This window comes from Archangium violaceum Cb vi76 (genome assembly GCF_000733295.1).
Taxonomy (GTDB): Bacteria; Myxococcota; Myxococcia; order Myxococcales; family Myxococcaceae; genus Archangium; species Archangium violaceum.
Genome location: NZ_JPMI01000112.1, coordinates 1 through 49,740, shown reverse-complemented (window position 1 = coordinate 49,740; position 49,740 = coordinate 1). Strand labels below are relative to the sequence as shown.

Below are 49,740 nucleotides of genomic sequence, written 5' to 3'. Positions count from 1 at the left end.
CCAGAGGGAGAGGGAGTCTCCGCGTCAGCGGTGCACCTCGCGGCCATCCACCACCGTGGCCACCACCTTCGCGTTCACCAATTCCTTTGCTTCGTCCAACACCGGGTCCACTGACAGCACCGTGAAGTCCGCGTCCATCCCCTCCACCAGCCTCCCCCTCCGCTCCTCCGCGAACGACGCCCACGCCGGCCCCACCGTGAAGCCCTCCAGCGCTTCCTGTCCCGTCAGTCGCTCCTGTCGCTGCCAGCCGCCCTCCGGCTTCCCCGCGGCGTCCTGACGCGCCCTCGCCGCGTACAGTCCCGACAGCACGTCCGGGTTCTCGATGGGGAAGTCACTCCCCAACGCCAACACCGCCCCCGCCTCCTTCAGGCTCTTCCACGCGTACGCCCCCTTCAGCCGCTCCGCCCCCAGCCTCGCCTCCGCCCACCCCATGTCGCTCGTCGCGTGCGTCGGCTGCACGCTCGCCACCAGCCCCGCCTCCCCCAGCTTCCGGATGTCCTCCGGCCTCAATATCTGCGCGTGCTCCACCCGGTGCCTCAGCGGCTTCGTCCCCGTCGCCGCCGACGCTCGGATCAGCGTGTCCACCACCAGCGTGTTCGCCCGGTCTCCAATCGCGTGCACGCACACCTGGAAGCCCCGCTCCATGAAGGCCCACGTCCTCCTCGCCAGCTCCTCCGGCTCCATCAGCAGCAGCCCCGTCTCCCCCGGCGCGTCACTGTAGGCCTCGTGCAGCGCCGCCCCTCGCGAGCCCAGCGCCCCGTCCAGCAGGAACTTCACCGCCTTCATCTCCAGCATCCGCCCCCCGTACGTCCCCAACTCCAGGTACGTGTGCCGGTCCTCCCCCTGCCCGTCCGCCATCGCGTACACCCGCACCGGCAGCCGCCCCGCCATGTCCCACGCCTGCAGCTTCCGGAACGTCCGCAAATCCATCCCCGCGTCGTGCACCCCCGTCAGCCCCACCTGCGCGCAGCGCTCCAACGCCGCCGACAGCCGCGCCTCCAACTGCTCGTCCGTCGGCGGTGGCACCACCTTCGTCACCAGGTCCATCGCGTTGTCCACCAGCACCCCCGTCGGCTCCCCCTTCGCGTCCCGGAGGATCCGCCCTCCCGCCGGGTCCGGCGTCTCGCGCGAGATTCCCGCTCGTCTCAGCGCCTCCCCGTTCACCCACGCCGCGTGGTGGTCCACCCGCGTCAGGTACACCGGAGTCCGCGGGAAGCGTGCGTCCAGCTCGCTCCTCCCAGGGAAACCCTGGCCCGGCCACCCGTTCTGGTCCCAGCCCTTTCCCATCAGCCAGTCGCCCTGGAAGCTCGTCGCGGGCGCCTCCGCCAGACGCCTCACCACCTCGTCCACCGAGCCCGCTCCCTCCAGCCTCGCCACCGTCAGGCTCCTGCCCAGCCCCGCGATGTGCGCGTGTGCATCCACCAGCCCCGGCACCATCACCGCCTCGCCGTAGTCGACGACCCGCGCCCCCTCACCCGCCGCCTTCAGCACCTCGGCCTTCGTCCCCACCGCCACCAGCCGGCCTCGACGCACCGCCAGCGCCCGCGCCTCCGGCTTCCGCTCGTCCAGCGTCCGGATCCGGCGTGCCACGTAGACTGTCGTCTCCACTCGCGCTCCCTCGGGCGCCCTCCGGGCGCACCCCGCCCCCAGCACCAGCAGCAGTGTCCCCATCAGGGCCACCCGTGCCGCACCTCGGGCTCTCGTTCCTGCTCCGTGTTGGGATGATCGTCCAAGCATCGACGGCGCCACTGTGCGCCAGCCGCTCGCGCCTGTCACTGACACCGTGGGCCTCGCGAGGCTTCCCGCCCGGCAGGCAGGTGCTGTACGTACCGGCATGGCTCGTCGCAGGAGGTACCGCCATGGCGAAGGACGACACCGTGTCCAATCCCATGAACCTGCCGCGCTGGGCGAAAGGGCTCGGTGGCTCGGTCGTCCGCGACGGTGAGCAGTGGCTCGTCCAGACGCCCCAGGGTCCGGCCCGGCTGCGATTCGCTCCCCCCAATCCGTTCGGCATCCTGGACCACTCCGTCAGCCCGGCTCCAGGTATCGAGGTCTATGTCCCCCTGCGCGTCATCGCGCATGGCACGGACAGCGAGGTGGTGTTCACCCTCTTCCGGAAACCCGGCATGACGGATGCGCAGTTCGCACGAGACGCCGCGATGGTGGAACAGGACCTGGCGGCGCTAAAGGCCTTGCTCGAAGCATAGGGGGTGCACCCGGGCTCAACCCGGGGCGCCCGATACCCTCACCCCCGACCCCTCTCCCGGAGGGCGAGGGAGAGGGTTCACGGTGGGGTCCCGGAAAGAAAGTGACGGCCTGGGGTCAGGGAGGCGTTCCTCCGTCCGTGTCCGTCGGCACGTTGAGCGGACCCGCGGGCCCCGGCGGCTCCGCCGGCACCAGCTGCGCATCCTCCTTCTGCGCCGGATCCTGGATCGGCATCGCGTTCTCCGTTCCCGGTGGCTGCGTCGTCCGGCAGGCCAGCAGGGAAACGACCACTCCTATCGTGATGAGCAGGGCACGGCGCATGCGTCCTCCTGAAAGCATCCCCCTCCCACCGTAGGGAGCCCCTTCCTCCTCCGCAACGAGCTCCCGCTCCGCTCCGTCCTCCATCGGATGCACGCGCCCCGGGAGGCGCTCGCCTCATCGTCTCCCGCTCCACCCTTCAGGCTCCGCCCCCCCACCTCCCCTCGCCTCCGTCGTCACCTTTCTCCCGAGTCTCGTGGCGGGAGGCCCCATGCTCGACGTCATCGACATCGGTGACAGATCCCTCGCGGCGTACCAGGGAGTCGCCCCCGATGAGCAGCTCGAGGAGCTCGTGCGCGTCTCCCAGCGTCTCCGCGGCGCCCGCATCCTCCACCTCAACGCCACCTCCTACGGCGGCGGCGTCTCGGAGATCCTCCGCTCCTGCGTCCCCCTCCTCAAGGACCTCGGACTCCAAGCCGAGTGGAAGATCATCCGCGGCGACGACGCCTTCTTTCAAATCACCAAGCGGCTCCACAACGGCCTGCAAGGTGCTCCCGGCGAGCTCTCCGAGACCGAGAAGGCCCTCTACCTCGGCAACGCCCAGCTCAACGCCCCCCACCTCGCCGAGGGCTATGACTTCGTCATCGTCCACGACCCCCAACCCGCCGCCATCGCCGGACTCGCCCGCCACCGCGGCTCCCGGTGGATCTGGCGCTGCCACATCGACACCTCCCACCCCAATCCCGCCGTCTGGGAATTCCTCACCCCCTACCTCGCCGCCTACGACGCCGCCGTCTTCACCCTCGAGAACTTCATCCCCCCCCACTTCCCCATCCGCCGCGTCGCCATCATCCCCCCCGCCATCGACCCGCTCAGCCCCAAGAACCTCGCCCTCCCCAAGGCGCTCGCCCGCCACATCCTCGAGTGGATCGGCGTCCGGCTCGACCAGCCCCTCGTCACCCAGGTCAGCCGCTTCGACAAGTGGAAGGACCCCCTCGGCGTCGTCGCCGCCTACCGGCTCGTCCGCCAGCGCATCCCCCAGCTCCAGCTCGCCCTCGTCAGCTCCATGGCCCTCGATGACCCCGAGGCCTGGGACATCTACGGGAAGGTCCGCGCCGACACCGCGGGAGATCCCCTCATCCACGTCTTCACCAACCTCGTCGGCGTGGGCAATGTCGAGGTCAATGCCTTCCAATCCCTCTCCGACGTCGTCATCCAGAAGTCCCTGCGCGAGGGCTTCGGGCTCGTCGTCTCCGAGGCCCTCTGGAAGGGCACCCCCATCGTCGCCGGACGCGTCGGCGGCATCCCCATGCAGATGCCCCCAGGCACCGGTGGAATTCTCGTGGACAGCATCGAGGAGTGTGCCGAGGCGCTGATTCATCTGCTGCTTCATCCGCGGGCCTCTCGGGCCCTCGGCGAGAGTGGCCGCGAGCGCGTCCGCCATCACTTCCTCATGCCCCGGCTGCTTCTCGATGAGCTGCTTCTGCTCGAGCGGCTCGCCGGAGAACAGTCCCGGGAAGACCCTCACCCCAGCCCTCTCCCAGAGGGAGAGGGAGCAGCCACGGTGGGATGACGGGGATTGGGGACACCCCATCGGCTCGTCTGTGGCTCAGGCGACATCTGGACCGCTGAGAGACGTACTCAGATGGATGGTGCCTTCCAGGGAGGGGCGACACCGCTACGCACAGTGGATACGTGGTCCAGGCTGATTCACGGACTGGAGTACGGGGGAGGCAGGTGGCGCGATGGGCGGATCTCGGCATTTGGTTTGGACAGTGCTCCTGCTGGGTCTGCTGCTGAGCGGCCAGACGGCCAGTCATGCGGCTCCTCCCGCTCCTCCCGTCGTCTCCCGCTGCGTCCTCGATGGCACCGTCGATGCCGGCTCCCGCGCCTTCCTCGTCGATTGTGTCCGCCGCGCCCACGAGGCCGGTCATCAGGCCCTCCTCGTCCGCCTCGACACTCCCGGCGGCGAGCTCGAGTCCACCCGCGACATCGTCCGCGCCTTCCTCGGTGCCCGCATCCCCGTCCTCGTCTGGGTCGGCCCCTCCGGCGCCCGCGCTGGCAGCGCTGGCGTCTTCATCACCCTCGCCTCCCACCTCGCCGCCATGGCGCCAGGGACCAACATCGGCGCCGCCCACCCCGTCGTCGGCCTCACCGGACAGGACCCCGAGGACGCCGGTGGCAAGGAGATGGCCCGCAAAATCGAGAACGACGCCGTCGCCTTCGTCGAGTCCATCGCCAAACAGCGCGGCCGCAACGTCGAGTGGGCCATCCGCGCCGTCCGTCAGAGCGAGAGCGTCCCCGCCGAAAAGGCCCTCGCCCTGAATGTCATCGAGCACATCGCCCCCACCCAGGAGTCCTTCCTCGAGTGGGCCCACGGCCGCTCCGTCACCGTCGGCGACTCGCCCGTCACCCTGCGCACCGCCAACGCACAGCTCGTCGAGCTGCGGCCCTCCTTCTCCCAGCGCTTCCTCCACGCCCTCGCCCAGCCGGCCGTCGTCTACATCCTCTTCCTCCTCGCCGGCCTCGGCATCGCCGTGGAGCTCACCCACCCCGGCCTCTTCGCTCCAGGTCTCATCGGCGTGGTGTGCCTCGTGCTCGCCCTGCTCGCCTCCTCCGCCCTCCCCGTCCGCACCGGCGCCATCGTCCTCATGCTGTTCGGCATCGCCCTGCTCGTCGCCGAGCTCTTCGTCACCAGCGGCCTGCTCGGCGCCGCGGGCTTCGGGCTGCTCGTGCTCGGCGGCGTGTTCCTCGTGGACCGCTTCGACCCGGAGTGGTTCCTCGACACCCCCCTGCACGTTCCCCTGCGCACGATGCTCCCCACCGCCGTCTTCGTCGCCGGGGCCGCCATCTACCTCGCCTTCCGCGCCGCGGAAACCCGCCGCAAACCCCAGCTCGCCGGAGACGTGGGCCTCGTCGGCGAGGTGGGCCGCGTGCTCGACGCCGTTTCTCCTTCCGGCGGCCAGGTGTTCGTCCATGGCGAACGCTGGGCCGCCGTCTCCTCCACTCCCCTTCCCGCGGGTGCCCGGGTCATCGTGCGCCGCGTGGAGGGGCTCACCCTCTTCGTCGATGAGGTGACATCATGACCGATTTCTTCGGCGCCCTCGGGCTGCTCATCCCCCTGGGTATCCTCGTGCTCGCCTTCCTCTCCGGCGTGCGCATCGTCAACGAGTACGAGAGCGGCGTCGTCTTCCGGCTCGGCCGCTTCGTGGGCATCAAGCGCGCCGGCTTCCGGTGGATCATCCCCTTCGTCGAGCGCATCGTCATCATCGACATGCGCACCGTGGCTCGCGACGTGCCCCCGCAGGACGTCATCACCAAGGACAACGTCAGCGTGAAGGTGAACGCCGTCGTCTACTTCCGCGTCATCCACGCCGACAAGGCCGTGCTCCAGGTGGAGGACTACCTCTACGCCACCAGCCAGCTCGCCCAGACCACCCTGCGCGCCATCCTCGGCCAGGTGGAATTGGACCAGCTCCTCTCCGAGCGCGACCGCGTCAACCGCGACATCCAGAAGGTGCTCGATGCCCACACCGACCCGTGGGGCATCAAGGTCTCCAACGTGGAGGTGAAGCACATCGACCTCCCCGCGGAGATGCAGCGCGCCATCGCCCGCCAGGCCGAGGCCGAGCGCGAACGCCGCGCGAAGATCATCGCCGCCGAGGGCGAGCACCAGGCCGCCGAGAAGCTCTCCCTCGCCGCCGAGGTGCTCGACCGCAACCCCATCACCCTCCAGCTCCGCTACCTGCAGACCCTGGTGGAGATAACGGGCGGCGGCAACCAGACCATCATCCCCATCCCGTTGGACCTGATGCGGGCGCTCGGCATCCAGCCGAAGTCATCCGAGTGAGGTGAATCAGTGCGAGCGCGTGTCCGGCCGCGCGTCGTCCACGACCACTTGCGTGTCGCCCTCCTCCTCCACACGCGCCACCTCGTGGCGCAGGGGCACCTCCTCCGTCCAGGTGCGCCGCTCCACCGCTTTCTCGAGGTGCACCTCCTCGTAGACCACGGCGCGCTTCACCACCTCCACGTCCTCGCGCCACAGCGGGATGACCTGCTCGAACGCCTCGAACGCCCCCGCGGTGGGGACCTCCGGCGCGGCGGTGGCCCCCGGCTGCACGGGCAGGCGCTCCACCACGAGGTCCTCGCGCCGCACCTCGACGGTGAGCTGCTTCAGCTCCGTGCGCACCACCTTGCGCACGCGCACCGCTCCCACGTCGCGCATGTGCAGCAGCGGGTACGCGTCCTCGCGCGCCAGCGGCACCCGCGCTTCGTCTCCCTCCTCGCGCACGCTGGCTCCAGAGGCCTCGCGCGCGATGGACTCCCGTGACGGGCCGGGCTCGCGCAGGGGAGTCCCGGTGTGCGTCTCGCGCAACGCGGCGCCCTCGAGCAACCGCACCTCCCCATCCGTCACCGTGCCCACGTCACTGCGGGAGATGGTGAAGCGCCGCGGCCAGAAGAAGCCACGCTCCACCACCAGCGCCCCCGCCTCGAGCCCCACCAGCGTGCCCAGGCGCCTGCCATCCACTCCTCGTACCACGAGCCCCGTCCGTAGCTCCTCCGCCCCGTCTCCAGCCATGACCGTCCGCTCCTCGGTTGCCTGTCGTGTCGTGCCGCGTCCTCACGGGTGTTCCACTTCGTGACCTCAGTGCAGGTCCTGGTCCGGACGTCCCGTGTCCTCGTGGGCCCCGGGCCGGCGGCCCTCCGGAGCGCCCCGCCGTGCCGTGAGCACCTCGCGCCACCGCGACCGCGCCTGGGAGACCCGGCCCGGCTCGTCCACCGGGTGGGCCCCCGTGGAAGACACCAGGGGCCGGCGGACGGTCCCGTGCAACCCTCGCGGCGCCGACAGACGTCCGGCCAGCAGGGCCCGGCCGAGCGCCGCGCCCACCACCGCGCCCACCACCGACGCGAGCCCGCTCCACCCCGGCTGAGGCAGGACGCCGGCGCTGCCCGGTCCCACCATCGCCGCGAGCAGGAGCGCGCCCGCCCAGGAGAGCAGCCCGTGCAGGTACGCGCCGAGATTGCCGCGCTCACCCGATGCGGAGGCTCCCACCCACGCCGCCACGCCCGCGGCGAGCAGCGGCGCCATCACCCACCACAGTTGCCGCCCGAGCCCGGCCTCCGCTTCCAGCGGCAGCGCCCGTGGCACATCCCCGAAGCGCAGCAGCACCAGCCACACCGCCGCGCCCAGCAACGTGCCCGTGGCCACCGCGCCCCAGCGCACCCCGGGTAGGGTGCGGAACGTCCTGCGATGCGTCTCGTCCATGGTGTCTCTCCTCGCTCGGGAGTAACGGTCGCGAGCACCCTGACGGGCGCTCCGCTGATCACCATGTGCAGTGCACGCGCCGGACGCAGCACGCCCCGGGAAGCCCCGCCTCGCCCCACCGGGAGGGCGTCCAGGCAGCGGGGGCCGATTCTCTCCCCGAGAGGACGGGCAGGCGGGCTGGAATTCCCGACTGGGGGCAGGCCCCAGTTCCACTGCCCGCCACGGAGGGAGCGCACGGCAACCGCCCTGCCCGATGGTAGAGTGGAGAACGGCCGAGCCATGTCCCGCCTACGCCGGAGAACCATGAAGCGGACGTGTCCATGAGGCATGCACTTGCATTACTCCTGCTGGCGGCAGGATGCGCCACTCCATCCGCGCCCTCCACCGCCGCGCGGCGCGTCGCCAAGGGTCCGTGGCCGGAGGTGCCCGCCGTCGAAATGCCCACGGGGGATACCTCCATCCCCATCAGCTTGCTCCGGGATGTGGCTGACGCACTCCTCGAGCGCCCTGGCGCCAAGGTGTGTGACCCGGTGACGCAGCGGCCCATCATGGGCCTGTCCACGGAGTACTGCTCGACGATCTATGTCGCCGGAGACCGCGACTCTCTCTCATGGCGGGTGACCGAGCCCAGCCAGGGAACCCACAACTCCTGCCGCCCGTCCTTCGCGGTGGAGGACGACGACCATCCCGCCTCTCGGGTGTGGGTCGTGGGATACATCCACAACCACGTCTGTGGCGCGCCTCCCTCCTCGCTCGACCTCGCGGCCTGGCCTACGGATGCGTTCGACGCCTACGTGGCCATGGCGGAAGTCCGCCTGATTCCGGGCAACGGGCAACCGGGCAACCCGGCTCCCGCAGCTTACAAGAACACGGGTATCGAGCTGGCCTCTGCCATCGTGGCGGAGCGCCAGGACGGCACGCGCGTCTACTTGCGCTACTTTCCCACGGGCGAGGTCCAACAGTGGAGCAATGCGAGGGCCGGCTGGGTCACCCTCGGCAGTTGCGCTCCACGGCAACTCGATAGCCGCAATCGCGCTCGCCCACCCCAGTGCAGCCCTGAACCTCTGCAGTTGTTGCGCGAGTAGGCGCCAGTCATGTGCCAGCAACCCACAAGAAGAGTCTCAGACCCACGCTGGCGCCTTCGGGATGTGATCCCCGCTTCGTGTGCGATTGCCGGACGTGGCCTTGGGAGAATGCGATGAACAAGGTGTATGCGCTCGCAGTACTCACCGCGGTGCTTTCAGGATGTTTCCTGACCGCCGCTTCCGGTAGGAGGCAGCTCGAGTGGCCGGGCGAAGCCTCGACCCAGCTCATCGTCCCGCTCACCGAGGCAGGAGCCGCGCTCGCCGCCGCGGCCGCCATCCGCGAGATGGTGAGAACCAACCCCCATCCAGACCTGTTCTGGGGCTGCTCCAGCCCCGAGCAGGGCTTGGATGTCGTCGTCTTCAAGGACTTGTCGTCGGGCTTGTACTACGTGTCGATCAACCAGCGCTTCAATCGGTGCGGCGGCCCGCGCGTGCGTGTACTCGACGGGTATTACGAGTACGCGGTAACCGCCCAAGGCGAGGTGGTGGCCGAAGTCCTGCTGCCGGACAAGGCACCAGTCCCATCTCCGCCCACCCCTGCGGGGGGCCTGCCCGCACCGGCCCCTGCTCCGCCGCCCGCGGACCCACCACCCGCCGACGCGCCCGTGCAATCACCTCCACCGGCCGAGTCTCTGGCTGCGCCCTCACATGCGGTGCCAGCCGCCCCCCCCCGAGCCATCCGCTTCGAGCAAGGGGGGAGTTGCCCCAGCCGCGGGCACTGGGGCCCCAGGCCACGCAGCAACCACAGCCGACAGCACACAGGTCCCTCCGCGCGTCCGATTGGAAATGCAGGACATTCATTACGACGGGTGGACCCTCTCGGGACGAGTCCTGATGAGCCCTGTCGCGGGCAGTTTGCGCCTGGACAAACGGCTCAAGATGATCACCACTGTGGATATCGGGCATGTCTGGGATTGCGCTCGCGAAAAACGCTTCATCTACAGGATTGCCCGTCCCCTTGCCCCCTCGGACCGTTATGAGGAAATCCTGATTCATCCTGGCTCCTGGTACGGCAGCACGGTGCACTTCCCCGTGTTCCTCGAGGGCATCACCGGGATGGGGCCGGAGTGTATCGAGGCCGACATTTTCCTCCATTCAGCGGGCGAGCATGTCGCAAGCCAGCGCATCCGCGCCGTGCGCACCCTGGCGCAGCACCCGGATGGCGGCGTACCGCAAGCGCCACGGCCCACACCGGATGCGGGCTCACCGTGAAGTGGGACACGGCGACGAGCGAGGAACCACGGTGCTCACCTGCTCCGCTCGCCACCAGACCCGGGCGCCACGACGACCCCGAACATCTCGCGCTACTCCTTCAGCATGTCCCGCGTGCGCGACGTCATCCGCGCGCTCTGGTTGTCCAGCCCCGTCGCCAGGATGCCGCACGCCGACCCCCTCACCGCTGGCGTCACCGCCGCCCCGATGACCCGGAGGGAGGAGATGTCCACGAAGCCAGGTCGCCTGCCCTCCTCCATCCCGACACTGGCTTCATGACAGTGACAATTCACCACTGACATCTTGACACCTGCGGTGTCGGGTCTTACTGTCAGTGGCGTGAGCACGACGAACACACGCAAGGAGTGGAAGCTGACGGAGCTGGCGGAGGCGGCGGGCGTATCCCCACGCACCGTGCGCTACTACGTCCAGCGCGGGCTCCTGCCCGCCCCGCCCTTCAAGGGGCCGGACACCGTCTACGGGGAGGACCACCTGGTGCGCCTCAAGGCCATCCGGGTCCTACAGGCGCGGTTCCTCCCGCTCGATGCCATCCAGGTGGAGCTGGCACGGCTGGGCCCCGACGAGCTGAAGGCGCTCGCCGAGTCCGAGCCCACCGCCCCACCTTCCGCCCCCGCCTCGCCGCCCCTCCCCGGGCCGGTGAAGGCCGAGGCCTCTCCCAGCCCCTCCAGCACGGTGACAAGCTGGCGGCGGTGGGAGCTGGCACCGGGGCTGGAGCTGCAGCTCGCCGATACGGCGGACGCGAAAACCCGGGCGCTCGCGGAGCGTGTGCGCGCCCTCATCCAGGAGTCCCAGGAAAGGTAGAGCCATGGAGATCCAGAAGGCAGGGCTGTACACGCAGAGCGGTGCGCAGGTTCCCCTTCAGGGCGTGGACGTCAGCGGCGAGCTGCTCGGAGGTCACGCCCGCGTGCGCGTGCGCCAGCGCTACCGCAACACCGAGTCCAAGCCCGTCGAGGCCGTCTACGTCTTCCCCCTCCCCTCCGACGCCACCCTCACCGCCTTCTCCATGGAGTGCGCCGGCCGCCGCGTCCAGGGCGTCCTCAAGGAGCGCGAGGAGGCCTTCCGCACCTATGACGACGCGGTGACCGCCGGCCACGGCGCCGCCCTCCTCGACCAGGAGCGCCCCAACGTCTTCACCGCCCAGGTCGGCAACCTCCTGCCCAACGAGGAGACGCTCGTCGAGGTGGAGTTCCTCCAGGCCATCCAGGTGGAGGAGGGCTGCGTGCGCTGGGCCCTGCCCACCCTCGTCGCTCCCCGCTACATCCCCGGCGCTCCCTCCGGTGACCGCTCCGCCCACGGTTGGGCCAACCCCACCGACCGCGTGCCCGACGCCGACCGCATCACTCCTCCCGTGGGCGACGCGCGCTACGGCCTCACCCTGGACCTCCTCGTCTCCCTCGGCCGCGAGGTGGTGGTGGAGAGTCCTTCCCACAAGCTCGACCTCTCCCGCTCCGAGGGCGCCACTCGCGTCAAGCTCTCCCAGCCCCACGTCTCCCTGGACCGTGACCTGGTGCTGAGCATCCGCAGCCCGGATACCAGCATGCCCCTCACCACCCTCGTCACCCACCGTCAGGGCGAGGAGCCGGGCACCTTCGCCCTCACCGTGGTGCCGGACCTGCTGGGCATGGCCTCGGGCCCCAAGCGCCAGGAAGTGGTGTTCGTGGTGGACACCTCCGGCTCCATGGACGGCGAGAGCCTCCCCCAGGCCCAGGGCGCGCTCAGGCTGTGCCTGCGCCACCTGCGCGAGGGGGACCGCTTCAACATCATCGCCTTCGAGAACTCCTTCCGCCTCTTCTCGCCGGAGCCGGTCACCTTCACCCAGAAGACCCTGGAGCAGGCCGACCGCTGGGTGGCCGCCCTGCGCGCCAGCGGCGGTACCGAGTTGCTCCAGCCCATGCAGGCCGCCGTGCAGGCCGTGCCAGACGGCGTGGTGGTGCTGCTCACCGACGGCCAGGTGGGCAACGAGTCCGAAATCCTCAACGCCGTCATGGGTGCCCGTAAGTCCGCGCGCATCTACTCCTTCGGCATCGGCACCAACGTCAGCGATGTGCTGCTCAAGGACATGGCGAAGCAGACGGGCGGCGCCGTGGAGTTCATCCACCCCGGCGAGCGCATCGACGACAAGGTGGTGGCCCAGTTCTCCCGTGCTCTGGCTCCCCGCGTCACCGGCGTGGAGGTGCGCTTCGAGGGCGTGGAGGCCTCGGAGCTGGCTCCCGCCGAGCCTCCCCAGCTCGTGGACGGCACGCCCTGGAGCCTCTTCGGCCGCTACACCACGCCCGGCTCCGGCAAGCTGGTGCTCAAGGGCAAGTCCGGTGCGGAGACCTTCTCCCTCTCCATCCCCGTGAGCTTCCCCGCCCAGAGCGACAGGCCCGCGGTGGAGAAGCTCTGGGCCGCCGAGCGCATCCGCGCCTGGCAGGACGCGGCCCTCGTGGGCCGGCGTGCCCAGTCCCTCAAGGACCGCATCGTCCAGCTCGCCCTCGCTCACGGCATCGTCACCCCCTACACCTCCTTCGTCGTGGTGGAGGAGCGCACCGGTGAGCGCCGCGCCTCCGGCCAGCCCGAGACTCGCGTCGTCCCCGTCAACGCCCCCGCCGGCTGGGCCATGTTCGGCACGGCGAAGCAGGAGGAGGCCGAGGGCGGCGTCGACAGCATGAGCGCCTCGGGAGGCAGGGCGAAGCGGCAGCGCAGCACCGGGTCGTTCCCGGCGGTGCTCTCGAAGTCAGCCCCCGCCAGGAACGCCCGGCCTTCTGCCCCGGGGGCACCGCCTCCGCCCGCCCCCATGGCCCCCGCGCCGGCCGCATCGATGGCGCCGCCCGCCCCGGCCCGAAGGGAGGCCGAGTCCGCGAAGAAGAAGGGGGGGTTCCTCGGCGGCCTGTTCAAGGACAAGGCCCCGCCGCCCGTGCAGATGGAGCCCCTCATGGACTCCATGACCGACGACGCCGAGGCGGAGGAGTTCATGGAGCTGTCGCGCGCCGCGCCCGCGGCCGAGGCGCCCATGGAACCGGCGCACGGAGCCGACGGCGGGGTGGGCCTGCTCGAGAAGCAGCTCGCCAGTGGCTTGTGGGCGGGGACGGGGGCGGGCGCCGAGCCCGTGCGTCAGGCCCGCGCCACCGCGCTCGCCCTGCTGGAGCTGCTGCGCCAGGGCATCACCAGCAGCCATGCCCTGCACGGCGCGCAGGTGAAGAAGGCCGTGGAGGCACTGCTCGCGCTCGTCCCGCAGCTCGGCGGCGCTCCCGACGTGGCCGAGTTCGCTCTCGGCGTGGCCTGGCTCGTGGCCGCGGGTCCTCGCACCCGCGGGCGCATCGCCCAGGCCGCCCAGCCCATCGCCGGGCTCAGCGCACGGCTGGAGAACGAGGTGGCCCTGCGCCAGCACGTCGACTCGCTCGCGACGCGCTGACTTCCCCTCTCCCCCCTGGGAGAGGGAGCATGCGCAACACGGCTACTCCCCGGCCACCTTGAGCACGAGCTTGCCCGTGTTCTCGCCCTTGAAGAGCTTGAGCAGGGTGTCCGGGAACGTCTCCAGGCCCTCGACGATGTCCTCGCGCGACTTGAGCTTGCCCTGGGCCATCCAGCCAGCCATCTCGCGCGCGGCCTCGCCGTAGCGCGCGGCGTAGTCGAACACCACCATGCCCGTCATGCTCGCGCGGTTGACGAGCAGCGACAGGTAGTTGGACGGGCCCTTCACCGGAGTCGTGTTGTTGTACTGGGAGATGGCGCCACAGATGATGATGCGCGCGCGCATCGCCAACTGGGTGAGCGCCGCGTCGAGGATGTCGCCACCCACGTTGTCGAAGTAGACGTCGATGCCGTTGGGGCAGTGCGCGCGCAGCGCCTTCTTGACGTCCTCGGACTTGTAGTCGATGGCGGCGTCGAAGCCGAGCTCCTCGACGATGTACCGGCACTTGTCGGCACCCCCGGCGATGCCCACCACACGGCAGCCCTTGAGCCTGGCGATCTGTCCCACCACCGTGCCCACGGCGCCCGCCGCGCCCGAGACGACGACGGTGTTGCCCGGCTGCGGCTTGCCGATGTCGAGCAGCCCGAAGTACGCCGTCATGCCAGGCATGCCGAGCGTGCCGAGGTAGACGGGCAGCGCGGCGAAGCTCGTGTCCACCTTGGTGACGCCCTTGCCGTTGGAGAGGGCGTACTCCTGCACGCCAAAGGAGCCGGAGACATGGTCTCCCACCGCGAAGCCGGAGTGCTTGCTGGCGATGACCCGGCCCACGGCGCCAGCGCGCATGACCTCGCCGATGCCCACGGGCGGGATGTACGACTTGCCCTCGTTCATCCACCCGCGCATGGCCGGATCGAGCGAGAGGTAGAGCACCTTGACCAGCAGCTCTCCCTCGCCCGGCTCGCGCACGGGCTCTTCGGTGTAGGACCAGTCTTCACGCTTGGGCATGCCCACGGGACGGGCCGCGAGACGGAACTGATGATTGGTGGTGGTCATGCGGCCCCTCATAACCGCCAGTGGACGCACGGGCCAGTGGAACGGGGACAGGCACCCTCACCCTGTCCCTCTCCCGGGGGGCGAGGGGTGATGGGCACCGTGCGGACGCGGTTACAGCGACTCGAGGAAGGAGAGGAGGGCCTCGCGTTCCTCCTTCGAGAGCTGACGGACGGCTTCCCTTGAGGCCTCGGCCTCGCCTCCGTGCCAGAGGATGGCCTCCATCAACGAGCGCGCCCGTCCATCGTGCAGGAAGCGCGTGTGCCCGTTGACGGTGGCCGTCAGTCCGATCCCCCACAGCGGTGCCGTCCTCCACTCGCGCCCCGTGGCCTCGAAGTCCGGCCGCCCGTCCGCGAGCGCCTCGCCCAGGTCGTGCAACAGCAGGTCCGAGTAGGGCCGGATCGTCTGTCCGGACAGCTCCGGGTAGCCCTCCAACGTCCCCGTGTCGAGTGTGGGCCGGTGACAGCCCGCGCACCCCACGCGGTGGAAGAGCGCCTTGCCCCGCAGCACCCGGGGCGCGTCCACGCTCCGCCGCGCGGGCACGGCCGCCACGTGTGAATAGAAGGTGAGCGCCGCCAGCCGGTGGGACTCCACCTCCGGAGCGCCTCCCGTGGGAGCGTCCCCACAGGCCTGCTCCGCCGCCGTGCAGGGCTGCGCGGGGAAGAGGGCCGTGGTGAGCCCCATGTCCCCGAGGAAGGCGCCCGCGTTCTGCTGCTCCAGGTCCGGCTGGTTGGCCTTCCAGCCGAAGCGTCCCAGCGCCTGCCGGCCCTCGCGCACGCTCCACACGCGGTTGGGCCTGCCGGAGATGCCATCACCGTTCGCGTCGTCCGGATCCGCCCACTCCAGCACCGTCTCCTCGGGCACCGCCGCCAGCAGGCCGAGCCCATGCAGCGGTTGAGCGAGCCGCGGCGAGAGCATCGTCTCCGGGTGAAGCGGACCATGGGCCGGTGCCTCCAGCACGTACTCCGGGGCCTGGAGGGTGAAGGCCTCTCCGTCCGCGAAGGAGCCCTCACGAGGCGTGTGGCGCACCACCACCCGCGCCTCGGCTGGCACTCCGGCGATGCCCTTCGGTTGGAGCTGGTCACCATAGGTGGGCTCGGGGAGCGGGCCGCCATGGGGCGCCGTACCCGGAATGCTCAGGCGCACCAGCAGCGCCTCGCCCGTGGAGCCGGGCTCGTCCGGCGGCGCGGCCCGCCCATTGGCCGGGTGGCACGAGATGCACGCCACCGCGTGGAAGAGGGGCCCCAGTCCATCCCGGTCCGCCCGGCTGCTGGAGGCCGGAGCGGGCACCCAATCAATCTCGAAGACGCCGCGTCCCGAGACGAACCCCGAGCGACGCTCCAGCGTCAACGCCGGCAGCGCCTGGGCGAAGGCCTGTGCACCCGCGTGGGTGACGGTGCCCGCCTCACCGCCCGACAGTTCCTCTCCGGGCTCCACCACGTCCCAGCGCACCGGGGGCGCCTCGTCCGGAGGAGATGGAGGCTCCTCGCGGCACGCCGCCACGAGGGCCAGCGCCGCCGCCCACGTCCAGCCGTGACGCCCCCTCATGGGAGCTTCACCTTCACGGGCTCGGGGAAGCTCCAGTTGTTCTGCAGCTCGTCGTTGCCGAGCGAGCCGTTGCTGTTCCACCCCCACCCGAAGAGCTGACCATCCCGGCGCAGCCCGAATCCGTACGTGGAGCCCGCGGCGACGTCCCGCAGCTCCGACAGTCCCACCACCGCCGTGTCCGCGAGCGGATGGGCCTGCTGCGCCGTGCCACTCGAGCCGTTGCCGAGCTGCCCGTTGAAGTTCTGGCCGAAGCCCCACAGCGTGCCATCCGCCTTGAGCGCGAGGCTGAAGTTGGAGTTGGCGGCCACGGCCACCACGTCCGACAGGCCCACCACCTTCACCGGCGCATGCACCTCGGTGCCCGTGCCACTCTCGCCGTTGCCCACCTGGCCACTGACGTTGAGGCCCCAGGCGGACACCGTGCCGTCCGCGTGGAGCGCCAGCACGTGGTCACGCCCGCTGGCGATGTCCACCACACTGGAGAGGCCCGGCACCCGTGCGGGCTCGGCATGCGCCTCCGAGTCCTCCGTGCCCTGCCCCAGGTTGCCGAAGTTGTTGTTGCCCCACACCCAGACCGAACCGTCCCGCGTGAGGGCCACCGACTGCTGCGAGCCGCCCGCCAGCTTCACCACGTCCGTCAGCCCGAGCACCGGCACGGGGTAGTCGCGGTCCGTGGTGGTGCCGTCACCGAGCTGGCCGTTGTTGTTCTTCCCGAAGGCCACCACCGAGCCATCCGCCTTCAGCACGAGTGAATGGCTGAAGCCGAGCGCCCCGGACACCGCGTCCGTCAGTCCGGGCACCTGCGTGGGCCGGTTGCGGGCCACGGTGTCCGGCGTGCGCGTCTGTCCCTCCACCGGAGGCGTCCCCAGGCCGAGCTGCCCGCTGGCGTTGGCGCCCCACGTCCACACCGTGCCGTCCTCGCGCACCGCCAGCGAGCTGTTGCTGTTGAAGGCGATGGAAGCCACACGCGCCAGGTCCACCACCACGGGTGTGGTGCGCTTCTCGGCGTCCCCCAGCCCGAGCTGGCCCTGCGTGTTCTGCCCCCACGTGTACAGCCGTCCGCCGTGCACCGCGCCGCCGTGCAGGCCCCCCGCCGACACGAGGTTGCCGAAGTGGAAGGAGACGGACGACTCGGCCACGTGGCCCACGGCGTCCTCCGCGCGCACCACCACGGTGTTGGCGCCGGGCCGGGGCATCACTTCCAATGCGAAGGCCCGTCCTCCCTCCGCCTCCGTGGACTCGAGCACCTGGGACTCACCGTCGTTGAGCCTCCAGGTGAGCCGCACCACTCCGGTGTCATCACCCACCGTCCCCTCCAGCCGCACGCCCTGGTACGCGCCCAGACGCCGGGCCTCGTACGGCGAGGCGAACGACACGGCCGGCGGAGTCAGGTCCACCGGAGACGGTGGCGTGCCCGTGTCGGGCGGCGGCTTGCCACCACATCCCCACAGCAGCACGGCTCCGAGCAGGGCGTAAGACGAACGTCGGTGCATGGCTCTCCCTTCATCGGAGTGGAACTCCGGTGGAAAGCTCCGCCGCTAACGCATTGCCATGGAGGAGCACAAGCCCTCCACGGACCCGGGTATGGGTGTTGCTCGAGATGCCACGAGCTGGAGCTGCTGGGCCGAGCCCCTCGTGCGGCGCCCCTCAGCGCTCGCGCAGCGGAGGCGTGCCCGTCTGGCCCTCCGCCACCGGCTGGGGCCAGCCCGACAGCTCGCCCTCCGGCGCGTAGCGCTGCACCTCGCGCACCATGAAGAAGGCCGCCGCCGACAGCACGCCCACGTCGTCCAGCCAGCCCAGGAGGGGCAGGAAGTCCGGCAGCGCGTCCACGGGAGACACGAAGTAGATGACGGCGAACAGCCCGGCCAGCCTCCGCCACAGCGGCACGCGCGGATCTCGCACGTAACGGAAGAACCGGGTCCCCATTGCACGAAGGCCTGCGACGTTCATGTCCTCTCCTACGAATGGAGGCCACGCTCCATTGCGACCCCTCCACCGTAGGTGCCCGGCCGCTCGTGGGGCAAGCGGCCTCGCTCGGGACTGTCCTCAGTCGTCCTCGCACCGCTCCTTGTCCGGCTTGCCCTTCCCGGGCTCGTCCGCCCGCGCCCCGCGCACCTCCGGCTCCTGGCACTCGTCCTCCTCCGGGGGCTGGTCGAAGGGCGGGCGCCGCGCGAGGAAGGCCTCCAGCAACTGCTGCCGCGGAGGGAGGAAGTTCTGCTCCAGCACCTTCGAGAGTCCGAAACGCGGGCCATCCGGCCCCTCCTCCGTCGTGCGCTCGCTCACGTGCACGAAGGTGAAGGGGGTCTTCTTGTCGGGCCAGGTGAGCCCGCCTCCGAGGTCCGCCTTGGTGCTCAGTTGGTGGCAGCCCGCGCACGAGAGCACCTGCGCCCGCGCCACGATGTTGTCCACGGTGAGCGGGCTGCCCAGCTCGGTGAGCCGCCGCTGGAGCTTCCTGCGCAGCGGGCCATCCCCCTTGCCCATCTGGTGGGAGTAGAGGTTCTCCGTCCCGTTCGAGTGGCTCTGCCCGCTGTTGAAGCGCTCCTCCACGTCCAGGCTGAAGCGCAACAGGTCGTTGACCGCCAGCGACTCCACCTGGGACACGAGCGCCTCCGAGAACGCCTCCTTCAGCGGGTGCTCCTGCTTCGCGCTGAAGAGGATGCCGGCCGGGTTCGTCTTCACCGTGTCCGGCTCGAAGCGCATCATGCACGTGTTCCCCGTGCACCGCGTGCGCAGGCGGAACTCGCGCAGTGTCCACGTGCCCTGCGTGATGCTCTGCTGGATGAACTGGTTGGTGCGCACCTGGCCCGTCGCCCGCTCCGTGGCGTTGCCGAAGCGGTCGGGGTGGATGACCGGCGGGAACTTCCCCACGCCCTCGAAGTAGAAGCGGTGCAGCGCCTCGGCGCGCGCCGCCGGGTCGGGCTCCCGCGAGAGCTCCGCCCAGAAGCGCGCCACCTTGCGGCACCCCTCCAGCCCCTTCTTCGGTTTCGGGTTGGGCAGCACCCCCTCGAAGGCGATCAGGTTGCGCTGATTCAGCTCGCTCATGCCCGAGCGGCGCGCGAAGACGATGCGGTACTCCCCGCAGTCGCTCCCGTCCGCCGCCGCCAGGTCGAAGCGATTGAAGAGCCCGATGGGCACGTACGCCGCCGCGTTCGTCGCCGGCTCGAGGAAGGGATTCTCCAGCGCCTGCCGCCACTCGTCGCGCGGACAGGAGTAGGGGAACCCGTTGAAGCCCGGCTTGCCGTCCGGCAACAACTCGTCACCGCAATGCGGACCACCCAGCCCCAGCCCGGGCACCTTGCGCTGCGAGTCCCACCACTCCTGGTACAGCCGCAGCCCCGTCAGCCCCGGAACGCCGCTCAGCTCCGCGAGCCGGTTCATCACCTCCTCGAAGCTGAAGCGCGCCAGGATGACCTCGTCCGTCACCGCCAGCGAGCGCCGCGGCTCCACGACGATGTCCTCCTCCGTCCCCGCCAGCGACTGGGGCCCACTCACCGTCAACAGGCTGATGCCCCGGCGCTCCGGATGCCGCGACACCTGGGGCACGGTGGGAACAGGTGGCTGCTCCACGGACGCACGACAGGCCGTCAGGGCCGTGGCTCCAGCCAGGGCCAGGAGTAAGAACGAACGCATTGAACCCCCTCCGCAAGCCGCCCGTCTCCACTCGAGCGAAGGCATGCCTGCCTCCAGAACTTAATGACGCGGGCAAGGCGGGGTTGACCGTCCGGCACGGGACAACCGGGATGAGTTCGCCGTGCGGGTTCTGTGTGGGGGTCCACGGTGGAACTGCCCTGGAGGGCTTCCGTGCTCCCTGGAAACACGAAGAGGGCCGGTGGAGGGAATTCCCTCACCCCAGCCCTCTCCCAGGGGGAGAGGGGGCTTTACACGGGCTCAACTCCAGGCCCGTGGCACCCTCACCCCGGGGGGCTTGCCCCCCTTTGAACGACGGGGGGCTCCTCTCCCGAGGGGAGAGGGGTTGTTGTCCTGGCCTGGCGCTACTTCAGCGCGACCTCAGCTCTGCTCCGGCTCCGAGTCCGAGGCTCCGGTGTCCGACGGCTCTCCGCTGCTCTCCGTGGCCGCTTCGGCTTCCGACGGCTCCTCCGACGCCACCGCTTCCACCGGCGCCGTCGTCTCGCCCCCGTTCTCCGTCTCGTCCTCCGACTCCGGCAGCTTCGAGATGCCCGTCACCTTCTCGTCCGCGCTCTCCAGCGCGATCAGCCTCACGCCCTGCGTGTTGCGGCCGATGACGGAGATCTCCTTCGCCTTCATCCGGATGAGCATTCCGCCGTTCGTCACCAACATCACCTCGTCCTTGTCCGTCACCTGGACCAGGCCCACCACCTTGCCATTCCGCTCGGTGGCCTTGATGTCGATGATGCCCTTGCCGCCTCGGCCCTGCTGACGGTACTCGCTCTCCTCCGTCCGCTTGCCGTAGCCGTTCTCCGTCACCGTCAGGATGGTGGTGTCCTTCTCCACCACGTCGGCGCCCACCACCTCGTCACCCTCCTCCAGCGTGATTCCCTTCACACCGTACGCCTGACGGCCCATCGAGCGCACCTCTTCCTCCGGGAAGCGGATGCTCATGCCCGTCGCCGTCGACAGCAGGATGTCCTTCGTCCCATCGGTGATCTTCACCGCGACGAGCTCGTCACCCTCGTCGATGCCCAGCGCGATGATGCCGCTCGCGCGCACGTTGGCGAACGCCGACAGGTCCGTGCGCTTCACCACGCCGCGCTTCGTCACGAAGAACACGAACTGGTTCTCCACGAACTCCCGCGTCACCAGCACCTGCGCCAGCCGCTCGCCCTCGCCGAACTGCACCAGGTTCACGATCGCCTTGCCGCGCGACGTGCGGCCCGCCGACGGAATCTCGTGCACCTTCAGCGAGTACAGCCGGCCCTTGTTGGTGATGGGCATCAGGAAGGCGTGCGTGCTCGCCACGAACAGGTCCGTGACGAAATCGTCTTCCTTCGTCGTCGCCCCCGTCTTGCCGCGCCCACCGCGCTTCTGCGCCCGGTACTCGGAGAGCGGCGAGCGCTTCACGTAGCCCGTGTGCGACAGCGTGACCACCATCGTCTCCTCGGCGATGAGGTCCTCGCTCGTGATCTCATCCACCGCGCCGGTGATCTCCGTGCGCCGCTTGTCCCCGTAGCGCTCGCGGATCTCCTTCAGCTCCGTCTTGATGACGTTGAGCAGGCTCGACTCGTTGGCGAGGATGTCCTCCAGGCGGAGGATCTCCCGGATGAGGTCCACGAGCTCGCGGAACAGCTCCTCGCGCTGCAGGCCGGTGAGGCGCTGCAGACGCATCTCGAGGATGTTCTTCGCCTGCTCCTCGCTGAAGCCCAAGCCCTCGTACTTGTGCTCCAGGCCCGAGTAGCTCGGCACCTCGGCGCGCGCGCGCGAGACGAGCAGCTCCATCTGCGCCTTCGCCTTCTCGTAGTCGATGCGCTGCAGGTTCTTGAAGCGCTCGTGCTCGTAGAGGGCGGGCGAGAGGATGTTCATCAGGCCCCAACGGGCCTCGTCCGGATCCTTCGAGGCGCGGATGAGGCTGACCACCAGGTCGATGAGGTCCTGCGCGACGAGCAAACCCTCGACGATGTGGCGGCGGGCGCGCGCCTTGCGCAGCTCGAAGCGGCTGCGGCGCGTCACCACGTCACGGCGGTGCGAGATGAAGCGCTCGAGCAGCTCCTTGAGCGTGAGCGTGCGCGGCTGGCCGCCGTCGATGGCCAGCATCACCGCGCCGAAGGTCGTCTCCAGCGGGGTGTTGGCGAACAGGTTGTTGAGCACCACCGCGGACATGGCATCGCGCTTGAGCTCGATGACGATGCGCATGCCCTGCCGGTCGCTCTCGTCGCGGATGTCGCTGATGCCCTCCAGCTTCTTCTCGCGCACCAGGTCGGCGATCTTCTCGATGAGCCGCGCCTTGTTCACCTGGTAGGGAATCTCCGTGACGATGATCGCCTCACGGTCTCCCTTCTTGGAGGTCTCGATCTCCGTGCGGGCGCGCAGGGTGATCTGCCCGCGGCCTGTCTCATAGGCGCGGATGATGCCCTCGCGGCCGGAGATGAAGCCGGCGGTGGGGAAGTCCGGACCGGGGATGAACTGCATCAACTCCCGGACGGTGGTCTCGGGGTGATCGATGAGGTGCAGCGTCCCGTCGAGCACCTCGGTCATGTTGTGCGGCGGGATGTTGGTGGTCATACCCACCGCGATGCCCGTGCTGCCGTTGACCAGGAGGTTGGGGAACTTGCTGGGGAGGACGAGCGGCTCGACGGTGGAGTCGTCGTAGTTGGGACCGAAGTCGACCGTCTCCTTGTCGATGTCCGAGAGCATCTCCTCGGCCAGGCGGTCCATGCGCACTTCGGTGTAACGCATGGCGGCCGGGGAATCGCCGTCCACCGAGCCGAAGTTGCCCTGGCCGTCCACCAGCAGGTAGCGGAGGCTCCACTCCTGGGCCAGACGCACCATGGCGTCATAGACGGCGGTGTCGCCGTGGGGGTGGTACTTACCGATGACGTCACCCACCACGCGCGCGGACTTCTTGTAGGCGCGGTTGTGGTAGTTGCCCAGGTCGTTCATCGCGTAGAGGACGCGGCGATGCACGGGCTTGAGGCCGTCACGCACGTCGGGCAGGGCGCGCCCGATGATGACGGACATCGAGTAGTCGAGATACGAGCGGCGCATCTCGTCTTCGATGTTGACGGGGATGAGTTCTCCCACGCTGCCCGGAGGCGGAGGCGCGGGGGGTGTTGCCGGCTTGTCGGTGGTGTCGTCGGCCATGAAATCTGTGAGGTTTCGAGGGGGGCCCGCACGAGGGGGCCCATCTGGGTAACGTGGTTACCTAACCCCCGGATTTTCCTGCGTCAACAAGGGAAACACGGGGGTGGTGAGGGGTAGCCAGAAAGGCGGTCCCGAGCCTGCCCGGCCGGGGGGTTCCAGACACCTTTCCGGACGTCGTTTTCCCCCGTCAACGGATGAGCGCGCGCGCTTGTTGCACCAGCGGAACCAGCCGTGACGAGTCCTTCCAGCCACGCAGGCTCTGGGAGCCAATGCCGTACCGCTGGATGAGCGTGCGGAGGACGTCGCGAACCCGCTCGCCATCCGCCCCGGTCCGGCCCTCATCCGCCCGCCAGGACTGCTCCTCCATCCGCGCCCAGCGTGCGGGCGTCCAACGCTCCTCGTCGGGAATATCCGGGCGCTGGGCGTCCCACAGCTCGTAGGCCACTTCGATCAGCCCCGCCCGGGCGTCCTCGATGGCCTCCGAGGGGAGGAGCCGGACGCGCGGCACGTACTCACGTTCGAAGAGCCACCAGAGGACGGGGGCGAACTCGTGCGGCTCGGGCGCGAGGGGGGCCAGCCGGGCCTGGACGAGCTGCCGCATCCGGGCCGAGGCCTCCTGGTGCCAATACTCGGCGTGAAGCAGACGCTCGGGGCCGTTGCGCGGCGGGCGGGACGGCGCCAGCGTGGCCCGCTTGCGGAGCTCGGCCACCATGAGGCCCTTCGCGTCCACGCCGGACAGCCGGCGCCACACCGAGGCCAGCGCGGCCTCGCCCCTCGGCCACCACAGGTTCAACGCCTCGCGCTGGGTCTGGGTGAAGGGGATGCGGCCGGTGAGCAGCATGGGGTGAGCGAAGAGCGGCTCCAGGAAGCCCCCGAAGGCGGCGGCCTCACGGAGCGCGGGCAGCGAGTCCGGGAGCAGCTCCAGCGCGGTGCTCGCGCGCAGGTGGGGAGGGATCTCGCGGGGAATGGTGACGAGCCATTCCCCCAGGGCCGCCATGAGGCTCCCCAGGGACTCCTGGGGATTGCGCCCGAGTTTACGGGCCACGTCGCGGGCGATCTGCTCGTGGAGCGAGTGGACTTCGTAGAGGCAGCGGACGGTCGGGTTGCTGGTGGGCCAGGACTCGGCCTGGGCGCGGCGCAAGGCGGGGCCGAGCATCGCGTCCAGGGAATCCTGGTGGGCTGAAATCTCGCGCAGCAGGGGCAGTTCCCGCCGCAGCCGCTCCTGCCATCGGGACTCGGCGAGCACCAGCACCAGGCGGTAGTAGCGCTCGCGGGCGGGCTCCAGCAGTTCCGCCCGGCCTTCGAGACGCAGTTGGTATTCGTCGCGCGGTGCTCCCATGGTGGTGCGGAGTATACCTCTCGCGGCGTGGTGCTCAGGTGGCTCGTTCCCGTGTCAGGGCGTCATATTCCGCGCAGCGCTCCAGGAACCTCAGGATGGCCGCCCGGTGGTCGCCCCCAGCCTCTTCCAGGTACAGCCCGGCCCATCCCTTGCCCGACGGGAACTCATTCCGGACGTCCCGGAGCCAGGCGCTGAACTCCTGGTACCTCGAGTCCTCGACTCCCCCGCAGTACAGGTGGAAGCGCACGCCGTGTACGAACGCGGCCACCGTTCCTACATCCAGCTTGCCGAAGAACATCTCCGGCATCACCCCACCCAGAATCTGCTCCCGGATGAAGAGCAGGACATCCAGGGTCGAAACGAATTTGCCCTTCCACGCCTCGGGGGGACGAATGGCGCTCATGGATGCACCGTGTACTGGAGCGTCCCCAGGTACGTCATGGCTGCCTGATACTCAGCCCAGGTCATTCCCACCGCTCCCGTAAAGGCATCGAAGATTCGCCCATCATTGCGCACGGCCACATGGAAATTGTTGTCCGAGACCAGTTGTCTGCCTCTCCACGACAGCATGTCCCCAGCCGTGCTCGAGATGCGGATGACTTGGGGATTCTGGCCCAGCTGCCTGAATCCCTCGGCAATCGCGTTGGCCGTGGACTGGCAGGCGTTGGGAGCACGGCTTGCCGTGTCGAAAGCCCTTTGAAGCGCCGTGAACCACTTCGGGAGCTGCGATGCGCCCGTGGCCAGCAGATAGTAATCGCCGGCCGCCGCAACCTCTCCGCGCAGAATCAATACGAGGGTGTGCGTCCGAACTGTATCCCCTGAAGCGTCCGCATACTGGATGGGGGCGAGCAGCAATACGACACACATCAGATTCCGAAGGATCCAGGCCACGCACACCCCCAAAGCTCAAGAACGAGGATACACCCCTCGTTCACAGGCATCAGCCCGCCTGAGCAATAGTGTCGTCCTTGGGACGCAGCGGGGTGGCGAGCCGCTCGGCCTCCGCACCGAGGGGTCCTTCCGGATCCAACGCCTTCGCGCGCTCGAAGGACGCGAGGGCTCCCGTCCGGTCCCCCTTCAGCTTGAGGGCCACTCCCACGTTGAGGTGCGCGCCGATGTTGTCGCGGTCCATGGCGAGCGCATCTCGGAAGTGCGCCAGCGCGTCGTCCAGGTCACCCGCGAGCAGGGCCTCCTTGCCGGCCTGCACGCGCTTGTCCGCGTCGTTGACGAACTCCACCTGGAGCAGGCTGCCACCCGCCACGGTGAAGATGAGCGCGCGCAGGATGCCGCCCCAGTAGAACGTCAGGCCCTCGGCGGCGACCACCGCGGCGATGGGCAGGTCCGGCAGCAACTGCTTGCCCCGGAACTTGAAGCGCACCTTCGTGTAGCGGCCCTTGTTGGCCCAGTGCACCAGTTCTTCACGCAGCTTGCCCAGGCTCTCCTCGACGCGCTTGGGGTCGATCTCGAAGGGCAGCGTGGGACCAGCCACGGACTCGCCCGCTGGCAGGGCCTTCATCTCGGGAACGGGCTCGGAGAGGGGGAGCGCCGCATCCGCGGTGATCTCCTCGGGCTCGGGAGCGGACACCGGAGCGGCGCGCTTCTTCGCGGCGGCGGGCTTCTTCACCGGCGCTCCACGCTTCTTCACGGGCGCGGGGCTCTTCTTCGCGGAAACGGCGCTCTTCTTCTTTGGAGCCGCGCGGGTGGCCTTCTTCGGGCTCGCCGGGGCCTTGCGGGATGCGGTCTTCGCCATGGTGGGTAGACTCTAACCAGTCGCGAGCCGGCTTGCTCGCGACCCGGTCCCCCCCTGCCTCCTCCCGCCGCTCCGGGCCTCGGGACTCACGACCCGCGCCAACACCCGGGTCACGCGTTGGCCCGTTGGGCGTCCTCTCGCTTCACTTGCGCGGAGGTGAGACCGAAGCGCCGCTCGCGTTGCTGGTATTGAGCCAGGCAGCGCAGGAAGGCCTCGGTCCTGAAGTCCGGCCAGAGGACGTCGCTGAAACACAGCTCCGCGTACGCCAGCTGCCAGAGCAGGAAGTTGGAGATGCGCTGCTCACCACTGGTGCGCACCACCAGGTCCAGCGGTGGCAGCCCGTCCGTCCAGAGGTAGGACTCGAAGGTCTGGGTATCCAGTTGCGCCGGCGTCAGCTCGCCCTTGCAGGCGGCCTCGGCCATGCGGCGCGCCGCCTGGGCCAGCTCCTCGCGTCCGCCATAGGACAGCGCCAGCGTCAGCACCATCCCCGTGTTGTCCGCCGAGTCCGCCCGCAGCCGGTCCAGCGGCTCCTTCACGAAGCGCGGCAGCTTCTCCACCTCGCCAATGGCGTTGAGGCGGATGCCGTTCTCCAGGATTTCCGTGCGCTCGCTCTCCAGGTACTCGCGCAGCAGGTGCATGAGGGCGGCCACCTCCTCGGCGGGGCGGGCCCAGTTCTGCGAGGAGAAGGCATAGACGGTGAGGGCCTGGACCCCCACGCGCCGGGCGCAGCGGGTCACCTCGCGCACACTGTTGGAGCCCTCGCGGTGGCCCTCTTCCCGGGGCAGGCCGCGCAGCTCCGCCCACCGGCCGTTGCCATCCATGATGAGACCCACGTGGCGCGGCAGGGGCCGTTCCTGGACGAGTCGTTCGAGAGCAGCCACGGAGGGAGGTGACAGGGGACGTTCCATGATGCGGCTCAATGTAGAGACGCCCCCCCACCCCGTCCACGGAGGGTGGCGGGAGTGGTCGCGGCACCCGCCCGAGCGGTCGCGCCCGGGGGTTGAATCGCCGATGAAGAAGGCGTCCGCCGCTACCCGCGCATCGGCAGCACGAAGCCCAGCTCCAGCGGCATGCCCGCGTACTCCGGCCGCACCAGCGCCGTCACGCGCACGCCCCGGGTGCCCTCACCGGTGGGCACCACCTCGCCGCGCACCCGGCCCGCGGGCGTCGCCCCGCCGAACAGGAACACGTCCGCGGCCTGTGAGAACAGCGTGGACACCTCCGCGTCACCCGCGCTCGCCGGGAGCTGGTCCCTCACCCACTGCGCGAAGCGCACGATGCGGCCCGTGAGGAGCTGCGCCGGCAGCGGCACCCGGTGCTCGCCCCCGTACACCATGGGCGCCGCCGTGAGCTGCAGCACGTCCGTGTTCCTGCCGCTGCCCAGCCCCAGCACCCCCAGCTCGGCCAGCCGCGACTGCGTGCGCAGGGGGAAGAACGTCTCCGTGGGCACCGCCGTCCCGGCCTCGCGCCCCGGCGGCAGCTGCCACACCGCGGGCGCCTGCACCCCGCCCGTGCCCCCGAGAATCCTCGCGAAGCTCCCCGTCTCGCGGAAGCTCGACGCCAGCATCGACGCCACGCCCAGGGCCGCGCTGGTGAAGCACGTCCGCCGCCGGGCTCCCTGCCCGTCCACCATCACCACCACCCGGTGCAGCGCCGCGCACAGCCAGCGAGAGGACTCCTCCGCGCGCAGGCCCATCCAAGCCTCGGAGACTCCACCGCCCTCCTCCATCCGCGTCACCACCTCCGCGGCCGACGTCACGCCGAAAAGAGAGGGCGGCACATCCACCACCACCGGGAGCTGCGCCCGCTCGCCCAGCGCGGCCAGCTTCCCGAGCAGGGCCACGTCGTCCACGGCCTCCACCACGAAGAGGGCATCGGGACGCTCGAAGCGGTCGAACGGAAGCCAGGTCTCCAGGCCCTCCACGGCCGCCGGGCCCTCCACGTCGAACACCTCCAGGGCCATTCCGGACGACGCGGGGCAGTGGTCCACCAGCATCTTCAGGCCGCGCCAGGCCGACTCGAGCCGCGCGACGAGCGGATGGGCGAGCACGTCCCGGGCCGTGGCCAGCACCGCCTCCTCCACCAGGGCCCGCGCCGGAGCCGTCGCCGAGGCGGGATTCGCCGGGGACGTCGAGCGCGTCCCCACCGCGCGCAGGAAGGCATCCACGCCCGCCTTCGCCGCCTGCTCGGGGCGAGCCGAGTCCGTCCGCTCGAAGATGGAGTCCACGAGGTCTGGCTGGCGCGGCTCCGCGGGCGCGTGGGGGGCGACGCCATTGCTCACGCCATTGCCCACCCTGGGCGCGGGCGGGGACTGCTTCTCGCGAAGCACCGCGCCCACCGACTCGGCCAGGCGCCCGGCGCCCACCACCGCCTCGATGCTCCTGGCGGCCGCCTCCGGGGGCAGCTTGTCCAGCCCGTCCATGAGGGCCTTGAGTGCGCGCAGCTCGGGCAGGGCTGACACCACCTCCGCCACCACGAAGGAGCGCAGCTTGGGGAAGGTCAGCTCGAAGGTGCGCGTCTCACCCGCGCCCAGCCGGTCCGCCACGCTCACGCGCAGCCCCGTGGCGGAGCGCGCCAGTTCCTCGGCGAAGGAGTCCGGAGTCACCTGGAAGCGCCTGCCCGAGGGGCTCTGCGTGAAAGCCCCCGCGACCCACCACCTCACCTGCGAACCCGCTGTATCCTCACGGCTCATCCTGGCGACCCCCCTCGTTGGAGTGGCCGACGAGGTTAGCCCGATTCAGCATGCCCGGAACAGTTCCCGGAGAGGGCTCCGCCTCACGACGGCAGTTGCCAGTCGATGGGCTCGCGCCCCGCCTCCTTCAAGGCCTTGTTGGCGCCGCTGAAGGGTTTGCTTCCGAAGAAGCCCTTCTTCGCCGACAGGGGCGAGGGGTGCGGCGCCTCGAGGATGAGGTGCTTCGAGGTGTCGATGAGTGCCTTCTTCTTCTGCGCGTAGCTGCCCCAGAGGATGAACACCACGGGCTCCCGCTTGCCGCTCACCTTCTGGATGACGGCATCGGTGAAACGCTCCCAGCCATGCCCCTCGTGGGCGTTGGGCTCGCTCTGGCGCACCGTCAGCACCGCGTTGAGCAGCAGCACGCCCTGCTCCGCCCACGGCACCAACGAGCCGTCCTTCGGCCTCGGCGCGCCCACGTCGCTCTCCAGCTCCTTGAAGATGTTCACCAGCGAGGGCGGCGGCTTCACTCCCGGCTGTACGGAGAACGCCAGCCCATGGGCCTGCCCCGGTCCGTGGTACGGGTCCTGCCCGAGCAGCAGCACCTTCACGTCCTCGTAGGGCGTCAGCCGGAAGGCCGAGAACAGATCCTCCTCGGACGGGTACACCGTGTGCTCCCGCCGCTCCTCGGCGACGAACGCCTCCAGCTCCGCGAACTCCGGGCTGTCCAGCACGTCCTTCAGCTCCTTCCTCCAGTCCTTCGGCAGCCGGTCCTTCATCGAGCCCATCGCGCCTCCTGGTATCGAACCCCTTTGAAACCCCCGTCCTACACTACTTTTGCGGTGGGATGGCGTATGTCATGTCCCATGCGAGTCTTCCGGGCGGGAGCACATCACGGGTATTGACGTGGTGTTCACCCCACCGCCCTGAGGCGAAGCACCCATGAGAGAGACCTACTACGCGGGCATCTACTGGGGGGGCCGCGAGGACTCCGCCGAGGAGTGTGCCCGGCGGGCGGAGGCGTTCTTCCACCTGCTGTCGCGTTGCGACTCCATCTACGCCCGCTGGTTCGAAAAGGCCGACTCGCGCAAGAAGGCGCTCCAGCTCCGGTTCGAGCCCACCGCTGACACCTTCCTGCGCTTCTTCAAGAGGAGGACGTACCAGGAGGGCCGGGATGGCTTCATGCTCGGGTTCTGGACGGGGCGCGAGGAGGGGCACGGGGGGCAGGTCACCTTGCGCTGTGGCTCCGCGGCCGAGCTCATGCCGAACAACTGCCTGCTCTACCTGCCTTCGGAGGAGCCGGAGAGGGAGCGCGTCCTCCAAGTGGACGTGCTCGCCGGGGTGCTGCACGCCATGGTGCTGGCGTGGGAGCCAGACTGGGGGGTCATCACCTCCGACGATTTGCGGAACAGCTTGTCCCAGACGAGCAAGGCCGGGACCTTCGTGGGTTGGTGGACGTATGTGTCTCGTCGCCGGGGAGAGGTGCCGCCCCTGCCGGAGCCGGTGCGGGTGCAACCGGTGGAGGACAAGGGCACGCTCCTCCTGCTCACGCCCGAGCGCCTCACCGCCTCCAATCCCGAGCACCTCGCCCTGGGCCGGCATGTCCAGGAGGTGCTGAGCGCCAGGGGCCTGCTGGAGCCGGTCGTTTCCAGACGGCCCGCCACCTGAGCCGCGGCCCACGCGCGTTGCCAGGCACGCAGGGCCTGGCTGGCCCATGGCCACCGCTCGAGGAGCGAGAAGCGTTCAGGGGAAGGTCACGCCGCGCACGGTGAAGGTGCGCGCTCCGCCCGCCTCATGCAGCTTCAAGAAGAAGGTGCCCCGCAGCTGCGCCTCCTCCGGAGCCTCCGCCTCCACCCCGAGCCGCGCCTGCCCTCCCGGCAACAGGGGCTCGGACTGCCATACCCGCGTCACCCGCAGCCGCACGCCGTCCACACTCACCAACTCCGCGCCCTCCATCGTCCAGGGCAGAGCGCTGGTGTTCTTCACATCCAACTCCACCGCCACCTGCTTCTGTTTCACGGCGAGGTAGCTCCAGGCACGAAACACCCAGAGCGGCGCTCCGGGACGTTGGGTGAGGTCGCGCTCGAGGTCGTGCGCCAGGATTCCCTCCCCCTCCCCCACCAGCCCGGCACCCAGCAACTCCAGGAGGCTTGCGGCACAGGACCCCCGCGGACGGGCACGCTCCTGCGCCAGCGCGGCCTCGCAGCGCTCGGCCCGCTCGCGCTGCTGCCGGGACTCCAGGTGCAACGACTCCCCCGAGCGGGGCTGGCGGTACACCCGCACCTGGTGCTCGGCCCGGAGCGCGTCCTCCACCAGCCGGAAGGTGACGCTCCCGGGCTCCTGCCCATCCGCGAAGCGCACCGTCACCAGCAGCGGCCTGTCCGGCGGCACCTGCGCGGGCAGCAGTGTCACCAGGCCCTCGGCCTCGTTCACCGCCACCTTCACCCCCTGCCCGCCCTCCACCCGCACGCCACCGGGTTGCAACGGCGTGTCGAATACCAGTCCGGTGAATTGGTGGGGGCGGATGCGCACCGGGTGCCGCGTCCCGGCGTTCTCCGCCGTCAGTTCCAGGTGGCGTGCGCCCGACGTGTCCCAGTCCTCCCCGTGGAGCGAGGCGGGCGTGGACACGAGCAGCGCGAGCAGCAGGGGGGCGGAGAGCAGGGTGGACATGGGGTGACCTCCAGAGTGGCCCACCCTAGCAGGGCCTCGGAAGTCAGCCCCTCCTGTTTCTCCTCCCGCCTCCCCTACTCCTCGTCGTACCGCCATGCCTCGCCGAAGCGCTTCACCGGACGGAGCCGGCCCCCGCTGTAGACGACGGCGAAGTCCTGGCCACTGCCCTCGTGCTTCTTCCAGCCCCACCGGGGGCTGGAGTACACCTCCAGGCACACCGGATAGGACTGGCCCTCCGGGGTGTACGCCTGGGTCAAGCGGGCCTGCACCCGCTCGCCGAAGAGCAACTGGCCGGTGACCAGAGTGCCGAACGGCAGCTTGCCCCAACCGCGACCGTTCGCCACACGCACCGTCACCGGTCCCGGCCTCACGGTACTCAGCGGCCCCTTCGCCCCAAGAATCTCGATCCCCTCGGAGCTGCGAGAAAGCGCCAGCTCCTCCATGGCCTGGGCGGCACCGGGAGGGCACTCGGCGGGAGGCGGCAGTGGGGGTGTGGGCAACACGTGGGCGGTGGTGGCGGGGCTGGGACACCCGCTGGCCAGAGTGCAGCCGAGCACGGCCGCGCCCACCTTCGTGGCGGTGGAGCCCGTCGGCTTCGGGGGACTGGGGGATTTGGCTTTCGCTGAAGGCTTCACGCGCGTCTCTTGGGGCAGCGTCGCACGGGCGACGGGCGCGGGGGTTGCCGCCCCGTGGGGCGCCGCGCCACCGTCACCTTCTGGCTGCTTCCACGGGGGGGCCATTTCCTTGCCTTCCCACTTCTGGGCGATAGGAAAGAACTCCGGTGGTAGGCTGGCGCGAGGTGTCCCCAACGGTGGGGTGGAGTGCACGGAGACACCCGGCGACGGGCGCGCGGCGAGCCACAGTCCCAGGCCCAGTACGAGCACCGCACCGGAGGCCAGCAGCACCCGGCGCGAGCGTGCGGCGGGCCGCGCGGTGTCCCGGACTCGCGGAGCCGGAGGTGTCACCGCCGGGGCCTCGTCCGCCGCTCGCGGCACCTCGGGCCCGGCGAGCGGCACGGGCTGCCGCGCGGCCACCTGGGGCACGGCCACTTCGGGTGTCACCTCGGGCTTCCCCTCCGGCTCCGCGAGCGGCACGCCCTCCGCCGAAGCCGCCTGGGGCACCGCTACCGCGAGTGGCTCCGGCACGGAGGGCGCCCCGGACGCCGCGCCCCCGGTGGGCGCCCCGGACGGCGCGTGCGGGAGCAGGGTGGACACCTCGTCGGGCGCACGCGGTTTGCCGCGCACCGGCACCCGGGCGTAGCGGGCCCGCCGCTCGAAGAGCGCCAGCAGGTCCGCCCCCCACCCCATGCCGTGCTCGAGCACGGTGGTGGCATGGTGCGGCCCCCACGCCTCGCACAGCGGCACCCGCCACGCCTCGTCCGCCCCCTTCAGCGCCTGTGCGAGGGCCGCGTCCACCGCGAGCGCGTCCGCGTACCCCTCCTCCGGCTGTTTGCGCAGCATGCGCCAGCACACCTCGCCCAGCGCCCGCGGCACCCGGGGGTTGTACTCGTGCGGCGGCGGCGGCTCCTCGTGCAACACGGCGTGCACCAACTCGCCCTCGCCGCCCAGGAAGGGCAGCCGGCCGGTGAGCGTGAGGTAGAGCTCCACGCCGAGTGCCCACACGTCATCTCCCGGGCAGGCGCGCGAGTCCTCCAGTCCGCGCCAGGCCCGCCACACCCGGGGGCCGAGGTAGGACCAGCTGCCCGGAGGAAAGGCCCCCGTCAACCGGGGGGCGTCCTGGTAGGTGGCCACGCCGAAGTCCACCAGCACCACCTGCCCCTCGCCCCGCACCAGCAGGTTGGCGCCCTTGACGTCGCGGTGCACCACACCGGCGGCGTGCACCACCGACAGCTGGCGCGCGCCCTGGCCGAAGAGGTGCGCCACCTGGAGGGCGCAGGGGTTGTGCACGCGCGTCCACACGTCCAGCGGCGGCCCGCGCACCAGCGGCATGACGAGGAAGAGGTAGAGGGGTTGGTGCGCGGGCCACACGCCCTCCTCCACCAGGGGCAGTCCTCCGGCTTGGCCGAGTTTCACCATGACGTCGCGCTCGCGCCAGGCCCAGCGCGCCGAGCGTGGCAGGAAGAGGAACTTCACCGCGTACTGGAGGCCCTGGCGCGAGGCGCGGAACACCGTGCCCTGGCCGCCAGTGCCCAGCTTCGCCTCCAGCGTGTAGCCGGCCACCTCCAGGCCCGGCCGGGGCCGCCAGGGCGAGGCCTCTTGCAGCAGGGCCTCCATGTCCCCGGGCCCCCGCTGCGCCTCACCCCCACTGCGTGTGTCGGCTTCGCTCATGCACACCACCTCCGAGGTGGGCCAGCCTACATGACGGCTGAAGACTGGTGGGCGTGGGCACTCACCGGCAGGCGCACGGGTCGCGGGCCCCCAACGGGTGCGCCCCAGCGGAGACACGCACCCCGGGCGGGTCACTCGTCATCATGACAAGTGAAGACGAAGTAATCCTACATATTCCATACACTTCACTTGTCATGATGACGAGTGAGGGCCACTGCCCGGGGAGTGGCGTGAGGAGCCCGGCGACTCGTCGGCGGCCGAGCGGTGAAGAGGCGCCCCTGGGGGGGACAGCCTGGGCGGATAGGATGGGGAAGACGGTTTGCCGCCGGAGACCCGCCCATGCGTCCGCTTTCACCCCACTGGCTCCCCACCAGGAGTTGGTTCGTCAGCGGCGTGGTGCTGACGTGGGCCTTGCTGATGCTGGGCGGGTGCGCCACGGGCGCGCCTCCTCCGGGGCTGTTCACCCGCCCCCGCCCCCACCGCCTGACGCCAGCCTTCTTCACCCCGGCGCGCCCACCCGGGCCCGTGGACGACTCCATCCGCACGGCCATGCCACCCGGGGACGCCCCTGCGCTCGACGAGGAAGACGACCCGGAGGACGACGTCGACGAGGAGGAGCCCGGTGCCCCGGCCATGACGGCGGACGCACGCGGGGACGAGTCCGGCTCGTGGATGCGGCAGGAGGACGAGCAGTTGGAGGACGAGGACGCGGGCCTCGTGGGCTGGAGGGATGGCGTGGGGGAGGGACGCCCCTGGCCGGTGCCCTTCAGCGTGGACCATTTCCAGGGCCTGCTGGTGCAGGTGGGCGTGTCCCCCGAGGTGCTTCCGGAGGACGGCGGCACCCTGTCGCCCCAGCAGGCGGTGCGACTGCTGGCGCACCTGCTGGAGGCGGAGGCGGGACTGGGGGAGTTTCCCCGCCAGCGCATGGCGGCGCACCTGCTGTTGGAGGTGGCCACGGGCGCGGGGCCGGTGACGCGTGAGGAGTTGCACGCACGCATGGACCGCTTCCACCGGCTGAGGGTGGTGCGGCCGGACGGCTACCTGGTGCGGGCGGTGACGGGCGAGGCGGTGCAGCGGGCCGGCGAGGTGCGGCTGGCCGAGGACGGCACGCTGCGCGCGGGCCGCTACGAGGTGGGCCCCTTCTACGCGGTGGAGGAGGGGCAGCTGTGGCCGGTGGACACGGGGCTGGAGGTGCCCCGGGGCGCGAAGCCACTGGGCCCCTACGTGCCAGATGACGGCGTGGTGCTACCGGCGCTGGAGGGAGCGGGGCTGGCGCTGGGAGACACACTGGAGGGCCTGGCCCACCTCGTCTTCCACCCGGGCGAGAGCCTGGAGGGCCTGACGCGGCTGCCGGGCGCGGTGCGCGTGCTCTTCCAGAATGCGCCCGAGTACTGGGAAGCCTTCCGCCACAAGCCAAGGGGCGAGCAGGTGCGCGAGGGTTCACGCTTGCTGGCCCACGTGCTGCTGACGGTGGGGACGTCGGGAGCGGGGGCGGTGAAGGCGGTGGGGTGGGGCGAGAAGCTCGGCCGGCTGTCGGTGCCGCTGCTGACGTTGACGAAGCGAGGCGAGCTGGTGCTGGGGCTGGTGGCGGTGCCCGGACGGGCCGTGGCGGTGGCTGGCCAGGGGCTGAGTGTCGCCTGGGGCCTGCATCTGGCCAAGGTGGGCTCGGGCCAGGGGGGCGGCTGGGTGCCACCGGTGGGGGGACCGGGGCAGTGGGTGCCCAAGAACGAGCGGATGTCGCCGCGCTCGCGTGCCTTCCAGCACAAGGTGTCGAAGGCGCCGGCGGGCTGGGTCTACCGCGTGTGGCGCAACGGCGAGAAGGCCGACTTCGACGGCTTCGACCTGGAGCAGCGCCTGCTGCAGGAGACCAAGGGTCTGGGCTACGACAAACACTTCAAGGCGGATCTCGAGCCGAAGAAGTATTTCCAGGGGGCCAATCGGCTCGTCAGGCAGGCCAGGCGGCAGTTGAAGATCGCTAACGGTGTTCCCATCCGTTGGCACGTGGCAGAGCCCCGCATGGTCCCCATCCTCAAGAAGTTGTTCGAGAAGAACGAGATCATCGGCATTGATGTTGTCAACACACCGCTCGTGCCATGAATTGAATCAATCGTGAGAGAGACCTATTACACGGGAAGCTACTGGGGTTGCCGCAAGGATTCCGCCGAGGAGTGTGCCCGGCGTGCGGAAGCGTTCTTCCACCTGCTGTCCCAATGCGATCCCATCTACACCCACTGGTTCGAGCAGGCCGACTCGCTCAAGAAAGCACTCCAGCTGCAGTTCGAGCCCACATGTGAAACGTTCGTGCGTTTCTTCAAGAAGAGGAAGTACCAGGAAGGAAGGGATGGATTCAGTTTCTCGGCCTGGACAGGGCACAAGGAAGAGGACCGTGGTGGCCTGGTCACGCTTCACTGTGGGTCCGCGGCGGAGTTCTCCTCGAACAACTGCCTTCTCTACCTGCCTGGTGAAGAGGCGGAAGTGCAGCGTGTGCTCGAAGTGACCGTGCTCGAGAAGGTGTTGCGTGCCATGATCATGGCCTGGGAGCCAGACTGGGCCGTTGTCACCTCCGATGAGCTGCGGGGGGCTTTGTCCCAGACGAGCAGGGCCGGGACCTTCGTGGGCTGGATGACGTACCTGTCTCGCAGCCGGGGGGAGGTACCTGCCTTGCCGGAGCCGGTGCGGGTGCAACCCGTGGAGGACAAGGGCACGCTCCTCCTGCTCACTCCCGAGCGCCTCACCGCCTCCAATCCCGAGCACCTCGCCCTGGGCCGGCATGTCCAGGAGGTGCTGAGCGCCAGGGGCCTGCTGGAGCCGGTCGTTTCCAGACGGCCCGCCACCTGAGCCGCGGCCCACGCGCGTTGCCAGGCACCGGCAAGGCATGCCCGGCCCGTGGCTACCGCCCGAGGGCCGAGAAACGAGTCAGAACACTCAAGGCAAGGTCACGCCGCGCTCCGCCCGCCCACCTGCCCGGCGCCGAACAGGTCCGTGGGGCTCTCGGGATGTGGCCCCTCGGCGCGGGTGCGCTCCCGTGCCAGCGAGACCTCGCACTACTCCGGCCTGGCGCGTCGGCGGCCAGAGGGGGAGAAGGGGGCCGACCCGCCCGGGAGGGTCAGCCTGTGCGGATACAACGGAAAGGACGGTTCATCCCCTGAGGCCCCGCATGTGTCTGTCTCCACCCCCCTCGTCCCCTGTCGGGCGGAGGCGTGCCACCTGCGTGCTGCTGACGCTGGCCTTGCTGGTGCTGAGCGGGTGCGCCACGGACGCGCCTCCACCCGGGCTGCTCACCAGCCCCCGCCCCCACCGCCTGACGCCGACCGTCTCCACCCAGGCGCGCCCGCCCGGGCCCGTGGACGCCTCCGTCCGCACGGCCGTGCCGCCCGGAGATGCCCCTGCGCTCGACGAGGATGACGACCCGGAGGACGACGTCGACGAGGAGGCGCCCGGTGCCCCGGCCATGACGGCGGACGCACGCGGGGACGAGTCCGGCTCTCGGGGGCGCCGCCCGGTGCGGCAGGAGGACGAGCAGTTGGAGGACGGCGTGGAGGGCCTCGTGGGCTGGAGGGATGGCGTGGGGGAGGGACGCCCCTGGCCGGTGCCCTTCAGCGTGGACCATTTCCAGGGCCTGCTGGTGCAGGTGGGCGTGTCCCCCAAGGTGCTGCCGGGGGACGGCGGCACCCTGTCGCCCGAGCAGGCGGTGCGACTGCTGGCCCACCTGCTGGAGGCGGAGGCGGGACTGGGGGAGTTTCCCCGCCAGCGCATGGCGGCGCACCTGCTGCTGGAGGTGGCCACGGGCACGGGGCCGGTGACGCGCGAGGAATTGCACGCGCGCATGGACCGCTTCCACCGGTTGAGGGTGGTGCGGCCGGACGGCTACCTGGTGCGGGCGGTGACGGGCGAGGCGGTGCAGCGGGCCGGCGAGGTGCGGCTGGCCGAGGATGGCACGCTGCGCGCGGGCCGCTACGAGGTGGGCCCCTTCTACGCGGTGGAGGAGGGACAGTTGTGGCCGGTGGACACGGGGCTGGAGGTGCCCCGGGGCGCGAAGCCACTGGGCCCCTACGTGCCAGATGACGGCGTGGTGCTACCGGCGCTGGAAGGCGCGGGGTTGGCGCTGGGGGACACGCTGGAGAGCGTGAGTCGGCTCGTCTTCCACCCGGGTGAGAGCCTGGAGGGCCTGACGCGGCTTCCGGGAGCAGTGCGCGTGCTCTTCCAGAATGCGCCCGAGTACTGGGAGGCCTTCCGCCAGAAGCCTCGGGGCGAGCGGGTGCGTGAGGGCTCGCGGCTGCTGGCCCATGTGCTGCTGACGGTGGGCTCCTCGGGGGCGGGGGCGGTGAAGGCGGTGGGGTGGGGCGAGAAGCTCGGCCGGCTGTCGGTGCCGCTGCTGACGCTGACGAAGCGAGGCGAGCTGGTGCTGGGGCTGGTGGCGGTGCCCGGGCGCACCGTGGCGGTGGCGGGCCAGGGGCTGAGCGTCGCCTGGGGCCTGCATCTGGCCAAGGTGGGCTCGGGTGGCGGCAGCGGCTGGGTGCCACCGGTAGGTGGACCGGGGCAGTGGGTGCCCAAGAACGAGCGGATGTCGCCGCGCTCGCGTGCCTTCCAGCACAAGGTGTCGAAGGCGCCGGCGGGCTGGGTGTACCGCGTGTGGCGCAACGGCGAGAAGGCCGACTTCGACGGCTTCGACCTGGAGCAGCGCCTGCTGCAAGAGACCAAGGGTCTGGGCTACGACAAGCACTTCGCTGCGAACCTCGAGCCCAAGAAGTATTTCAAGGGCGCGGCGAGGCTCGTCAGGCAGGCCAAGCGGCAATGGCGGGTGGCCCATGGCATCCCCATCCGCTGGCACGTAGCGGAGCCTCGCATGGTCCCCATCCTGCAGAAGCTGTTCCGGAAGGAAAACATCAAGGGTATTGAGGTGGTGTTCACCCCACCGCCCTGAGGCGAAGCACACATGAGAGAGACCTACTACGCGGGCATCTACTGGGGGGGCCGCGAGGACTCCGCCGAGGAGTGTGCCCGGCGTGCGGAGGCGTGCTTCCACCTGCTGTCGCGTTGCGACCCCATCTACACCCGCTGGTTCGAGCAGGCCGACTCGCGCAAGAAGGCGCTCCAACTCCAGTTCGAGCCCACCGCCGACACCTTCCTGCGCTTCTTCAAGAGGAGGACGTACCAGGAGGGCCGGGATGGTTTCTCGCTCTGGGTGTGGACGGGGCACGAGGAGGGACACGGGGGGCTGGCCACCATGCGCTGTGGCTCCGCGGCCGAGCTCATGCCGAACAACTGCCTGCTCTACCTGCCTTCGGAGGAGCCGGAGAGGGAGCGCGTCCTCCAAGTGGACGTGCTCGCCGGGGTGCTGCACGCCATGGTGCTGGCCTGGGAGCCGGACTGGGGGGTCATCACCTCCGACGATTTCCGGGACAACTTGTCCGCTGAAGGGGATGCCGGGACATTCGTGGGCTGGGTGACGTACCTGTCTCGCAGCCGGGGGGAGGTACCTGCATTGCCGGAGCCGGTGCGGGTGCAACCCGTGGAGGACAAGGGCACGCTCCTGCTGCTCACGCCCGAGCGCCTCACCGCCTCCAATCCCGAGCACCTCGCCCTGGGCCGACATGTCCAGGAGGTGCTGAGCGCCAAGGGCCTGCTGGAGCCGGTCGTTTCCGGACGGCCGGCCACGTGAGACCCCTCCCACGCTTGTTGCCAGACACCGACAGGGGCACGGCGGGCCCATGGCCACCGGGGACCCTGCTGGAGCCGCCCGCCCGGTCTCCGTGCCGGTAACCAGGCCCTGCGCTTGGGACCCGGCCGGTCTCGGGCTAGCCTCGGGGGCGCCATGTCGATGTACTCCGAGTCGCTCCGCGCCTTCCTCAAGCCCGTCCTCCCCTATCTCGACGACCCCTCGGTCTCGGAGATCATGATCAACGGGCCCACCGACGTCTGGATCGAACGCAAGGGCAAGGTCTCCAAGACCGATGCCTCCTTCACCGAGGAGGGCCTGATCGGCGCCGCGCGCAACATGGCGCAGTTCGTCGGCCGCCTCCTCAACGACGAGCGCCCCCGCCTCGACGCGCGCCTGCCCGACGGCAGCCGCATCCACGTCGTCATCCCGCCCATCGCCCGCAAGGGCACCACCATCTCCATCCGCAAGTTCTTCAAGGACAAGCTCACCATCGAGTCCTTGATCAAATTCAAGTCCATGACGCCGCAGATGGCCCGGCTCATCGACGCGGGCATCCACACCAAGCTCAACATGCTGGTGTCCGGCGGTACCGGCTCGGGCAAGACGACGCTGCTCAACATCGTCTCCTCCCTCATCCCCGACGAGGAGCGCATCCTCACCATCGAGGACTCGGCCGAGCTCCAGCTCAACCAGTCCCACCTCGTCCCCTTCGAGAGCCGGCCCCCGGACAAGTTCGGCAAGGGCGGCGTGGACATGGGAGACCTGCTCAACTCGGCCCTGCGTCTGCGCCCCGACCGCATCGTGGTGGGCGAGGTGCGTGGCGGCGAGGCCTTCTACCTCGTGCAGGCGATGAACACCGGCCACGGCGGCTCGCTGGCCACCACCCACGCCAACACGCCCACCGACACGCTGCGCCGCATCGAGTCGCTCTGCCTCATGTCCGGCATCGACCTGCCCATGGTGGCCATCCGCGCCCAGGTCGCCAGCGCCATCAACTTCGTCATCTGCTGCGAGCGCCTCCACGACGGCAGCCGCAAAACCATTGCCCTCTCCGAGGTGCTCCCGCTCAACGAGAAGGGCGAGTACCGCACCCAGGACATCTTCGTCTTCACCCCGGTGACGAAGGACGAGGACGGCCACATCCTCGGCTACCACGCGCCCACCGGCATCATCCCCCACTTCGTCGCCCGGGCGCGCGCCTACGGCTTCTCGGACCTGGACGACTCCTTCTTCGACCCGGCCACCTACGGCGTGCCGCCCCCGCCCTCCTTCCACGCCGGCGAGAGCTACAGCGTGCGCTGGGCGCCCTCCCTCAAGCACCGCGAGCGTGGCGAGCAGGATCCCGCCAGCTACAAGAGGGAGTGGCAGGCCTTCGAGCAGCGCCTGAAGGACGAGGCCCTCGAGGCCCAGGGCGGCAAGCCCGCGGCCGCGCCCGCCTCGCCGCCCGTGCAGGTGCAGGTGCCCGCCAACCTCCCCGTGGCGGCCCCCCGCGCCCCCGAGCCGCCCGCCCCCGTCCGCTCCCGGACGACCGAGGTGCCCGCCGCGCGCACCGGCCCCGCCCCGCGGCCCAATCTTCCCGCCAACCGGCCCGCCCCGCCCGTCCCGGATCACGACGACGACAAGACGCCGCCGCCCACGCGCAACCCCTTCGCCTCCGAGGCGGATGATGGGCTCGGCGCGCCTCCGGACGAGCCCAGCGTGCAGGTGTCCGCGGACCTCCTGGCCGAGGACCTCGACGCCACCCAGGGCCGGGGCATCCCCCCGCCGCGTCCGGCCCGCCCCGCCACGCCTCCGGCGCGTCCCGCCCCGGCCACCGGCTCCCGCCCCGCCGTGGCGTCGCCTCCCCGCCGGCCCGCCCCTCCCGCGCGTCCGCCCCCTCCCGTCCCGTCCGAGGACCTGGAGGACGATGACGTACCGCGCGAGTTGGACAACTCGGAGAAGACGCACATCAAGCCCATGCCCGAGAAGCCGCGCCGCTGAGGCCGCTCGCCTGGGCACACCGGCGTCACGCACCTGGCGCTACTTGGAGTGCGTGACCTTGCGATGGGCGCGACATGGGGGGAAAGTGACACCATCGTGTTCCTTTCACTCCTCGCCACGCTCGTCGTGCTCGGCCAGGCGCCCACGACCTCCGAGGCTCCGCTCACCGTGCTGATCGCCCCGCCGGAGGCCGCGGGGGTCCCCTCCCACATCGTCTCCTTCGCCCAGGAGCATGTGTACGAGCAGCTCAAGACGCAGGGGCTGCAGGTGGTGCGCGCCTCGGAGCTGTCCCAGCGCCTGCCGCCCGCCCAGCGCAAGACGGTCCTCGGGTGCAACCGCCTGGAGGCCGCCTGCCGCATCACGCTCGGCGAGGCCGCCCAGGCCGACGTGGTGATGGTCGCCGAGCTGGTGCAGTTCCTCAGCGGCTACCGGGTGGGCCTGAAGGCCTACGCCACGCGCGACGGCGAGCAGCTCTCCGAGCACTACGTGCCGGGTGTGCGCGAGGATCAGTTGCTCGACGCGCTCACCCAGGCCAGCGACAAGGTGGTGCAGCCGGTGCGCCGCGCGCTGCGGCCGTCGCTGGAGCCCATCGTCGAGGCCCCGGTCCAGACCCCCACGCCCACGCCCCTCCAGCAGGTGCCGATGAAGCCCGAGGTGAAGGCCTCGCGCTCGGGAGCGCCGGGCTGGGCGTGGCTGCCGGCCGCCGGAGGCGCGGTGCTGCTGGGCGCGGGCACGCTCTTCTTCGTGCAGGCGGGCGATGACTACAAGGCCCTGCAGGCGAGACAGTTCACCGACCCCACGGAGGGCGAGCGGCTGCGGGACTCGGGCGCGCGCGCGCAGTGGCTGAGCCGGGGCTCCTTCGCGGTGGGCGCGGTGGGCGTGGTGACGACGGGGCTCATCTACCTGCTGTCTGGCAAGAACGAGGGCACGCCTTCACAGGTGCGCCCCACCGCCTCCGTGGGCAACGGCGGCGGCATGGTGGGCGTGGCCGGGACACTGCCGTGAGGACTCCTATGCTCGAGACGAAGAAGCCATTCGCCGCGGGACTCGCGCTGGCGCTGCTGACCGCTACCGGTTGCTACGACTTCGACGCGGCCTTCGACGACTGTGTGCAAGCCGGACAATGCCAGCCCACCACCTGCGATCCCTTGGCGGTCGATGTCCCGGATGATCTCTTCCACGACGCCAACTGCGACGGCATCGACGGCACGCCCGGCGACGCCATCTTCGTCGACCCCGCCGTCGGCCAGGACGCCAACGACGGCACCAAGGACGCACCGCTCAAGCGGCTCTCCGTCGCCATGAGGGAAGCCGCCAACAAGGGCAAGGCGATCTACCTGGCGCAGGGCATCTACGACGAAGCGGACCTGCGGTTGGAGCGGGCCGTGTCCATCTACGGCGGCTACTCCGGCAAGGAGGACGGCTGGAAGCGCGGCAAGGACAACATCACCCAGATTGGTGGCAGCCATACCACCGGGTTCACGGTGAACGGGTTGATGGACGCGGGCGTCGCCATCGCGTGGGTGCGCATCCGTTCCGCCGACAGCAGCGTGTCCGGCACACCGTCCATCGGCCTGCGGGTGGTGGACTCGAGCGACGTGCGCCTGAGCCATGTGGAGGTGGAGGCCGGCAAGGGCGCGCAGGGCCGGGACGGTGACTCTCGTGCGCCCAACACCCAGGTGGGCGCGGATGGAGGTGTGGGACAGGACGGCAGCGCCACGACGCCCTCGGGTGGCCCCCAGGGACCGAGCAGCTGTGGCACGGGCTCCCACGCGGGAGGCATGGGCGGAGTGGGCGGCATCTCCTTCGGCGCCGCGCCCGGCATGGGGACGGCGGGCGAGCCCGGTCCCCCCGATGGCGGTGGGGATGGCGGCACGCCCGGAACGAACAAGCTCGATAGCGCGTGCGGCACGACCCTGTGCGTGTGCGATGGAGAGCCGGGAGGTGACGGACAGGAGGGTGCGCCGGGCGACCGTGGCAGGAACGGCAACCCGGGCAATGGCACGGGCCTGCTGGAGGGTAGCACCTGGGTGGCGAGGTCCGGCACGGACGGCGAGGCCGGAGCCTTCGGAAAGGGCGGCGGCGGCGGCGGTGGTGGTGGCTTCTGCGAGGCTCCAGGGAGCACGCAATCCAGGGGCGGCGGCGGCGGCGGCGGCGGCGCGGGCGGCTGCCCCGGCGTCGGTGCGAAGGGCGGCGAGAGTGGTGGGGCGTCCATTGCCATGCTGCTCATCCGCGGACATGTGAACATGGAGTCCTGCACGCTGAAGACGAGCGGTGGTGGACAGGGAGGCGCTGGCGGCCGGGGTGGCGATGGCAGTCCGGGAGGCCCTGGAGGCGCCGGGGGCAAGGGCATCGTCGCGGAGAAGTCGTCCGGCTCCGACGTCTACCGCGCCACCGGAGGCAAGGGCGGCAAGGGCGGCAAGGGCGGTGATGGAGGCCCGGGCGGCCACGGTGGCAACGGCGCCGGAGGCCCCTCCGTGGGCATCTGGTGTGATTCCCTCGAGAGCTCCTCCGTCACCCTGACGAGCACCCCGCGCTTCGAAGTGAAGGACCCGGGTGCTCCGGGAGCGGGCCCTGGCCCCGCGGCGGCGCCGGGCCTACAGACCAACCACCACCAGTGCACCGGGTTTCCCTGACGGGAAAGGACCCGGTGGGTTCTCTCCGCCCGCTCGCCCGCTTGTGGGAATCCGCTCCCGGTCTGCTACCCTGGGGGCACTTCCCCGATGGCTGACTCCCGTCTCTGCGAAACCTGCGGTCTCTCCGTGCCGGCGGATACCGATATCTGCCCACGCGACGGCACCGTGCTGCTCGACGCCTCGACCTCGTCCTTCCCGGGCGATCCGGGAGGCGCACGGCGGACCTCGCCCGGGAGAACTGTGAACGTCATGGACGACTCCTCCGCGCAGGATCCACTCACCGGCCTGAAGATCGGCGAGTACGAGCTGCGCCAGCGCGTCGGCGTGGGCGGCATGGGCCTGGTGTACGAGGGCATCCAGCCGTTGATTGGCAAGCGCGTGGCGGTGAAGGTGCTGCGCCCGGAGCTGGCCGCGGCCGAGGAGCAGGTGGCGCGTCTGCTGGCCGAGGCCCGCGCCGTCAACGCCATCCGCCACCGCGGCATCGTGGACATCTTCGGCTTCGGCCAGGTGCCCGACGGCCGCCAGTACATCATCATGGAGTACCTCGAGGGTGTGGCCCTCGACGCGCACCTGACGGAGAGGAGCCGGCTGCCGGTACCCGAGGCACTGGACATCCTCGACGAGGTGCTCAGCGCGCTGGGCGCCGCGCACGGGGCCGGCGTGGTGCACCGCGACCTCAAGCCGAGCAACATCTTCCTGGTGAAGCAGCCGGACGGCTCGCGCTACGTGAAGCTGCTGGACTTCGGCCTGGCGAAGATGGGCCTGCCCACCGGGCGCACCGCGCAGACGCGCACGGACATGGTGGTGGGCACCCCGGAGTACATGGCGCCCGAGCAGGCCCGCGGCCAGCCCGTGGGGCCGATGACGGACCTGTACGCCCTGGGCGTGGTGGCCTTCGAGATGGTCACCGGCCGGCTGCCCTTCGTGGGCACCTCGCCGGTGGACCTGCTGATGAAGCACGTGGACGCGCGGCCGCCGAGGCCCTCGGAGTTCGTCCCCGAGCTGCCCGCCGCGCTGGACGCCTTCATCCTGCAGATGCTCACCAAGGATCCGGAAGCGCGCCCCGGCTCCGCCGAGCAGCTGCGCCGCCAGCTCCAGCGGCTGCGCGACACCCTCACCCAGCAGGCCCAGGCCCGGCTCACCGCTCCGGAGCCCGCCCGCGGGGAGACCCCGGACGCCCTGGCGCCCGCCGAGCCCGTCAAGCCCGAGCCCGGCCCCACGCCCGAGCCGGTGAAGCCGCGGCCCCCGCCCGAGCCTCCGCACGACACCGGTGGCCCTACGTCCTCGCGGCGGATGCTCCTCGGAGTGGGAGCGCTCGCGCTGGTGGCCGTGGGCGGAGGCCTCGTGCTCGCCCTGCGCGGGGAGCCCACCCAGGCCCCCGTGCAGCCGCCCCAGGTGCTCACCGCGCCGCCGGAGCGGCCCGTGAAGCCCCCGCCGCAGCCGGTGGTGGAGGCCGTGCCGGACGCGGGCCCGCCGCAGCAGACGGCGTCCGTGACCGAGGTGCCCGACGCGGGCACCACCGTGCAGGCCAGCACCCCGCAGACGCCGGACAATCCCGTCCAGCCGGCGGGTCCGGCGGTGGCGCCCACCGAGCCGGTGAAGCGCACGCCCACCCAGTCCGCGCTGCTGGGCCGCATCCGCAAGCTGGACCGGGACATCGACACGTTGAACCAGGCCGGCCAGAAGCTCAGCCCCGCCGCGCGCCGCACCCTCGACGCCATCCGCGAGAAGGCCGAGTCGGCCACGACGCCCGACGAGCGGCGTCAGGTGGTCAAGGAGCTGGCCGACTGGGAGAAGTTCTTCCTGCGCCGCAAGTGAGGGGCCCGGTCCGCGCCAGGCCCCGTCCCACGCTCAGCGGCAGATGACGGGCTGGGCCATGGCGGTGCGCGCCCGCTCCTCGGTCACCAGCTTGAAGCCCGCGAGGTCCGCCAGCAGCACGTCCCGGTTCTGCCGGATGAGGCTGGCGTTGCGGCACACGAGCGCGTCCGCGTACATGTAGTGCGGCGGCAGGGTGAGCGACAGCTCGGCCAGCTCCTGCAACTTGAGCGTGTCCAGCTCGCGCCCGAAGAGTTTATAGGCGCCGTCCTCCACCCCGACGATGCCGCGCTCGAAGTAGAGCGTGGACATCTCATAGGCGAGGAGCTGGTCCTTCTGGAGGAAGGAGTGCAGGCGGTTGGCCGCCACCGCCAGCTCCAGCGAGCCGCGAATGCCCAGGGCCTCGGCGAGCCGGGTGGCGAGGATGCGCTCGCAGACGCCGTCGCCCGGGGGCTCCGTGCCGAAGGTGACGACGGAGAAGAGGCGCCAGGCCCACTTCGCGCCGTCCTCGCGCCGCGTCTGGAAGTAGGTGGGGCACCCGAGCTGGGCGATGTAGAGGGCCACCAGGTCCTTGGGCAGGCGCGAGAATTCCGGCTTCGTGTAGGCAATGGGGCGCTTGGGCCCGAAGGTGCCCGCCTGGAGGCTCATCCGCTCGCCCTCGATGGAGTGGCGCAGCTGCTTCTCCAGGTCGAACTCCGTCTCCAGCTGAGGCAGCTTGCTGGCGGTATGGAGGTAGAGGGCCGGCATCACCACGCCCGCCAGCCCGATGAGGAACAACACCAACCAGAACAGGGTCTTCACGCCCCCCAGAGTATCAAAGGGCGACGGCGGGCCGGGTCCGGGTTAAATCAAGTTCCGACATGAACGACTGGCACCCCACCACCGTGGCGGACGTCCTCCCGGCCGCGGAGGGCCTCACCGAGCTCGTCCTGGACATTGGCGGAACCCCCCTGGTGGGGATGCACCGCACCCCGGGGCAGTACGTGCGCCTGGCCCTGCCCGGGGTGGGCGAGAGCCTGTTCGCCATCGCCTCGCCGCCGGAGCCCTTCGGCACCCGGTGGGAGTTCCTGCTCAAGGGGGGGAGTGAGCTGGCGGATGCCCTGGTGCGGCTGAAGCCGGGGGCCCAGGTGCTGAGCGGGCGCCCCGAGGGCCGCGGCTTCCCCCTGGTGCACGCGCGGGGCGGCCACGTGCTGTTGTTCGCCACGGGCTCGGGCATCTCGCCCATCCGCTCGGTCATCGAGAGCATCCGCCAGGAGCGGAGCGCCTACGGGCAGGTGACGCTGTTCTTCGGGGCGCGCACCCCACAGGCCTTCGCCTACGAGGACGAGCTGCACCACTGGGAGGCGGCGGGCATCCGCGTGGTGCGCACGGTGAGCCAACCGGGCGCGAGCGGCTGGCAGGGCCTCACCGGCTACGTGCAGGAGCACCTGGGCGAGCAGCGGGTGGAGGACACGGTGGTCTTCGTGTGCGGCCAGTCGGGCATGGTGCAGGGGGTGATCGACATGCTGCGGCTCCGAGGGCTGCCCCGCGAGGCCATCCACCTCAACTACTGACGAGTCCACGATGGCGCACACGCCGGAGGACGAGTGGCTCTGGGGATGGGATGACACGCCGGGCATCGTCTCGGTGTGGGCGGAGCCCGATGGCCGTGCCTTCGTGTGGCGGCGGCTCCCCGGGAGTGGCGCGCTCGTGCGCGAGGATGTGCGCTTCCGTCCCTGGCTGCTGCTCGCCTCGCTGGAGGATGTGCGGCACCTGGGCGCGAGGCTCCGCCCGGAGAGCGAGGGGCCCGCGCCCCACCGGGTGACGTGGCGGGAGCTGGAGGGACCCGGCGCGCTGCGCTACCTGGTCCGCGCGGACGATGGGCGCGCGCTGGCCTCGGCCGTGCTCCAGGGGGCCGCGCGGCGGCTCGGCCATCCCGTCGGGAACCTGCGCGAGCTGGGTCCCCAGGCGGTGCTCGCGCTCCCTCCCGAGGAGCAGTACCTCGTCGCGTCGGGGCGCACGTACTTCCGCGACCTCCGGTTCGATGACCTGCACCGCATGCAGCTGGACCTGGAGACCACCGGGCTGGACCCCTCGCACGACCGCATCTTCCTCGTGGCGATCCGGGACGCGGAGGGCAGGGCCGATACGCTCGAGGTCCACGGTGACGGTGACGCCGCCGAGGCCAACCTCCTCCAGCGGCTCGTGGCTCGCGTGCGCGCCATCGACCCGGACGTGCTCGAGAACCACAACCTGCACGGCTTCGATCTGCCATTCCTCGCCCACCGGGCGCGGCTGCTCGGTGTGACGCTCGCGCTGGGACGCGCCGGACCCCCGGGCCTGCGGCAACGCCCCGCCGCGCGAGGTGCCTCCCCCGGACGGGGCGGACCCGGCCACGAGGCGATGCGCCGCGCGCGCTACACGGTCCCCGGCCGCGAGTTCATCGACACGATGGACGCCGTGAAGCGGCACGACTTCTCCACCCGGGAGCTGCCGGGGCACGGGCTCAAGGCCGTTGCCCGGCACCTGGGCCTCTCGGGCCCGGAGCGCGAGCACATTCCGGGAGCCCACGTGTACGAGGTCTTCGGCACCGACCCCGAGCGCGTGCGGCGCTACGCCCGCGACGACGTGACGGAGGCCGCCGGACTGGCGCGCATGCTCGGCGGGGCGGCCTTCGCGCTCGCCCGCATGGCACCGCGCCGCTACGAGCGCCTCGCGGACGCCGGGCCCGCCACCGGGGTCATCGATCCGTTGATCGTTCGCGCCTATCTCCGGGCCGGCGCCGCGCTGCCCGCCCATGAGCCGGGCGATGGCACGCCCCACAGCGGGGCCGCGCTCCACCTGTTCGCCACGGGCGTGGCCCGGCACGTGGTGAAGGCCGATGTCGCCAGCCTGTACCCCTCGTTGATGCGCGAGTACCGGATTGGCCCGCGGCGGGACCGGCTCGGCGTGATGCTGGCGCTGGTGGACCGGCTCGTGGAGCAACGGCTGGCGGCCAAGGCGCGGGCGAAGGCCGCGGCACCCGGCTCGCCAGAACGGCACACGAACGAGGCGCTCTCCGCGGCGATGAAGATCGTCGTCAACTCGGCCTACGGCTACCTGGGCGCGGGCGGGCTCACGCGCTTCGCGGACGTGCACGCCGCCAACGAGGTGACTCGGCGCGGGCGCGAGGTGCTGGCGCTCATCTGCCAGGAGCTGGCCCGGCGCGGCGTCACGCTGCTGGAGGCCGATACGGACGGTGTGTACTTCTCCGTGCCGGAGGGCTGGAGCGAGGCCGACGAGCGCCGGGTGGTCTCCGAGGTCGCGGACCTGCTGCCGCCCAAGGTGCGCCTCGAGTTCGAGGGACGCTACGCCGCGATGCTCTCGCACGAACCGAAGAACTACGCGCTCCAGCCGTATGAAGGCGCGCTCATCCTGCGCGGTGTGGCGTTCCGCTCCAGCCGGGCGGAGCCCTTCGGCGAGGACTTCCTGCGCCGGGCACTGCATGAGCTGCTCGCGGGGGACATCCCGGGCGTGCGGGAGGCCTATGTGGAGACGGTGACGGCGCTGCGCCGGCGGGCACTGCCGACCCGGAGCGTGGCGGCCCAGGTGCGGCTGACGAAGACACCGGCCCAGTACCTCGCCGCGCGCAGGCGCGAGCTGCCCTACGAGGCCATGCTGGCGAGCGGGCGGAAACAGTGGCCCTCCGGCGAGCAGGTCCGGGTCTACCGGGCGGTGGGAGGGCGCGCGGGACTGCTGCTGGAATCGGAGACCGGAGAAACGGTGAGGGATCCCCGGGACTACGACGCCGAGTTCTACGCCCGGCAGCTTCGCGAGACCTTCGCGGCCCGGCTGGTGCGCGCGCTGACGCCCGAGGACTTCGCGACGGTGTTCGCGGATCCGGAGCAACCCTCGCTCTTCGCGCCGTCGCTGGCGAATGCGCGGCCGGTGCTCAACGTGCTGGACGAACCCGAGGGAGAACAACCCCGGTCCGAGAACCCGTGGATGTCCCCTCTCCCTCTGGGAGAAGGTTGAGCCCACGAAGGTGTGCCCCTGGGCACCTATTTCCCCTCTCCCACCGGGAGAGGGACGGGGTGAGGGTATCGGATGAACCCGGGTTGAACCCACTGCGCACATGGGGGGGGCCACGGGTTG

At 70.6% G+C, this 49,740-nt stretch carries 40 protein-coding genes; 19 read left to right on the top strand and 21 right to left on the bottom strand.

The window, feature by feature from the left end; genetic code table 11:
* Window positions 1–24: 24 nt before the first annotated feature.
* Window positions 25–1,671 carry an amidohydrolase gene (locus Q664_RS17835; RefSeq protein ID WP_235216743.1) on the bottom strand — a complete coding sequence of 549 codons (1,647 nt, stop codon included), beginning with the start codon at window positions 1,669–1,671 and terminating at the stop codon, window positions 25–27.
* A 188-nt stretch (window positions 1,672–1,859) separates the two neighbouring features.
* Here Q664_RS17835 and Q664_RS17830 point away from each other — a divergent pair, with 188 nt between their 5' ends.
* The gene (locus Q664_RS17830) at window positions 1,860–2,207 is read left to right on the top strand and encodes a hypothetical protein (RefSeq protein WP_052518289.1); all 348 of its coding nucleotides are present in this window, start codon (window positions 1,860–1,862) and stop codon (window positions 2,205–2,207) included.
* Between the two features lie 115 nt (window positions 2,208–2,322).
* On the opposite strand, the gene Q664_RS17825 is transcribed toward Q664_RS17830, so the two are convergent.
* A complete protein-coding gene (locus tag Q664_RS17825; RefSeq protein ID WP_043396558.1) occupies window positions 2,323–2,526 on the bottom strand; it encodes a hypothetical protein in 204 nt (67 codons plus the stop codon).
* Between the two features lie 208 nt (window positions 2,527–2,734).
* Here Q664_RS17825 and Q664_RS17820 point away from each other — a divergent pair, with 208 nt between their 5' ends.
* The 3 genes from Q664_RS17820 (at window position 2,735) to Q664_RS17810 (ending at window position 6,313) form a co-directional block, all read left to right on the top strand.
* A complete protein-coding gene (locus tag Q664_RS17820) occupies window positions 2,735–4,036 on the top strand; it encodes a glycosyltransferase (RefSeq protein ID WP_043396555.1) in 1,302 nt (433 codons plus the stop codon).
* A gap of 202 nt (window positions 4,037–4,238) precedes the next feature.
* Window positions 4,239–5,549, top strand: coding sequence for an NfeD family protein (locus Q664_RS17815; protein WP_326938710.1), 1,311 nt, complete (start codon window positions 4,239–4,241; stop codon window positions 5,547–5,549).
* The gene (locus Q664_RS17810) at window positions 5,546–6,313 is read left to right on the top strand and encodes a slipin family protein (protein ID WP_043396549.1); all 768 of its coding nucleotides are present in this window, start codon (window positions 5,546–5,548) and stop codon (window positions 6,311–6,313) included. Before Q664_RS17815 ends, Q664_RS17810 begins: the two co-directional genes overlap by 4 nt.
* A gap of 6 nt (window positions 6,314–6,319) precedes the next feature.
* Here the strand turns inward: Q664_RS17810 and Q664_RS52255 are convergent, their stop codons facing one another.
* Both Q664_RS52255 and Q664_RS17800 read right to left on the bottom strand, forming a co-directional pair.
* On the bottom strand, window positions 6,320–7,042 hold the full coding sequence (locus Q664_RS52255; protein WP_052518287.1) for a YsnF/AvaK domain-containing protein: 723 nt from the start codon (window positions 7,040–7,042) through the stop codon (window positions 6,320–6,322).
* A 66-nt stretch (window positions 7,043–7,108) separates the two neighbouring features.
* Window positions 7,109–7,729, bottom strand: a complete 621-nt coding sequence (locus tag Q664_RS17800) for a hypothetical protein (RefSeq protein ID WP_043396546.1) — start codon at window positions 7,727–7,729, stop codon at window positions 7,109–7,111.
* 482 nt (window positions 7,730–8,211) lie between these two features.
* Here Q664_RS17800 and Q664_RS17795 point away from each other — a divergent pair, with 482 nt between their 5' ends.
* On the top strand, window positions 8,212–8,814 hold the full coding sequence (locus Q664_RS17795; protein WP_235216742.1) for a hypothetical protein: 603 nt from the start codon (window positions 8,212–8,214) through the stop codon (window positions 8,812–8,814).
* 834 nt (window positions 8,815–9,648) lie between these two features.
* A complete protein-coding gene (locus Q664_RS57815; protein WP_152622162.1) occupies window positions 9,649–10,026 on the top strand; it encodes a hypothetical protein in 378 nt (125 codons plus the stop codon).
* A gap of 92 nt (window positions 10,027–10,118) precedes the next feature.
* Here the strand turns inward: Q664_RS57815 and Q664_RS59115 are convergent, their stop codons facing one another.
* A complete protein-coding gene (locus tag Q664_RS59115) occupies window positions 10,119–10,259 on the bottom strand; it encodes a hypothetical protein (protein ID WP_200883721.1) in 141 nt (46 codons plus the stop codon).
* A gap of 106 nt (window positions 10,260–10,365) precedes the next feature.
* Between Q664_RS59115 and Q664_RS17785 the strand changes: the two genes are divergently transcribed.
* Both Q664_RS17785 and Q664_RS17780 read left to right on the top strand, forming a co-directional pair.
* Window positions 10,366–10,848, top strand: coding sequence for a helix-turn-helix domain-containing protein (locus Q664_RS17785; protein WP_043396539.1), 483 nt, complete (start codon window positions 10,366–10,368; stop codon window positions 10,846–10,848).
* A gap of 4 nt (window positions 10,849–10,852) precedes the next feature.
* Window positions 10,853–13,441: a VIT domain-containing protein gene (locus Q664_RS17780; protein WP_043396535.1), complete on the top strand. Its 2,589-nt coding sequence runs from the start codon at window positions 10,853–10,855 to the stop codon at window positions 13,439–13,441.
* A 42-nt stretch (window positions 13,442–13,483) separates the two neighbouring features.
* On the opposite strand, the gene Q664_RS17775 is transcribed toward Q664_RS17780, so the two are convergent.
* The 13 genes from Q664_RS17775 to ung all read right to left on the bottom strand — a co-directional run bounded on the left by Q664_RS17775 (window position 13,484) and on the right by ung (window position 29,355).
* On the bottom strand, window positions 13,484–14,494 hold the full coding sequence (locus Q664_RS17775; protein WP_043396531.1) for an NADP-dependent oxidoreductase: 1,011 nt from the start codon (window positions 14,492–14,494) through the stop codon (window positions 13,484–13,486).
* A gap of 111 nt (window positions 14,495–14,605) precedes the next feature.
* Window positions 14,606–16,039, bottom strand: a complete 1,434-nt coding sequence (locus Q664_RS17770) for a di-heme oxidoreductase family protein (RefSeq protein WP_052518286.1) — start codon at window positions 16,037–16,039, stop codon at window positions 14,606–14,608.
* Window positions 16,036–17,532: an RCC1-like domain-containing protein gene (locus Q664_RS17765; protein WP_052518285.1), complete on the bottom strand. Its 1,497-nt coding sequence runs from the start codon at window positions 17,530–17,532 to the stop codon at window positions 16,036–16,038. Before Q664_RS17765 ends, Q664_RS17770 begins: the two co-directional genes overlap by 4 nt.
* 154 nt (window positions 17,533–17,686) lie before the next feature.
* Window positions 17,687–17,989, bottom strand: coding sequence for a YkvA family protein (locus Q664_RS17760; protein WP_043396526.1), 303 nt, complete (start codon window positions 17,987–17,989; stop codon window positions 17,687–17,689).
* Between the two features lie 96 nt (window positions 17,990–18,085).
* On the bottom strand, window positions 18,086–19,669 hold the full coding sequence (locus Q664_RS17755) for a hypothetical protein (RefSeq protein ID WP_043396521.1): 1,584 nt from the start codon (window positions 19,667–19,669) through the stop codon (window positions 18,086–18,088).
* 378 nt (window positions 19,670–20,047) lie between these two features.
* On the bottom strand, window positions 20,048–22,816 hold the full coding sequence (gyrA, locus tag Q664_RS17750) for a DNA gyrase subunit A (protein ID WP_052518284.1): 2,769 nt from the start codon (window positions 22,814–22,816) through the stop codon (window positions 20,048–20,050).
* A gap of 187 nt (window positions 22,817–23,003) precedes the next feature.
* Window positions 23,004–24,155, bottom strand: coding sequence for a hypothetical protein (locus tag Q664_RS17745; RefSeq protein ID WP_043396517.1), 1,152 nt, complete (start codon window positions 24,153–24,155; stop codon window positions 23,004–23,006).
* Between the two features lie 34 nt (window positions 24,156–24,189).
* Window positions 24,190–24,558 (bottom strand): hypothetical protein, encoded by a 369-nt coding sequence (locus Q664_RS17740; RefSeq protein WP_043396514.1) that lies wholly within the window; start codon window positions 24,556–24,558, stop codon window positions 24,190–24,192.
* A complete protein-coding gene (locus Q664_RS17735) occupies window positions 24,555–25,046 on the bottom strand; it encodes a hypothetical protein (RefSeq protein ID WP_152622161.1) in 492 nt (163 codons plus the stop codon). The genes Q664_RS17740 and Q664_RS17735 overlap by 4 nt, the downstream gene beginning before the upstream one ends.
* Before the next feature lie 49 nt (window positions 25,047–25,095).
* Window positions 25,096–25,905 (bottom strand): tetratricopeptide repeat protein, encoded by an 810-nt coding sequence (locus Q664_RS17730; RefSeq protein ID WP_043396509.1) that lies wholly within the window; start codon window positions 25,903–25,905, stop codon window positions 25,096–25,098.
* A 110-nt stretch (window positions 25,906–26,015) separates the two neighbouring features.
* Complete coding sequence (uppS, locus tag Q664_RS17725) at window positions 26,016–26,813, bottom strand: polyprenyl diphosphate synthase (RefSeq protein ID WP_043396506.1); 798 nt, start codon at window positions 26,811–26,813, stop codon at window positions 26,016–26,018.
* Between the two features lie 122 nt (window positions 26,814–26,935).
* On the bottom strand, window positions 26,936–28,597 hold the full coding sequence (locus tag Q664_RS62175; protein WP_043396502.1) for a type VI secretion system contractile sheath domain-containing protein: 1,662 nt from the start codon (window positions 28,595–28,597) through the stop codon (window positions 26,936–26,938).
* Between the two features lie 83 nt (window positions 28,598–28,680).
* Entirely contained in the window at window positions 28,681–29,355 is a 675-nt protein-coding gene (ung, locus tag Q664_RS17715; RefSeq protein ID WP_043396578.1) for a uracil-DNA glycosylase, read from the bottom strand.
* 163 nt (window positions 29,356–29,518) lie between these two features.
* On the opposite strand from ung, the gene Q664_RS17710 reads away from it, so the two are divergent.
* A complete protein-coding gene (locus Q664_RS17710; protein ID WP_043396499.1) occupies window positions 29,519–30,244 on the top strand; it encodes an immunity 52 family protein in 726 nt (241 codons plus the stop codon).
* A 75-nt stretch (window positions 30,245–30,319) separates the two neighbouring features.
* Here Q664_RS17710 and Q664_RS17705 read toward each other — a convergent pair whose 3' ends face one another.
* Both Q664_RS17705 and Q664_RS17700 read right to left on the bottom strand, forming a co-directional pair.
* A complete protein-coding gene (locus Q664_RS17705; RefSeq protein WP_052518283.1) occupies window positions 30,320–31,246 on the bottom strand; it encodes a DUF2381 family protein in 927 nt (308 codons plus the stop codon).
* A 74-nt stretch (window positions 31,247–31,320) separates the two neighbouring features.
* A complete protein-coding gene (locus Q664_RS17700) occupies window positions 31,321–33,534 on the bottom strand; it encodes a serine/threonine-protein kinase (RefSeq protein ID WP_043396496.1) in 2,214 nt (737 codons plus the stop codon).
* Between the two features lie 339 nt (window positions 33,535–33,873).
* Between Q664_RS17700 and Q664_RS52250 the strand changes: the two genes are divergently transcribed.
* The 8 genes from Q664_RS52250 to Q664_RS17660 all read left to right on the top strand — a co-directional run bounded on the left by Q664_RS52250 (window position 33,874) and on the right by Q664_RS17660 (window position 45,630).
* The gene (locus Q664_RS52250) at window positions 33,874–35,631 is read left to right on the top strand and encodes a Tox-REase-5 domain-containing protein (RefSeq protein ID WP_152622160.1); all 1,758 of its coding nucleotides are present in this window, start codon (window positions 33,874–33,876) and stop codon (window positions 35,629–35,631) included.
* A gap of 12 nt (window positions 35,632–35,643) precedes the next feature.
* The gene (locus Q664_RS17690; RefSeq protein ID WP_043396493.1) at window positions 35,644–36,372 is read left to right on the top strand and encodes an immunity 52 family protein; all 729 of its coding nucleotides are present in this window, start codon (window positions 35,644–35,646) and stop codon (window positions 36,370–36,372) included.
* Between the two features lie 373 nt (window positions 36,373–36,745).
* Window positions 36,746–38,458 carry a Tox-REase-5 domain-containing protein gene (locus Q664_RS52245; protein WP_052518281.1) on the top strand — a complete coding sequence of 571 codons (1,713 nt, stop codon included), beginning with the start codon at window positions 36,746–36,748 and terminating at the stop codon, window positions 38,456–38,458.
* Window positions 38,459–38,470: 12 nt separating this feature from the next.
* Window positions 38,471–39,196 (top strand): immunity 52 family protein, encoded by a 726-nt coding sequence (locus Q664_RS17680; protein WP_043396490.1) that lies wholly within the window; start codon window positions 38,471–38,473, stop codon window positions 39,194–39,196.
* Window positions 39,197–39,349: 153 nt separating this feature from the next.
* Window positions 39,350–41,176 carry a TadA family conjugal transfer-associated ATPase gene (locus tag Q664_RS17675; protein WP_043396487.1) on the top strand — a complete coding sequence of 609 codons (1,827 nt, stop codon included), beginning with the start codon at window positions 39,350–39,352 and terminating at the stop codon, window positions 41,174–41,176.
* Between the two features lie 96 nt (window positions 41,177–41,272).
* Window positions 41,273–42,181, top strand: coding sequence for a hypothetical protein (locus Q664_RS17670; protein WP_043396566.1), 909 nt, complete (start codon window positions 41,273–41,275; stop codon window positions 42,179–42,181).
* A gap of 8 nt (window positions 42,182–42,189) precedes the next feature.
* Window positions 42,190–43,812, top strand: coding sequence for a hypothetical protein (locus Q664_RS62170; RefSeq protein WP_052518279.1), 1,623 nt, complete (start codon window positions 42,190–42,192; stop codon window positions 43,810–43,812).
* Window positions 43,813–43,899: 87 nt separating this feature from the next.
* Window positions 43,900–45,630, top strand: coding sequence for a serine/threonine-protein kinase (locus Q664_RS17660; protein WP_043396484.1), 1,731 nt, complete (start codon window positions 43,900–43,902; stop codon window positions 45,628–45,630).
* A gap of 33 nt (window positions 45,631–45,663) precedes the next feature.
* On the opposite strand, the gene Q664_RS17655 is transcribed toward Q664_RS17660, so the two are convergent.
* The gene (locus Q664_RS17655; protein WP_043396481.1) at window positions 45,664–46,428 is read right to left on the bottom strand and encodes a transglycosylase domain-containing protein; all 765 of its coding nucleotides are present in this window, start codon (window positions 46,426–46,428) and stop codon (window positions 45,664–45,666) included.
* Window positions 46,429–46,487: 59 nt separating this feature from the next.
* On the opposite strand from Q664_RS17655, the gene Q664_RS17650 reads away from it, so the two are divergent.
* On the top strand, window positions 46,488–47,180 hold the full coding sequence (locus Q664_RS17650; RefSeq protein WP_043396478.1) for a ferredoxin reductase domain-containing protein: 693 nt from the start codon (window positions 46,488–46,490) through the stop codon (window positions 47,178–47,180).
* 10 nt (window positions 47,181–47,190) lie between these two features.
* Window positions 47,191–49,620 (top strand): DNA polymerase domain-containing protein, encoded by a 2,430-nt coding sequence (locus Q664_RS17645; protein ID WP_052518278.1) that lies wholly within the window; start codon window positions 47,191–47,193, stop codon window positions 49,618–49,620.
* The last annotated feature ends 120 nt before the right edge of the window (window positions 49,621–49,740 follow it).

Coding starts and splice junctions, on each gene's coding strand:
- Q664_RS17835 (WP_235216743.1), bottom strand. CDS start 1,671: ATGGGGACACTGCTGCTGGTGCTGGGGGCGGGGTGCGCCCGGAGGGCG.
- Q664_RS17830 (WP_052518289.1), top strand. CDS start 1,860: ATGGCGAAGGACGACACCGTGTCCAATCCCATGAACCTGCCGCGCTGG.
- Q664_RS17825 (WP_043396558.1), bottom strand. CDS start 2,526: ATGCGCCGTGCCCTGCTCATCACGATAGGAGTGGTCGTTTCCCTGCTG.
- Q664_RS17820 (WP_043396555.1), top strand. CDS start 2,735: ATGCTCGACGTCATCGACATCGGTGACAGATCCCTCGCGGCGTACCAG.
- Q664_RS17810 (WP_043396549.1), top strand. CDS start 5,546: ATGACCGATTTCTTCGGCGCCCTCGGGCTGCTCATCCCCCTGGGTATC.
- Q664_RS52255 (WP_052518287.1), bottom strand. CDS start 7,042: ATGGCTGGAGACGGGGCGGAGGAGCTACGGACGGGGCTCGTGGTACGA.
- Q664_RS17800 (WP_043396546.1), bottom strand. CDS start 7,729: ATGGACGAGACGCATCGCAGGACGTTCCGCACCCTACCCGGGGTGCGC.
- Q664_RS57815 (WP_152622162.1), top strand. CDS start 9,649: ATGAGCCCTGTCGCGGGCAGTTTGCGCCTGGACAAACGGCTCAAGATG.
- Q664_RS17780 (WP_043396535.1), top strand. CDS start 10,853: ATGGAGATCCAGAAGGCAGGGCTGTACACGCAGAGCGGTGCGCAGGTT.
- Q664_RS17775 (WP_043396531.1), bottom strand. CDS start 14,494: ATGACCACCACCAATCATCAGTTCCGTCTCGCGGCCCGTCCCGTGGGC.
- Q664_RS17770 (WP_052518286.1), bottom strand. CDS start 16,039: ATGAGGGGGCGTCACGGCTGGACGTGGGCGGCGGCGCTGGCCCTCGTG.
- Q664_RS17765 (WP_052518285.1), bottom strand. CDS start 17,532: ATGCACCGACGTTCGTCTTACGCCCTGCTCGGAGCCGTGCTGCTGTGG.
- Q664_RS17760 (WP_043396526.1), bottom strand. CDS start 17,989: ATGAACGTCGCAGGCCTTCGTGCAATGGGGACCCGGTTCTTCCGTTAC.
- Q664_RS17755 (WP_043396521.1), bottom strand. CDS start 19,669: ATGCGTTCGTTCTTACTCCTGGCCCTGGCTGGAGCCACGGCCCTGACG.
- gyrA (WP_052518284.1), bottom strand. CDS start 22,816: ATGGCCGACGACACCACCGACAAGCCGGCAACACCCCCCGCGCCTCCG.
- Q664_RS17745 (WP_043396517.1), bottom strand. CDS start 24,155: ATGGGAGCACCGCGCGACGAATACCAACTGCGTCTCGAAGGCCGGGCG.
- Q664_RS17740 (WP_043396514.1), bottom strand. CDS start 24,558: ATGAGCGCCATTCGTCCCCCCGAGGCGTGGAAGGGCAAATTCGTTTCG.
- Q664_RS17730 (WP_043396509.1), bottom strand. CDS start 25,905: ATGGCGAAGACCGCATCCCGCAAGGCCCCGGCGAGCCCGAAGAAGGCC.
- uppS (WP_043396506.1), bottom strand. CDS start 26,813: ATGGAACGTCCCCTGTCACCTCCCTCCGTGGCTGCTCTCGAACGACTC.
- Q664_RS62175 (WP_043396502.1), bottom strand. CDS start 28,597: ATGAGCCGTGAGGATACAGCGGGTTCGCAGGTGAGGTGGTGGGTCGCG.
- ung (WP_043396578.1), bottom strand. CDS start 29,355: ATGAAGGACCGGCTGCCGAAGGACTGGAGGAAGGAGCTGAAGGACGTG.
- Q664_RS17710 (WP_043396499.1), top strand. CDS start 29,519: ATGAGAGAGACCTACTACGCGGGCATCTACTGGGGGGGCCGCGAGGAC.
- Q664_RS17705 (WP_052518283.1), bottom strand. CDS start 31,246: ATGTCCACCCTGCTCTCCGCCCCCCTGCTGCTCGCGCTGCTCGTGTCC.
- Q664_RS17700 (WP_043396496.1), bottom strand. CDS start 33,534: ATGAGCGAAGCCGACACACGCAGTGGGGGTGAGGCGCAGCGGGGGCCC.
- Q664_RS52250 (WP_152622160.1), top strand. CDS start 33,874: ATGCGTCCGCTTTCACCCCACTGGCTCCCCACCAGGAGTTGGTTCGTC.
- Q664_RS17680 (WP_043396490.1), top strand. CDS start 38,471: ATGAGAGAGACCTACTACGCGGGCATCTACTGGGGGGGCCGCGAGGAC.
- Q664_RS17675 (WP_043396487.1), top strand. CDS start 39,350: ATGTCGATGTACTCCGAGTCGCTCCGCGCCTTCCTCAAGCCCGTCCTC.
- Q664_RS62170 (WP_052518279.1), top strand. CDS start 42,190: ATGCTCGAGACGAAGAAGCCATTCGCCGCGGGACTCGCGCTGGCGCTG.
- Q664_RS17660 (WP_043396484.1), top strand. CDS start 43,900: ATGGCTGACTCCCGTCTCTGCGAAACCTGCGGTCTCTCCGTGCCGGCG.
- Q664_RS17650 (WP_043396478.1), top strand. CDS start 46,488: ATGAACGACTGGCACCCCACCACCGTGGCGGACGTCCTCCCGGCCGCG.
- Q664_RS17645 (WP_052518278.1), top strand. CDS start 47,191: ATGGCGCACACGCCGGAGGACGAGTGGCTCTGGGGATGGGATGACACG.